The sequence below is a fragment of the Novosphingobium sp. BL-52-GroH genome (genome assembly GCF_044813085.1).
GTDB lineage: Bacteria > Pseudomonadota > Alphaproteobacteria > Sphingomonadales > Sphingomonadaceae > Novosphingobium.
Genome location: NZ_CP171150.1, coordinates 114,209 through 171,879, shown reverse-complemented (window position 1 = coordinate 171,879; position 57,671 = coordinate 114,209). Strand labels below are relative to the sequence as shown.

The window sequence follows — 57,671 nt, the reverse complement described above, 5'->3', positions numbered from 1 at the left end:
ACTTCCACTCTTCGACGCGGCTTCGCATGCCGGGGCTCACGCTTCTGATAATCCGGCCGCAACTGCCAGGGCCTTCCGTCTTCTCCGGGCCGCTCACGGCATCCGTGACTATCTTGCCACCGGCCGCGCGCTTCAGCGCAGGACGCTCTCGAAAATCATGACGGACGCGTTCGACTCCACGGGCGCATCTGGCGCATGGTCGATGCGCGACGCTTACGAGGCCATGGAGACGGCCCAGGTTCTGATGATGCTCGATCCATCGCTGCGTCTTTGTGAGACCAGTGATCGCAAAGTGGCGTTCGCGGCGCGTGAGAGGCTTGCCCGGCAATTGCCGACGCAGACCTATCGCAGCGAGCGGCAGGTCGAGATGCAGCAGTTCTCCACGCCGCTCGAACTCGCGTGGCTCGCCGCATGTGCCGCGCAGATCCGCAGATGCGATCTGGTGCTCGAACCCTCGGCAGGCACGGGCATGCTGGCAGCCTCCGCCATGGCCGCCGGCGCAGAGCTCATGCTCAATGAGCGCGACGAGGCCCGCGCTGGCCTTCTCTCTCTGGCGCTCGGGCAGCCTGTGACGATGCACGATGGCGAGTTCATCGACGCCCTGCTCGCCGACCCACGCGAGCCCGATATCGTCCTGATCAATCCCCCCTTCGCCCGGTCGGAAAGCCGTGGCCGCGACCGCCACGCCGGCGCGCGTCACCTGGCCTCGGCGCTCAGCAGCCTCGCCCCGGGCGGACGATGCGTCGCCATCATGTCGCCGTCCTTTTCGCGCGATGGCAGCGGTGCGAAAGGTTACGATAAAGCCGCGAGTATCGTTCCTCCTCGCTTCGAGCTGACCATCGATGGGCGACCTTACGCACCACATGGGACTTCGATCTCGATAAGACTTATCGTCTTCGACAAGGGCTGGAGCGGTGTCCCGCAACGCCATCTCGTGGCCGATCTCGTGGCAGCCGCTGAGCTGCTTGCCGGCATTCCGGACCGAATTATCGATCACGGCGCATCGGGGGCAGCCGCGAGGAATATGCACGCCTCGCTCTTACGTGGGCCCGATCCCGTTATTCCCGTGGCGAAACCGGACTGCTTGCCAGTGCTTCCGATTCGCCGATCGGCCGGGCTTCTGGCCGGCATCTCGAAACCCCGACCCATGGCTCCGGCCGCGCCCTACCAGACCGGGAACGAGCCCGAACCGGCCGAGTATCATCTCCTCGATGACCCACCTGCGCGGGGCGAGGCAATCGGCATCTACGTCCCCTGGCGCCTCGCCCGTATCGGTTTGCCGCAGGTGCGTCCGCATCCCGACCAGCTCGTCGAATCCATGGCGATGTCCTCGATCCTGCCGCCGGTGCCCGACTACCGACCCATGCTGCCGCCAAGGGCGCTCGCGACACTCTCCGACGCGCAGCTCGAGACGGTAATTTATGCAGGGCAGGCTTTCGGTCGCGATCTGCCTGGGCGCTTCAATCCGAATAGCGCCGGAACGCTTCTTGAGGAACATGAGCAAGGCGCCGTCTATCGCGTCGGTTTCATGGTGGGTGACGGCACGGGTGTCGGCAAAGGGCGCCAGATTGCTGCCTGCATTCTCGACCGCTGGTGCCGCGGCCAACGGCGCGCAGTCTGGATCTCGAAGAGTGCAAGCCTGCTTGAGGATGCGCGGCGCGACTGGTCGGCTCTTGGCGGTGTCGGCATCGACGTCCAACCGCTCGATGCCTTCGCGCTGTCGAAGCCCATCACCATGGGCAGCGGCATCCTGTTCCTGACGTTTGCCACGCTGCGCTCTCAGCGCGACGACACCCAGTCGCGCCTGCAGCAGATCCTGAACTGGCTGGGGGAAGATTTCGACGGGCTGATCGTCTTCGACGAGGCCCATGAAATGGCCAATGCAGCCGGGACGGAGACCCGGTTCGGTACGCAGAAGGGTTCGGAACAGGGCCTGGCCGGTGTCAGGCTGCAGAACCTGCTGCCGCGCGCCTGCGTCCTCTACAACAGTGCGACCGGCGCGACCGACCCTGCCAACCTGTGCTACGCATCGCGTCTGGGACTGTGGGGCAATGCCGCCTTCGCTACCCGCGAAGAGTTCATGTCCGCCATTGCCGAGGGCGGCATCGCGGCGATGGAGATCGTCGCCCGGGACCTCAAGGCCATGGGCCTGTACACGGCGCGCGCTCTCACCTTCGCCGGGGTCGAGTACGAACCGCTCGAGCACAAGCTCACACGCGAGCAGATCGAGGTCTATGACGCCTATGCCGATGCATGGGCGATCATCCATGCAGAACTCGATCGGGTCCTCGAAGAGATCGGGATCGTGGATGGCTTCACAGGCAAGTCGCTTAACGGCCAGGCGAAGGGCGCTGCACTTTCGCGTTTCGAAAGCGCCAAGCAGCGATTCTTCTCCCAGGTCCTGATCGCAATGAAGCTGCCCAGTCTCATATCCGCAATGGAACAGGACCTCGCTGCCGGGCGCCAGCCGGTCGTGCAGCTCGTCACCACCTCGCAGGCCGCTCTCGATCGCCAGCTGGCGAGCCTAACCCCGACAGAACGCGCACATCTCGAGGTGGAGACCAGCCCGCGCGAGCTCATGATCCAGTACCTCAAGGCCGCTTTCCCAACCAGGCAGATGCGCGTGTTCAAGGGCGAGGACGGCGAGCTGCGCTCCGAACCCATGGTCGGCGAGGATGGTCAACCGGTCCTGAGCCCCGCCGCTATTCAGGCGCGCGATGACCTCATCGAGCAGCTGTGTGCCATGCCGCCGATCCCCGCTGCGCTCGACGCCCTCATTGCCCACTTCGGGACCGAGCGGCTTGCCGAGGTCACGGGGCGGTCGCGGCGGATCGTGCTGGATGCGGCCGGGCGTCAGCGGATCGAGAGGCGCTCGGCCAACTCGAACATTGCCGAGACTCACGCCTTCATGTCGGGCACGAAGCCGATCCTGGTGTTTTCCGATGCGGGGGGCACCGGGCGCAGCTATCATGCCGACAGGAACTGCGCGACCGCTGACCGGCGGCGGGTTCACTACCTGCTGGAGCCGGGCTGGAAGGCAGCGGCGGCGATCCAGGGTCTTGGCCGCACGAACCGCACCAACCAGGCAACCCCGCCGATCTTCCGGCCGGTGACGACAGACTGCCGCGGCGAGCGGCGTTTCATCTCCACGATCGCGCGTCGTCTCGACAGTCTGGGCGCACTGACCCGCGGCCAGCGGCAGACCGGTGGCCAGAACCTGTTCGATCCGCTCGACAACCTGGAAAGCGATCTTGCCCGCGATGCTCTCCACCAGTGGTACGTGTTGCTGGCGCGGGGCAAGCTGGCCAGCACCACGCTCGACAGGTTCGTCGCGATGACGGGCCTCAGGATCGTCGAGAAGGAAACCGGCACGCTGCTCGACGATCTGCCACCGATCCAGCGCTGGCTGAACCGCTTGCTGGCGCTGCGCATCGGTACCCAGAACGCGATCTTCGAAGAATATCTCGCGCTCATCCAGGCGCGCATCGACGCTGCGCGCGAGCGCGGAACCCTCGATGTCGGCGTCGAGACGATCAAGGTCGAGCGGATCGTGCCCGTCGAGCGCCAATTGCTCCGCCGTGACCGGGAAACCGGCGCGGAAACATGGCTGTCGAACATCGAGATGCACCGGCGCCGCAGACCGATCCGCCTCGATGCCGTGCTGGCGCAGTGGGGCGATACGAGCCGTACGGACTTTCTCAGCAATGCCCGTTCCGGCCGTGTCGCTCTCAGGGTGCCGTCCTACGCGGTCCTGGGCGATGACGGTGAACGCATCGAGGTGTGGGAACTCATCCGCCCGGGAGGGCGTGAACGCATGCGTGACAAGCGCCTTGTCGAAAGCGCCTGGGAGCAGGTGGACGAGGCCGCGTTCCGCGAGGGCTGGCAGGCGGAGGCCGACGAGCTGGCCGAGCGCATCGACATCGAGACCATCACTATCGCCACCGGCCTGCTGCTCCCAATCTGGAACCGGTTGCCCGATGACGATGTGCGCGTCTGGCGCATCGAAGATGCCACAGGCGCCTCGCTTCTGGGCAGGATCGTCTCGCACTCAGGTCTTGCCAAAGTGAGCGCGGCCTTTGGTATCGCCGCATCGCGTATCCTGACAGCCAAGGAGATCGTCGCGGCGGTGCGCGCCGGCGACGATGTCGCAATCCCGCAATTGCCGGGTGCGACCCTGGTGCGCAGCCATGTGAACGACGAGCAGCGCATCGAAATTCGCGGGTTCGGCGCGCCACGCCTAACCCGGCTTAAAACGCTTGGCTGCTTCACCGAGGTCATCCGCTTTCAGACCCGCCTGTTCGTTCCGATCGATCGGTGCATGGCGATCCTCGAGGCGATCAGCAGCGCATTCGGTGACGCCAATGGCACCTGATCAAGTTTGATCGCCAAGGATGCCAGGGCCGGGAATGGACCGGCCATGGGGAGGAAAGGGGGGTGCAGGGAGTGGTCGGCGGAGATGCCGTCGGCCACCTCGAAAGGACAGTGCAATGAAATCCTTCACGATCACCGATACCGCCAACCCCGCAGCGACGCTCCAGTTCATCGAGGCCTTCAACCGGGACCTCGAAGGGCTGGATAGCAGCGCCCGTGTCGCTGCGCCGCAGGAGCGTGATGATCTCGCAATGCTCGAGCTCCTCGACGATGAAGGGCTGGTTCTGGCGCTGATTCCCTCAAGCACCAGTCCCGTGATGGCAGCGATCGCGTTTGCGCTTTATTCGCAAGCCTTCACCCGCGGCGTCGAGGCCGGCGAACGGGCGGCTTGGGCGAAGCTACGTTCTCTCATCGGTGCCGCTGACGGCTGACAACGGGACAGCAGGTGATGGTCCGCAACGTCGATCCCGGCCGATGCCAGGCCAGGTACGTGGTCGCGTGCCGGCCGGCCCGTCATCGGCCGGGATCGCGGGTGCCCTAGACGCACGTGCGCCCGATAACAACACCCATCCTCGGCTTGGACTGTCCGCAGGGACCCGCACTGACGGGACATCAGCCCTCCGCAGGGCTGGGAGGGAAGAGGGAGGAAGGGAGATGCGGTGAGCGCCTTGGGTGCTGATCGCTTCAATCCTCAGATGGAGATCGCATTGCCATGAACACCATCATCAATGCCATGAATGCGGCAAGCCAGGACGCGGTCAAGGGCGGCTTCAAGGTCGATATCAGCAAGGGCGAGAAAGTCGGGCGTGTCTCGTCCGAATGGTTCAACCGCCCCGACGACGAACGCTTCCTCTCGCTGGATGACCTGCACGGTCATGTGCGTGCGCGCGCCGAGAATGCGCGTACGCGCGTCATCGAGAGCCGCGCCCTTCGGGTCGAGGCCCGTAGCCAGGACACCGACGGCCTGGCTCTGCTGGCCCCGGGTGACGAGCAGGCAATTGCGCCGACGCACTGGTCGTTCGGGCAGCTGTGCAGCCTTGTCGGCGCCCCGGCTGGATACCTGCGCGAGCTTCCGGCGGCGCTGGCCGGGATCAACCTTCAGCACGGTCTGCTGTCTCACCGGGCCGAGCACGTGAAACTTCTGGAGACAGGTACCGCGCGTACGCAACTGCGTGCCGTGACCGGCCCTGACTACGGCCGGATCTGGGATCATGAACTGGTCGAGGCGGTCATGCGCTTCGCCGGCAACGGTACGGGTGACACCCGCTGGAAAGTCCCGGGCATTCTCGACTGGGGCTCGATGGTCTACAACCCTTACGTCGACATCAGCGCCCAGACGACGACGCTCTACGCCTCGGATCGCGACGTCTTCCTGTTCCTTGTCGATGACACGCATCCCATCGAGGCCGGCAAACTGCCAAACGGTGATCCTGACCTCTACTTTCGCGGGTTTTATTGCTGGAACAGCGAGGTCGGCTCGAAGTCCCTTGGCATTGCCACGTTCTACCTGCGCGCCGTGTGCATGAACAGGAACCTGTGGGGCGTCGAAAACTTCCAGGAGATCAATATCCGGCACTCCAAGTTCGCGGCCAGCCGTTTTGCGCAGCAGGCGTCCCCTGCATTGACGAAGTTCGCTGACTCGTCCGCGCAGGACTTCGTCGATGGCATCAAGTCGGCACGCGAACGCATCGTCGCGCGAAAAGACGAGGATCGCGAGACCTTCCTGCGCGGACAGGGCTTTTCCAAAACGGATACCAGCCGGATCATCGCAGCGGTCCTCGCCGAGGAAGGCCAGCCGCCCGCCTCGGTCTACGACTTCGTCCAGGGCATCACGGCTTTTGCGCGCACGAAACCCAATCAGGACGCGCGCCTCGATCTCGAAGGCAAGGCTCGGCGCCTGCTTCAGAAAGTCAGCTGAACTCTCCCGCGGGCGCAGCTGCGAGCCCGCACGTCCGACCCAGATCTGACAACTTTTCCTGGAAAGGTTCCTGTGATGGCCACACCGCACGACCACGAATGCTGCCAATTTCTGGCGACGGTCTGCTACCTTAGCGGCAACTTCATATACGCCTGCGAAACTTTCGAACTGGAAGCACCCGACCCCTTCGAAGCTGAAAGGCTGGCGCGCGATCGGGCTGCGGCCAGCAACTTTCACAACCTGCGGGGTCCCGAACTCAGCGTTGAGGTGACGGTCGAAGATCGCCCCGTTCCCGAGGACGATCCACCGCCCGCTCCTCCAGGCGCCGTGCAACCAGTTTGTCCGCGTTGCGGCAGTGCCGACATCATATGCGAGGCCTGTGCGCATTGGGACCGGACGATGCAAGCCTGGGTTCTTGGCTCGACTTATGACAGCGAGAGGTGCCTGGCATGCGACGCACAAGGCGACCTGATCGCCAGATGGGAGGCGGTGAAGCCGCAGGGCGATATGTCCGCGGATTTACCCTAGCCCGAAGGATTTCCGTCAAGGCTGGTGGGGTCTGTCGATGGCCAAGCGCCGCCAATCCCTCCCAGATCGGGAACGATACAAGGGATGCTCCTGCGCCGAGCATGGCACGAAAGCACCTACCAGTTCCCGAAAGCCAGGAGCATTGATGCAATGAGCCGCTATGAGTTTCCTGCGAAAGAAGGCCTCAGCACGCTTGTCATCGGTTGGGACCGTCCGTTGAACACGTTCTTTGTCCAGGTATTTGGACCGGCGCCTGTCGCCGGGGCCGACCCGGTGGAAGTGGAATGGCAGGGTACCAGTCCGTGTAAGTTGCCGACCGCTGCACATGCGCTGCGGGTCGCGCGGATCTATGCGGATCTTCCAGATAATCTGGGCCAAGTACTCGAAACCGATCGGTTGAGCACGCTAGGCATAGCCGATGGCTTGGCGCAGATAGCATTGCGAATTTTCATCACACGGCATGACCGGCCGCCCGAGACCTGAATACTCCACGGCGCACCAACTCGCGGGCGAGATGCTATTCCAGCAGTGCCGATGCCCGCTTGTGGAGATCCGGGGCGGCGCGCGTCATATGCTGGAGGATTTCGGCCTTTTCGACGAAGTAGACTTTCGCGAAAGCAGGATCGTGCTGTGCGATCGAGCGCATGTTACTTATGAGGTCGGCGCACTTGATAGTCTGGGCCTCTGGAGAAACGGAGCCAAGCCGCATGGCTTCACGCGCTTTGCGCGCAGCCCTGTTACCCTCCGATAGTGGCTCGGTCAGTTCATAGACCAGGAGCGCGACCTTTTCGCCGAACTTTCCGGCAAACTCATCGATCGTGCGATGCGTATCCTCCACGACATCGTGCAGAAGCGCAGCCGCCTGCATCTCGGCTGTCCCTCCTGCCTTTCGCACCAACGTCATGACCTCGACGGGATGCACAATGTAGGGCTCGCCCGTGTATTTGCGCCGTTGTCCGACCTCGGCATGGGCGGCCCTTGCAAACTCCAGTGCTGCCTCGACAAGGTCTGTGCATGCGGTTTCCATTGGATGACGATAGCACTCTCGGCCCGAGCGGGCACATGAAAATGTCCTGTGGTTGGGTACCCGCATGAACCGCAAAGCGCGTGGAAGGGATATTGGAACGCCCAACTGCCGATCCGACAGGAATGAAATTCAATGTATCGCTTGCGATATCTCGACATGCTATGCAATTGGCTACAGAATGAATGGAGATTGTCGTGACCGCTTATAGAGGCCGGGTCGTTTCCGGGGGCAGGCTGCAGATCCCCGCCGACGTGCGCAAGGAACTTGGTTTGACCGATGGCACGGATGTGCGGCTTGAAGTCGTCGATGGCGAACTTCGGGTGCGTACCTTTGCCTCAGCGCTCCAACGGGTGCGCGCGATCGCACGCGCTCATCTGACGCCCGGTGTAAGTCTGGCTGACGAACTGATTGCAGATCGCCGGGCTGAGGCCGCCCGTGACTGAATTTGTTCTTGATGCCTCGGCCGTACTTGCCGCGATACAGGAAGAAGCAGGGGCGGAAGCGGTCGAGGGCCATCTTCGTACGGCCCCGATAAGCTCCGTCAATCTTGCGGAGGTCGTCACCAAGCTTTCTGATCGCGGTTTCAGCGATGCCGCGATCGACGAGGTACTTCTGCTGCTTGATCTAGAGGTCCATGCGTTTGACGCCGCGATGGCGATCGAGGCCGGGCGGCTGCGGACGGCAACTCGACATGCAGGTCTTTCGCTAGGGGACCGGGCATGTCTTGCATTTGCGAAAGCCCAAGGTGCGACGGCGCTGACAACGGATCGTGCCTGGGCCGAACTCGACATCGGAGTTGGCATCGCGCTTGCGCGGTAAGACGACCCATTTCTCGCCTTTGATCTAGCCTATTTGCTCTCGCTGCTTTGACGCCAGCCGGGCCGTGTCGGCGCGGACCATCATCATCCTTGCATGCTCGTGCAGATGCAGTGCGGCTTCTTCCGCCTCGAGATGTCGAACCGTATCGTACAGGGCGCGGGTATAGGGATCGCCGCAGCCCAGGAGGTTTCGCAGAGCCGCGCGGGCATCACTCGTATCGCTCATGATCCCCGCGTCGATCTCGGCCCACAGAGCCGCGATCGCATCCGCAAGGGCCTCGGCATCGTAATATCCGCTATCGAGCCCTACGTGCAGCGACCGGGCCGCGAGTTCGATCTCCACGTCCGAAGAAGCGGGATCGTTAATACGATCGATCAGAGGAAGGTCGGGATCATAGTTCCGAAGCCAGGTATGCATTTCAAGGTCAGCCATCAGCTGTTTGTTGAATCGAACATATCATGAACATAATGCGCTCGCAATTGCAGGGATTGGCCGCGCGATTGCGCCCTGCACGCAAGTGTCGCGCAACCGGATGAGAAGGGCTTGAGAGGAGAGACGGACTTTGAGGGGTGTCATTTCGGAATGGTCCGAGTGACGTGAAGTCAAAGGACAGTCTCATGAACATCGGAGAATTCAAGGTCGTCAACGGTCGCATGCGTGGCTGGATCGCCACCCGCACAATCGACCTGCCGCAGCTTGGTCTGCGCTCGGTCGAAAGCCCGAACGAGCGCGCACCGCTTTACGAAATCCTCGCGCTCAACGTCGGCAACCGGTGGGTTCAGGTCGGCGCACTGTGGGAAGCGGTCGCCCGCAACTCGACGGGCGAAGCCTTCCTCCAAGGCTCGATCGACGATCCCAGCCTGCCCGAACCGCTCCCGATCGCCCTGTTCGGCGACGAGGAGGAGGGCTTCCGCGTCGCATGGCGTCGTCAGCCGCCCAGGGACGTGTTCGCGCCGGTCAGCCGTGGCTCTTCGCGCCGCGATTATGAAGGCGGGGAAGGAGGTGGGTTCGGCGACAGCACGGCCGGATCCGAAGGCGGGTTCAGCGGTGCCGGCAACGCTGCCGAGCTCGATGACGCGATCCCGTTCTGACCGGCGCGCCAAACAGCCAACAAACCAGCAGGGGCCGGGGAGGGCATCGCCTTCCCCGGCTTTTTTGCGCACTGTCATCGGAGACAAGACCATGTCACGGACCCACCCGCAAAGCATTCACCGTTTCGCCGACCTCAGCGAACTCTACGCGCAAATGACCGCGACTCCTGAATTCAGGGCAGCATTCGGTGAGCCTCTCGAACTCTCGATCGTGGAGGCGGGAGAGCCCGCTTCCGACGCCGAGATGCCCGATCCCCTGGCTGCCCAGGCAGACTGCGGCGGCGTGATCGCCTGTATCTTCGACCTCCTCACCGATACACGTCTGGAGCCGTTTGCTGCCGAGATCGCTTGGGGTTTCGTGAACTCGTTCCACTTCGCTGCGGGTAAGCTCGAGAGACGCGAGGACATGCTCACCAGCGACCTTCGCGAACTCGTCCGCACCCCCGACATGAGCGAGGTCTATACGCGGGAGCTGGAAGACAAGCAGCTCGAATGCCAGTCCGTCGCCGAGCAACGCGCAGCGATCGAGACCATGCGCGACTTTGCTGCCGAGACGTACCACGCGCTATCGGGCTGGCCTTGGTCGCCGGCACGCGGCAGCAGGACCTCGGCGCACAGCGCGAGCCAGATCGATGCTCTCGATTTCCTGCGCGCCCGCACCCTTGCCGCGCGTGAGCGTCACAGTCCGCAGGGACCGGTGGTCGTCTTCTCGGGCCCTTCGGTCTGGCACGATCATGCGGCGATCTTCGAGCGGCTCGATGCGATCCACGCGCGCATCCCGTCGATGACGCTGGTCACCACGGGCCAGCGCAGTGGAGCGGATGCCATCGCTGCAGGGTGGGCCGCCCGTAAGGACATCAAGGTGCCCCTTGTCTCGTTTCGCCTGTACGGATCGGGCATGAAGAAGGCGTTCGACCGTAACCGCAAGCTTCTCGATTTGGGGCCCGTGGAGGCAGTCCTCTGCGAAGGGTCGGGTGTGCAGGCAAACCTCTACCAGATGCTGCGAAAGGCAGGCGTTCCCATCCACGCCTTCCGCAAAACGGACCAGGCACCCGATGTCGCGCTCCCTCGCAGCCGGACCGGGAGGGCATGGTGATGGCGATACCGGAAGCACACCGGACAAACTTCCAGACCCTGCTCGACGCGGCCACTCAAGGTGACCTTGCCTTGATGGAATGCACTGATGCTGCCACGGGCGAGCCGCGCTACGTGATCTGCGCGGTAGGCCATGACAACGGCGAGTTCGTGATGACACCGTTCGGGCATCTTCATGACGGCAACCCGTTCGAGGCATACGTGCCGCCGACATAAAGGTCATGGAGCGTGGCCAGACCTGCCGGACACGGCCCACGAAATCGGGCCGTACCCTGCGCAGCGCCGGTCCATGGGCCGGCGGTCGCGCGGTATGGTCGAGCCTCGCCGAGAGAGTGCCCCGGCATGGGGGGCACTTGGCAGGGTCGTGAGACCTGAAGGTCTTTCGGTGAGGCCGTACCCTGATGAGACCGGTGTCCTTGCAGGAGCATTGAGCCCCTGCAAGGACAGCTCTTCTTCTATCTATCAAGTCCTCCAAGTGTGGCACGGGATCGCAGCGGCCTCAAGGACGACGGGGCCCCACCATTTTCCCCGGCGGGGCATCGTCAAGCCCCGCGCCAGACCTCAATTGCCGCCGAAGAAAATCGTGACCCCCATCGCCGCTGGCGCGGTCGCTTCGCGATCCTTGACCCCGCTGCTCGGAGCCCGCGCCGTGGGGAGGACCTCTTCAAGATAAGGAGGTTCAAATGACCATTTTTAACGCACAGCCCGGCCTTCGCTTTACTGACAAGACTGTTGCGGAGCCCAATGACCGCTTCGAGGACGCCTTCTCCCCGCGGGTTGGGGACGTCCGTATCGTCCGCACTGATGAGGCAATGGATCTCGATATGCCCGGCGCCTTCGAGATGCAGATGGGGACCGAACTGCTGGTGACGACGCTTTTCGACGTACTGCGCGACACGCGGCTCGCATCCATCGCGGATCGGCTCGTGTGGGGCATCGTTCACAGCTTCCACAAGGTGGCCGAGCAACTCGACGGTCAGGCAGACCAGGCCGCGCGCGAACTGCGCGACATGATCCGCGACAATGATGGCAGCGAGATTGCCGCAGCCGCAATGGAGGATGCCCAGACGCTCTGCCAAGGTCTCGACGAAGCGCGTGAGGCCGTCGCCTGCATGCGTGATCACGCGGCCGATCTCTACCGTGTCGAGACGGGGAGGCCCTGGTCTTCCCCGCGTGGAACGCTCGCGTCGAGCAAGCGCACGGCTTCGGTTATTGCCGCAAGCGATTTCCTTGCGGCCCGCCGCAGTCGTCGCAACGAGGAGCACGCACCGAGCGGGCCGATCGTGATCTTTTCCGGCGGACAGGTCTGGGCGGATCATCGCCAGGTCTGGGATCGACTGGACACGATCAAAGTGCGCATCCCGGCAATGGTGCTTGCGACCACAGCCCAGGCAAAGGGATGTGATGCGATCGCAGCGGCCTGGGCTGCAGCGAACGGGGTGAAGATCATCGCCTTCTCGCTCGAGCGGTGGCGTTCGTTAGGGCGTCGGGCAGGGTTTGCGCGTAACGAGGCGCTCGTCCGTCTTAACCCGGTCGAGGCGTTCGTTTGCGAGGGGAACGGGCTGCAATCGCATCTAGCACGCTTGGTGCGAAGCGCAGGGATCCCGGCCCAGTTTCTCAAGGCGACGGTGACGTCCACAATCTCTGGCTAGAGGCCCAGGAATCCAACGAACGAAGCCGATGTGTGGGAACTCCTCCCGCACATCGGCCTCTTTTTTTGTCGGCACCCGGATCATCAGGCTCAGGGGGGAGACCCTTACGGGTCCCGCCCGTCGCCTGACGATGCGATGGCCCAAAGGGCCACCGGCCTCCTGCGCGCGGCTTCGCCGTGCTCGTCGCTGGGACGCCGTCCCGGCGAACAGTCTGATTCAGGCAGTCCCTGAAGGGAGATCTTTCAGGGCACGCAGGGCCGTAATTCCGCCCACCCTGACAGCATGTCCGATCAACTCGCGAAATTCACGCTCGGTGAGTTGTTCCACCGGCAGGGCATGGGTAAGGTCGCCATATTGTGCGCGCACCGCGCGTCGGACGGTCTCTGCCTCCACGGCGAGATTACGCTGGTCTGATTCGATCTTCGCCAGTTTTTCTCGATCACTCAATTTGGGCATTTCGTTTCCTTCGGAAAAGAACCTGCCCGCCGCCTCGCCTTATCACGCAGATGGATACCGCGATGCAACGACCAAATGATGGCCGGCGTGCCGCCGGAAGAAGAAAACGAATGCCCCTTCGGGGCGCCGCGCGCCTTCCGGCACGAGGCAGCGCAGCGCGAAGGCGCTGCGAAGCGAGCTACTCACGGCACAAGGCCGTTTGTAATGCACCGTACGCACGGGTGCTGCGCCAAAGAAATGACTTTTGTTCAACAAGTTAATGACGTCACCCGTGTTAGACACCTATCATCGACAATGTCCGACAGAGCAGACCACCATTGTCGGGCCAAGGGGAACCCATTCTTATTCACGCGTAAATTCTGTCGTCCATGTCCGCCAGACATCGGATGTAATTCCGCACGGAGCTTCATGCTGATTTCAGCAATTCGTTGATGTGCGCCGAACGATGCTGTACTTGTCAGGGCGCTTCATGACAGTCCGGTCGTGGCTCCAGTATTCGGAGTCTCGACATGATACGCCTCAGCGTACGCCTCGATGCCGACCTTCACGCCCGCCTGCACCGGCGCGCGGCGGGAGCCGAGCTTCCCTTCTCGACGTTCATCCGTTCGGTCCTTGAACAGGCAGCAGATCCAGGCGGCCGGTATATCTATTCCTCGCAGGACGAAATCCTCGCCACGTGCATTCAGACGCTCTCGATCGTCGCGACGTCGATCGGGAGACGGAGTCCCGAGATGCTCGAGGAGGGGATGAAGGAGGCGAGGATGCAGCTTCGCGAGCGCGGTCTCCTCGACCCCGAGCACAACTCGTGAGCATCTTTCGAAACGACGCGCTTGGCTCCTGGACGCGGGGCGGGCAGGCCATCGTTCACAACGTGCGCATGACCACGCAGGTATTCTTTCAGACCGTCCTTGCCGGGATCGCGCTCTGGATAGTGGGGGCCGGTTGGTGGGTGCTGGAACACCTTAGTGATTACCAGAGGTTCGTCCTGCTCAAGGTGGTCGAGGCGACCTTCAAGACGGATGCAGCGCCGGGAACCAACGATCCTGTGTTGTTCAGAACTCCGGCGGGCAAGCAGTACTGGACCTCCGCGGACTGGCTGATGGCATCCGGGATTGCGAAGCAAAGCCTCCATGCCCTGGAAGTATCTCTGATCGAAGGAGCGCTTGTCGCCGGAGCCTTTACGCTCGTCGCACTGGCATGCGCGTGGTTTACCTTTACCCGAACGGGCCGGGGCCTTGGCTCCAACCAGTATTTGCGCGGCGCCCGGTTCGGCACCGTCAGGACCATTCGGCGGCAGATGAAACGCCACAAAAAGGGGAGCTTTGCTATCGGCGGCGTCCCCGTCCCCAGCAATTTTGAGCCCGAGCACATCCTCCTGTGCGGGGCACCCGGCACCGGGAAGACCAACCTCATCGTCAAGATGCTCGACGGGATACGGGCATCCGGAAAGCGCGCGATCGTCTACGATACCGCCGGCACGTTCGTGGAGAGATTCTACCGGCCCGGCATCGACGTTCTTCTCAATCCGCTGGACTCCCGCTCGAGCCAATGGTCGCCGTGGGGCGATGTACCGCGCGAGTATCATTACGACCAGATCGCGGAATCGACGATACCCGACAAGGCCGGCGATCCGTTCTGGGCAAAGGCTGCCCGCGGCACTCTTGTCGCTGTCCTGCGTAAACTTGCTCAGGAGAAAGAGATGCTAGTCTCGATCCTCCTCGATCGGCTGCTGCGCTCCAAGCTGAAGGATCTCGCAGCGTTTGCCGCAGGTACCGATGCGGCCGCTTTCATCAGCGTCGAGGGTGAGCGCACATCGGCCGGCGTGCAAGCCGAACTGGCATCGGTCATGCGCTCGTTTGCCTACCTCGACGATACACGCAAAGGTCTCTCGATCCGCGAATGGGTAGAGAACGAAGAGGACGATGGTTGGCTCTTTATCACCGTGAAGGCCGACCAGTTACCATCCCTGCGACCGCTCATTACAGTGTGGCTCGACATCGCGATCTCGGCAATCATGAGCCTCGACCCGGATCGCGAGCGACGCCTCTACTGCGTCATCGACGAGTTGCCCACGCTGCAGAAACTGCCCTCCCTGTCGGACTTTCTGGCGCGCGCAAGGAAGTATGGAGGATGCGGGATCCTTGGCTTCCAGTCGTACCCCCAACTCGAAGCCACCTACGGCATCCAGGATGCAGCAGCCATAACCGGCTACTGCTCTACCTGGGTGGCGCTGAGGGCAAACGATACCCCCACCGCAAAGCATGTGTCCGAGAATCTGGGGCAGGTCGAACAGGTCGAAGCGAACGAGGGGATGTCTTATGGCGTGAACGACATGCGCGACGGCGTGAACCTCTCTCGTATGCAGGTTACCCGGCCGCTGGTGATGCATACGGAGGTGACCAACCTTCCGAACCTCTCAGGTTTCCTACGTTTCGGACGCAATCTTCCGGTCGTGCGCTTCGAGGATACCTTCAATATTGTTCCGACGATCGCGGAAGGCTTCGTTGAGCGTGCAGGGCCGCCCTTGCGCGACAGCGAAGGCCAGGCAGCCATCGCAACAACAGGCGGCGACGAAACTGACAAGGGCATGTCCGCATCTCTCGAGGAGGACATCCCCGCAGAACAGAACGGGCGTCGAACTCCCGAGGTGGCCACTCCAGTAGTCAGGGGTGACGCAGCCGCGACTGCTCCCGCTCAACAACCCGCAGTGCCGCCCTCGCGTGCGGCGATACTGGCCCCCGCCCGCGGGAAGGTGCGGATTGAACTCGATGTATACGACCGGGAAAATGGTCCTGCACATCAGGCCCGGCCGGCATGATCCATCCTCGCCGTCTGAAGGGAGCGCCAGGGAACATCGCACGATATTATGCGGTCGGCGACTACTACACCAAGGGTGGGGAAGAACCCTCGCAATGGGGCGGTGCGATTGCGTCCGACTTGGGGCTCGAGGGGAAGGTGGACCCAGAGATCTTTCGGACCCTTCTCGCTGGGAAGCTGGAGGGGCAGCAGTTGGGCCGGCACAGAACCGGCGGCACCATCGAGCATCATCCCGGATGGGATTTTGCGGTGAATGCGCCCAAATCCGTGTCGATCATGGCTTTGGTGGGAAAGGACGAGCGCGTTCTGGCCTCGCACGAGAGGGCCGTCGATGCGGCGCTCTCCTATCTCGAGGAGCATGCGGCCCTTCGCCGGAGGGTCGATGGTGAGGTGCGGCACGAGACCACGGGCCGCTTGTTGTTTGCGCGGTTCACCGAGCACGCCAGCCGGGAACTGGATCCTCACCTGCACACGCATGTGGTCGTTCTCAACATGACCAATGCGGCCCGCAGTGATCAGATGGCGAGTCTTGAAACCCGCGCGATGTATGCCGAGCAGATGGTGGCAGGACAGGTTTATCGTAACGAACTGGCTCGTGATCTGCGCGAACTCGGCTATCAGGTCGTAAGCGATCCACATAAGGGCTCGTTCGAAATCGTCGGTGTGCCAGGCGCGATGATCGCCGAGATGTCGCAGCGCGCCGAGCAGATCGATGCCCATGCTGCAGAGCATGGCCTGACGGGCCAGGCCGGTAGGCGCCGTTCCTTTTATGCGACCCGGCGCGCCAAGGAGAAGACATCCCTGGAAGAGTTGACGGACAGGTGGACCGCAAGAGCGAAGCCGCACTTCGCAGCATTGGAGGACACGCGCGCCAGAGCAGGAACGGGAGAAGCAGTCAAACTCCAGGATGCTGGTGCATCGGCTGCCCACGCGATGCTCTACGGCATCCGGCAAGCAGAAACCGGCGAGGCGGTGAACAATCTGGGGCGGATGCTGCGCCTGGCTCTTGCCTCGCATGTCGGGGATGTTCGGCTCTCCGACATCCGGCACCTTGCAGACCAGCATGAGGCGAAGGCGAAACTGCTGGCCACGCATGAGCGCACGGGTGATCGCACACACACACGAGGCCGAACAACCCGCCGCACGGCCAGGCTTGAGCTGGCCCTGGCGCAGCAACTCGCCCTTGGCATTGACGACATCCGGCCGATCGCTGGCGCGGATCGCCTGCTGGCAGCGCTGGAACGCTCGAACCTTACGCCAGCCCAGGAAATGGCCGTTGCAGAGATCGCGACATCGTCGAACCGCATAACCGGGATCCATGGCGTCGCGGGCGCAGGAAAGTCCACGCTTGTCGGCGCGCTGCGGCAGGCAGCCGAGGTGGATATGACACTTGTGGCGCTCGCACCGACGTCCTCGGCGGCTGCCAATCTCGGTGACAGCGCGGGCATTGAGTCCCGGACGGTGGCCAGTCTGCTCGCTACCGGTGGACGCGGTGTCACCGATCGTCATGTGCTGGTCCTCGACGAGGCCGGACAGCTTGGCACCCGCCAGGCACTGCGGGTTCTCGAGATCAGCCGGCGTACCGGAGCCCACCTCATTCTGTTGGGAGACAACAGGCAGACCGGCGCCATCGAACAGGGCAAGGCGTTCTGGCTGCTTCAACGCCTCGGGCTGCAGACCGTCCAGCTATCCCAGTCGCTGCGTCAGGAAACCCGTTCAATGAAGGCGGCGGTAATGCTGGTGCGGGAAGGGCACTACGCAGCGGCGCTTCGACACCTCGACAAGGTGGTCACCGGCGACGACACCGAGGCGCTGGCCCGGGATCTCGTTTCGGAATGGACGCGGCTTGCGCCGGAAAGCCGGGCTACAACCAACATTCTCGTTCTGGACAATGCCAAGCGGCAACTCGTGAATGCGATGATTCGAGGCGTATTGAAGAACGAAGGATTGCTCGGGGTTGAGGATATCCGCCTCCAGGTGCTCACCCCCGCTGGCATGACGGACGCGCAGAAGATGCATGCCCGTTTCTACTCGGGCGGACAGGTAGTGACTTTCTCGCGCGATAATCCTGGCCTTGGGCTCGCACGCGACGTTGAATATCGCGTGCTTGGGCATGGTCAGGACCTGACCGGCCGTCACATGATCCGGCTGATCGACGAGAATGGCCGTATCATACGCTGGGATCCGCGGTTGAGCCAGGCTCGGCAGGTCAACGTGTTCAACAAGGACGACAGGGCACTTGCGGTGGGCGACCGCATCCAGTGGCGCCTGGTGAGCCGTGAGCTCGGGCTCAAAAATGCTGAGCGCGGCACAGTGCTGGCGCTGGATGGATCGCTGGCTGCAGTTCGCTGGGATAGGCAGTCCGAACTTATGGTGGTCGACCTTGCCGCGCACAAGACGTGGGACCATGGGTATGCAGAGACGGTATACTCAGCCCAGTCCAAGACTTACGCACGCGCATACCTTCTCGCACCGGTGGGGTCGGGGCTGGTGAATGGGCAGAATTTCTACACGGCAGTGACCCGAGCGCGATTTGGGGTAAAACTGTGGACCGAGAGCACAGATGCCCTGATTGGTAAGCTTGAGCGCTACAGCGGCGAGAAGAGTTCCTCGTTAGAGGGTCTGGGACGGCTCGATCGTAATGCAGCCCACACCTTCGGCACGCGTCAGGCGGCGCGGATAGGCCAGCTTCGCGAGGAGCAGCAACGCGGCCGGCAGGAGCAGCGCGACCGTCGCCTCACCCGGGACCTGGAGCAACGCAATTCCGCAACCGGCGTTAAAGGGCGCCTCATGCCGGGCGTGCAGTCGGTAGCGCAAGCACTGGAGGGTCTTCTCGACCGTCTGATTGGTCCGGGCGGCCCTAAAAGTTCTCTCGCTTTACAGTCGAAACCCAGTGCCTCTTCCAAGGAACAAGACCGAGATGAAACTTCAAAATCCCGCGATCGCTAGCGCCCGCGATACCCGCAGCCCATGCAGCACTCTATGCCGGAAACAGCCGTTTACGCTCCCGGGCGTTATTGTTCTGGGTGTGGCGTTCTTCCTGCCGATCAAGGGGATCGCCGCGGAAGTCGCACCTGAATCGGAGATCGCCCGTTGCATCCATCAAGCAGCAGGAGGTCGGCCATGGCTGGAGCGTACGCTCTGGGGCCTGCGTGATCAGGAGGCAGGCTGGATCGGAGCAGAAGTGGCAAATGCCAACGGTAGTCATGATCTGGGTCCGCTTCAGGTGAATAGCTCTTGGGTCCCGAAGATCGCCGGCATGCTTTCAGCACCGCCGGATAGTGTGAGGCACTGGCTGACCCATGATGCTTGTTTCAATGTGAATGCTGCGCGATGGATTTTTTTGACCGGGCTGGCTTCTTCGCGCGACTATTGGCGGGCGGTGGGGATCTATCATAGTCCGACCGGATGGCGGCAGGAACGATACCGCCGGCTCATGGCCGCGAAACTGGTCGGGCGTTTCGGAAGTGACGTCTTCGCCGGCCCCCGACGCGGCGAAAACCTGGCTCAAATCCCATAAAGAAAATGACGCGTATGTCACTTTACCCCGATCCGCGGGTAAAGTGACATACGCGTCAAACGACATGCGTTATCGTTTCAACGCCGATTGGGGGATTCACAGCGATTCCATTATGTGCTTGATTCGTTCCATGTTGGAATTGCCCTTTGAACATGATGTCAGCATAGCCCGTAGCGGGGAGATAGCCGCTGTGATGGAGGCCATTGCGTCGCGCTCCGCCCGGCCGCGCTACACCTTCATGGTGCTCGATCTTATTGCCGGCGTTGCGGATGCAAACGGCCAAGCCGGGCCGTACGTCCGCCAGGGCAAAGAACTCGTGCCCATTCGTGAATGGTTGGCCGATGCCATGGCGCCAACGGCTGCGCGCCATCACCAGCGCAGGGCCATTGTTGAAAGTATCCGGGGCGAACTCGAAGTTAAGGGGCTGCTTCCGAAGCGGGATAGCGACGCGAAAAGTCTGGTGGCCGAAGAGGTCGCGCTTCGGGTGCGTTCTTCGGGAATGACATCAGTGAGCCGGGCCGTTTCCGAACTAGTCCGCGCAGGCTTGATCACACGTCATTACCAAGGTTACAAGGTCGATCATGCTAACCGGGGTGCCCAAAGGCTTGCGGTCTACACCGTTACGAGCGGGGCGAAGGCCGCGCTTGGCCGGGTGTGATCCGTCTCCGGAATGCTCCGGCTTTAGGTTACTTCGTCAAGGCAGCCCCGCAGCGACGGGGTTGAGCGAGCCGATATAACCTGCAACGGTTGCAGAGCCCACGTGGCCGAAGAAATTGCCACAACCCGCCGGACAGAGCTTTGCCGGCTGGCCAGGGCGCTTCGATGGCGTGAGAAGCGTCGATGGGCCCGCAACCTGGCGGACGTGTGCAGCTGCTATCGCGATCCGGGTTCGACCATTGTCACTGCCCGATAGTCACACTGAACGTTGGTTCGATGCTGTCGATCGAGGAAAAAGCGATCGTCGTCGCCTTTCGCCGGCACACGCTTCTACCGCTAGATGACTGCCTGAATGCCCTGTGGGCGCCGAGCACGCACCTGACGCGATCATCAAGTTCGCCTTTGTCGAGCTGCACAAGAGCGCCAAAACCGCGACTAACCTGCCGGCGTCGTTGTCCAGGGTCTACTATTCAAGGAAATGCTTCGTGCCCTAGCCGGACGAGGGCGCGAAGCGCCGCTCGATCTGGCCGGCGTTGTGTACCTAAAGCGGCGAGTAGCGCAGGATAAAACCAGCAGCGCAGCGCCATTACTTACCATCCCGTTCAAGCGTGTTCGCACCCAAATTCTTATTTCGGGTTGTGAGCCACAAAAAGAATGCGCCGAACAGGCCATATGCCGCGCAGAGCCTGACAAAACCGCTGTGAGTCAGGCCGCTCAGCGAAGCGATTGCCAGTGGGCCGAGAACCAGAAACGCCGTCCAATTGCCCTGGTGCAAGCGTTTTGCCACACCTGATGCAAGACAGCACATCAAGGCGACAGCCAGAAGGCTGCCGAAAACGGCACCAATGGCGGCTAAGCCTGCACCCGTCGGATCACGAGAGCCAAGCGTCGAGGCCGGCGTTTCCGAAATGAGGCTGCGAGGCGTTGGGGAAAAGACTGCTTCTAGCTCTCGGGATTTCGCCGGGCGCCGAGCACGACGTCGACGATCGCCTTGAAGAGCCTGAGCAGATCGGTTTCGTCTTGCGGGAAGCCGTAGAGCGCAGTTTCCTCCAGTGCTTGCCGGACATCATCTTCGGTCGCTTCACGCAGACGCTCGATCGTACTCATCGCCAATCCTCTCGTTGGGGCTGCCGCTCCGGGGCGTGGACGGTGGCAGTCGTTCTATCGTCTCTGAACTCACACGTCGATCGCGCTTCCAGGGACAACGCTTGCAGGATGCTTCAGGTAAAAGGTGGTCTGACGAGCTTGGAAAATGCTCTTTCCAAGCTTGGAAACGTTGCTACACCTATCGCAAAATAGAAGGAGAGGACATTTATGGAAACGAGGTTTCATTCTCGCGTTTTAGTAGTGCTGTTGGCTGTGATTGCTTTCGCGGTGCTGTTCGCCCCCTTTAGGAGCTGGATGCTGACATCCGCCGGCTTGCAGCATCCTGTCGCTGTTACCTTGCCCAAGCTGATCGCTCGATCGGGCGCGAACCTCTAGCCGCCGGTCGAACCCTGATTCCATCGTCATACGCAGCGCCATTGCTGTTTCGATGGGTGGCCGCTCGGCAGCTTCCATCAGCTCTTTCCCTCGCCCGGTGTTCAGTTCGTTGGAGCGCGGCTTGCTGAGCTGCCAGTCGGCGGTGTGGATGAAGCGCAGAGGCATGGTGTCCGCTGGTTGGGTCCGTCGTCTAGCCGGGGTTGGACGCCCCGGCTACGACAGAAGCGGTCAGGTGGCCTGGCGGGTTCTCCACGGATCCGCCGCCACGCGGATGGACCGGCAGGCTATTTCTTGCAGATGGTGTTCTGGCCGACGATCTGGCAGCGCTGCTGACGTGACCCCCGGATTTATTCCAGTCGGGATTAGAGCCGGGCAGCTTTGTTGCGCATGAGCGCGGATGAAGCAATGGCCTGTGGAGCGGAGCCCGGAGGGCGCAGCGGAGCAGGCCATTGCTTTTGCAGTTCGGCGGCGAAGGCCGCTGGGGTCTCGTAACCAAGGGATGAGTGCGGTCTCTGCTGGTTGTAATCCTCTGCCCAGGCGGAGATCACCACACGGGCATGGTCCAAACTCAGGAACAGGGTCTCGTTGAGCAGTTCGTCGCGCATGCGACCGTTGAAGCTCTCGACGTAGCCATTCTGCATCGGCTTGCCCGGGGCGATGTAGTGCCACTCCACGCCGATCTCGCCACACCAGGCAAGGACGGCGTTCGACGTCAGCTCGGTGCCGTAGCACATTGGGAAACGCCGGATCGGGAGCCGCTATGGCCCTGATGAAGACAAGGTCGCGAAGCGGCCGCCGGCTTCATCAGGGCAAGCCATGGCCGGCCAGCATGTGTCTAAAGTGAAGTTGTCGAGACAACACTTTGGAGGCCAACCGACCATGACCAAGCTCATCCCTACGCCTGCCGATGCCGTGCTGGTAGCCATCGATATGTCCAAGAACCGGCAGGAGGTTCTCATCGAGCGACCGGAAGGCGGGCGGCGCCGACGTATGACCGTTATGGCGACCAAGGAGGACTACGACGGCTTTGCCGAACAGCTCGCCGCCATCGGTCGTCCTATCGTCGTTGGATTTGAAGCGACTGGAAATTACCATCGCACGCTGGCGCACAGACTGCTGACCGCGGGGTTCGAACTGCGCCTCATCTCATCAGTCGCGCTCGCTCGAACCCGCGAAGCGCTCCATAATGGCTGGGACAAGAACGATTCCAAGGACGCGCAGGTGATCCTCCACATGCTGCGGATCGGCGCCACACAGCGCTACGTCGATCCGCTCGCCGCTGGGATCAACGACCTTCAAGAGCTGTCCAAGACCCACGAGGTCGTCTCCAGAATGAAGACGCAAACCTGGCATCGCATCTTGACCCATTACCTCCCCCTGTATTTTCCCGAGATGGCGCGCTTCGCCGGCAACAGTCGGTCGGATTGGTTCCTGGCGATGATCGAACGGTTCCCGACCCCAGCCAGCATCACCTCGCTTGATCGGGAAGAATTCTCTGCTGAGGTAGGGCCGCTGATCGGGCGCAAGGTCTCCAAAGCCCGTTTGATCAACGATGTGTATGCGACCGCCTGCAGTTCTGCGGCGTTGCCGGTGCCCGAGGACTCGATCGCAATCTCCATGTTTCGCATGGTCATCGCACAAGGTCGCAGCCTCATATACCAGCGCGACGAGATCGAACGGCTCGCCCATGCCCAGCTTGCAGAGCATGTGGATTACCAGCTGCTGCGCAATATTCCTGGCATCGGTCCGATCAACGCACTGACGATCCTGGCTGAGGCAGGCGACCTTCGCCGCTTCAACCATCACCGCCAGTTCCTCAAGTTCTGCGGCCTCGATCTTGCAACCTGCCAGTCCGGCACGTTTCGCGGTCGCACGAAGCTATCCAAGTACGGCAATGCGCGATTGCGTCGTACATTCTGGATGGCCGCCCAGGTCGCCGCCCGTCAGCGCGACAACAGCTTCCGCGACAAGCTCGGACGATATACCGCCGGGCACGCGGACGATGCCGATCGTCGCCGCAAAGCGATGACGGCGCTCACCGCCAAGATGGCGCGCGTGACTCACGCCGTTATCAAGACGGGGACAGAGTACCGGCCGTTTCTCGAACGGCCGGATGCCAGGTGGAAGGACCCCTCTCTGCAAGTGCCGTGAGGGCGCGAAAGCGACCCTGTAGATAATGTTCGGGCCTTCCACCTGGGTGCGTATCTCATTCTAAGGACGGTGAGGACCACGGCTGCTTCGGCGCCGCTGGATCCTGTGTTTGCTATGGCAGAGAGCGATCCCGTTGACGGTGGAAGCCATCTGGCTCAGAATGCATGCCGTGCCGATCATTGTCGGCGCATAGAGACCTGCTGGCCAAATCTCGCCGTTGCTTCCCTACCCAGGACGTTGTCGCTGACAATCATCCCAGGCTTGCCGCGCTCGGCGATCAGTTCGGTGAGTTCACGCACCACCCGACGCCCTGAGATCGACGTGTCCGGCACTGCGCGCAGGCACTCGCGGGTTACATCGTCGACGATGTTGAGCACCCGGAAACGACGCCCCGTCGCCAACTGATCATGGACGAAGTCCAAGCTCCACCGTTGGTTGGGTAGCGCCAGCACGGGAGCCCGTGCCCGTGCGCCGATGGCACGCCGCCGGTTTCTCCTGCGTCGGACCGCCAGCTTCTCCTCACTATAGAGCCGCTGCGTCTTCTTGCGGTTGATCACCACGCCCTCACGTCGCAGCAGAATGTGCAGCCGACGATAGCCAAACCGGCGGCGCTGCTGCGCAAGCTCCCGCAGCTTCGCCCGAAGATCGGCATCATCTTCCCGCTGTGACCGGTAACGCATGCTCTTCCGGTCTGCGCCGATAACACGGCACGCCCGCCGCTCGCTCATCCCCAGAACCGCCTGGAGACGAGCGACCGCCTCTCGCTTGGCAGCGGGCGTCACCAATTTTTTGCGAGAAGATCCTTCAGACCGCCATACTTGGCCTTCCAGTTGTAGATCGTCGCTTCCGATACCCCGTGGCGACGAGCCAGGTCGGCAGTCTTCGCGCCAGCCTCCTGCTCCTTCAGCACGCCGATGATCTGTTCTTCTGTGAACCTTGCTCGCTTCATTCGTCCGTCCTTCCATCAGGCCAGACTCTAATCAAGCTTGGAGGAAAATCCGGGGGTCACGTCAGTTGCGGTCGGCGGCAGCGCCACGTTTCTTGATCCCCATCGTTGAAAGCTGCAACGTCGCGGCGTAACCTAGACAGTGTTGTTATATTGTCCAGATACGCTGAGATGTTAGTCATCTCGACACCGGATAACTGATTGAAAAAGTAAGGTGGTTGTCAGCTCTCACTCCGCTTCAGGCGGCATTTCTGTGCGGACTGGGCGTCGGGAGGGTTTCGTCGGCGCTCGCCTTGTCTCCCACTAATCGCGATGAGTGTCGTTCGATGTCGGTTTGTTGCCCATTTTAAGGCGGAGACCCATCAACGATAGATTTCGCGAACGGTAGGTTCTGGTCATGCAATCTGGCTGCCGGAACGACTTGCACGAGGGCGAATCACTGCGCGCTCGCTGGCAACTCTGGATGACAGGTTCCGGTGTGGGCTGACCTTTGAGTGCCGACGTTGAAATGGCTATATTGGTTGGCAGCTGCCGGAAAAAGCGGAACGTCCGCTGCTGGGGATCGAAAATGGGGCGCTGAGCGTCTGAGAAGGGTCGTTCTGCCGGGGGGTAGCCGCAGGCTTGGTCGATTGCCGCTCTGATTATGATAATCAATCTAAGATCTGCTTAACGGCTTTCCCAAAATGGCCGTCAGCAGCGCGTCCCAGTTTAGCTGAGTTTTTCGCTCGCGTTCGCTCAATTTTCCCTAGATAGGGTCTGCAGGTCACTAATTAGGTAGCGTAGAAAGTTCTTGCTCGCGCTAGGAAGCTCGCGTCCCGATCGGCTGACCACATGAGCATGGCCGTTTAGTGCTTGCCCCTTGATCGGAATGGCTATCAAACGCCTTTCGGCGATCTCCTGCGCAGCGGTGAACGCAGGCAGCAGAGTGACGCCGCTGCAGTGGGCTGCAAAGTTCTTGAGCGCTGCGATCGAAGAGGTCGTCAACATTGTCGTAAGCCGCACGCCTTCGATCTGCTCCATGTTGCCCACGATCTGGCGAATGCCGAAGCTCTGGTTCAACTGCGCGACACCGTGCGGGGCCAAGTCTTGGATCGTCAGCGGGGACTCACGCTGTGCAAGTGGATGATCGGGAGCGACGATGGCGGAAACCGCTTGCCTAACCGCTACGTGCGATCGCAGCCGGGCATCGCGTGGCGGGCTGTAGACCAGGCCGATGTGCACCACGTCCTCGAACAGCATGCGTACGACGCCATTGGTGCCGGCCGTCTCGATCGACACGCTGATCTGCGGGTAATCGCGGGTGAAGCGCCGAAGGCTGTTGGATGTGACCAGGCCGATGAAACCTTCGCCCAAGGCAAGAATCACGTGGCCGCGCTTGAGGCTGCGCAAGTCGCCAATCTGGCTGACAGTGTCTTCCTGATCGGCAAGTCGGCGGTTGTAGTAGCCGAGCAGCAGTTCACCCGCTTCGGTCACGCGCACGCCCTTGTTGTGTCGTTCCAGCAGGGGCACACCCAATTGCCGCTCCATCATCGCGATCTGGCGGCTGACGGCAGAGGCGTTGATATCCAGCTTGTCGGCAGCAGCGCGCACGCTGCCTGCCTGTGCGGATTCGTGGAGATAGGCGATCCAGCGGTCGTCGAGTTTCATGGGCTTATCATGCCATGTGTTGACTGCAGCGCAACGCCAAGTTCGACAGGGCCTTCTTTCGGTGCCCCTCCGGTGTCCTATGCTTCGCTCCTACTCAGGAGACGTAAGAGTACAATGAAAGTCGGAATTATCGGCCTCGGCGCAATGGGTCGCGGCATGGCAGGCAGCCTGCTGGAGGCAGGTTTCCAAGTGGCGGGACACGATCCCGCCGTCAGCGAGATGTTCGCGGACAAGGGCGAGGCTTTCGCTCTTTTTCCAAAGGCTTTCGATCTGTGCGCGGATTGCGACACGATCATCCTGAGCCTGCCGACCGCGGCTGTGGTCGAGACCGTGATCGACGGCATGCTGAATGCCGCGAAAGCGGGCCTGGTGATCATCGACACCACCACTTCGCATCCGGATACCAGTGTGAGGGTCAGCGCGCTGCTCGCGGCGCGCGGTGTTGCTTATATCGACGCGCCGGTCAGCGGCGGACCTTCCGCGGCCGCGACCGGATCGCTGGGCATGGTGCTGGGCGGATCGGAGGATGACATTTCCGGCGTCGCTCCGGTGCTGGACGCGATCACCCGCATCCGTACGCATGTGGGCGGCGTTGGTGCGGGCCATGCGCTCAAGATCATCAACAACGCGCTGTGCGCCGCCAATCTGGTGCTCGGCGCGGAAGCGGTGCGGCTAGGGCAGGCTTACGGGCTTGATCCGCAGAACGTCATCACCGGCGTGAATTCCGGGTCGGGCCGCAGCGGCGTCACCGAAGTGAACTTCCCGCGCTGGATCCTGTCCGGGGACTTCGATTCCGGCTTCACCATGAAGCTGATGCGCAAGGACGTGCGGCTGGCCCGCGATCTGATCGCCGAGGCCGGACTGTCGCTGGACATGATGGGCGCCACTGTTGCCGCATGGGAAGACAGCGAGACCGCCATCGCCGACGGCGAGGATTTCAACCGCATTGTTGCCACGGTTCTGGAAGACGAAGCGAAATGAGCGTGATCGAAGGTACGAACCGCGCCAAGGCGCTGGCAGAAGCACTCAAGGCCTTCTGGCCCGAAGGCGGAGCAGGCGGATCGCATGTCGCGGGCCTGATGCTGGCGGGCGAGGGTGAGGACATCCTCATCGAGGACCCGGTTACGGGGCAGCCTCTCATTACCCTGAGCGACGCCGGAGAGGCCATCGCGCGCGAGGCTGCACAGGCCGCAAAGCGCGGGCTGGCGGTGTGGTCCGCGATCCCGGCGGCGCAGCGCGGCCGTATCATGCAGGCGGTCGGCGCCGGCGTTCGCGCCCGCGTGGAAGAACTGGCCGTGCTGGAGATGCTCGTCTCCGGCAAGCCGATCCGCGATTGCCGGGGCGAGGCGATGAAGGTCGCCGAGATGTTCGAATATTATGGCGGATGGGCGGACAAGCTGCATGGCGAAGTCATCCCGGTGCCCACCAGCCACCTTAACTACACGGTGCGCGAACCGTTCGGCGTGATCCTGCAGATCACCCCGTGGAATGCGCCGATGTTCACCGGCGGCTGGCAGGTGGCTCCGGCGATCTCCATGGGCAATGCCGTGGTGCTCAAGCCTTCGGAGCGCACGCCGTTCACGTCGCTGGCACTGGCGAAGATCGCCGAGGAGGCTGGCGTCCCTGCTGGCGTCATCAACGTGCTGGTCGGTTTCGGGCACACTACGGGACAAGCCGCGTTGGCCGCGCCGGAAGTGGCCAAGGTCGTCTTCGTCGGCTCGCCCGAAGTTGGCCGTCACATTGCATCGGCTGCAGGCCGGCTGCTCAAGCCTTCGGTTCTGGAACTGGGCGGCAAATCGGCAAACATCGTGTTCCCCGATGCGGACTTGCGCGCGGCTGCCCTGGGCGCGCAGGCCGCAATCTTCGCGGGTGCGGGCCAGAGCTGCGTTGCGGGATCGCGGCTGCTGGTCCATCGCTCCGTCCATGACGAACTGGTCGATCTCGTGGCGCGCGGCGCTGCCCGCATTCGGGTGGGCGATCCGGCTGACCCTGCCACCGAAGTCGGCCCAATCAACAACCGCAACCAGTACGGGCATGTCACCAGTATGATCGCGGGCGCTCTGGCCGAAGGCGCTGCGCTGGGCGGTGCGCTGGCGGCGATCCCGCAGGATGGCTTCTTCGTGGCGCCGACCGTGATCGCGGGAGCGACCAACGCCATGACCGTGGCGCAGGAGGAGGTCTTCGGCCCCGTCGTCGCCGCGATCCCGTTCGACACCGAGGAAGAGGCCATCGCCTTGGCCAACGACAGCCGTTTCGGTCTTGCCGGTGCGGTCTGGACGGGCGACGTCGGGCGTGCGCATCGCGTGTCGCGCAGCGTTCGGGCCGGGACGTTCTGGATCAATTCGTACAAGACGATCAACGTCGCCTCGCCCTTCGGCGGGTATGGCGAGAGTGGTTACGGCCGGTCGAGCGGCGTCGACGTGCTGCGCGAATATACTCAGATCAAGAGCGTCTGGGTTGAGACCGCCGCCACGCCGACCACAGCGTTCGGCTACGCGCCGGGCCTCGGCACCTGATGGTACAGGCCCCGGCTCTCGCTACGGCGGCGCCCACGGAGCGGCGCGGAGGGCTGCGTCTGGTGCTGGGCATGGCACTGATCGTGCTGATCGCCGAGTGGGTCGGGCCGATCGCCGTGCCGCTGCCGGTGGGGGCGGTGACGCTGCTCCCGCTATTGTGGGCGCTGTTGCTGGGTGCGGGATGGGGCATCGCTTCGGGCACGCTGCGCCTGCCGGCCATGCTGAGCCTGCCGCCGGCACTACAGGCACGGGCGAGCCATCTGCTGCAGTTCGCGTTGATGCTGTTTGTGGCGAAGCTGGGCCTGATGGTCGGCATATCGGTGCCGCGCGTGCTGGAGAGCGGCACGGGTCTGATCTTTCAGGAATTCGGCCATTTCCTCGGCACCATGGTGTTCGGCATGCCGATCGCGCTGCTGCTGGGCATCAAGCGCGAGGCGATCGGCGCGACGTTCTCGGTGGGACGAGAGCCGAGCCTTGCGATCATTGCCGAGCGCTTCGGCATGCAGTCCCCCGAAGGACGCGGCGTGCTGGCGGAATACCTTACCGGCACCGTGTTCGGCGCGGTGTTCATCGCGGTGCTGGCCTCCATCCTGACGGCCCTGAACGTGTTCGATCCGATCGCCATGGCGATGGGCTCGGGCGTCGGCTCGGGCAGCATGATGGCCGCTGCCGCCGGTGCCATCGCCGCGCAGCAGCCGCAGGAAGTGGCAAAGGACATCGCCGCCTTCGCCGCCGCCAGCAACATCATCACGACAACGGTGGGCACCTGGTTCACGCTGTTTATCTCGCTCCCCACGACGCTGTTCGCCTACCGCGTGCTGGAGCCGATCCTCGGGCGCCGCACCAAGGCCAGTGTCGATACTTCTCCCGACGATCTCGATGCGCCGAATTTCGATGAAGGCGGCGATATTGGCCCGCTGGCGATCTGCCTGTGCTGGCTGGCCTGCGCCGCAATGGCGGTGATCGCCAACGCGCTGAACTACAAGGGCGTGGTCGATGCCCCTACGTTCGCGGCGGCGGGGATCACCGTGCTGATCGCGCTGGTCTCCGTCACGCTCGCCCGCCTGTTGCCGGTGAAGATACCGGTGGTGTTGTGGTGCTCGGTGTTCGGCATGGCCGCGACCTACCCCGCATTTCCGTGGGCGGCGGCCATGGAAGAGGTCACGGACAAGCTCAACTTCATGGCCCTGTCCGCCCCGATCCTTGCCTTTGCGGGCTTGTCGCTGGCTAAGGATATTCCAGCATTCCGGCGGCTCGGCTGGCGGATCGTGGTCGTCTCGCTATTCGCCAATGCAGGCACTTTCATCGGCGCAACCATGATCGCGCAGTTCTTCGAACACCGTCCGGTCTGAGAGACACATGACCCTGATTTCCGAAGTCGAGAGCACCGTAGGCCCGCAGATGCTGGAATGGCGCCGCCACCTCCATGCAGCGCCCGAACTGGCCTATCACGAGCATGAGACCGCCGCGCTGGTCGCCGATGTCCTGCGCGATATGGGGCTTGAGGTGCACACCGGCATCGCCGGAACCGGCGTCGTCGCGACCCTCAGCCGGGGCGAGGGGCCGACGCTGGGCCTGCGGGCCGACATGGACGCGTTGCCGGTTCACGAATGCGGGGGTGAGCATCGTCATCACGCCTCTACGCGGCCCGGCGTGATGCATGCCTGCGGGCACGACGGCCACGTCGCCATGCTGCTGGGCGCGGCGCGGGTGCTGGTGGGGGATTCGAACCTCAAGGGCACCATCAACTTCATCTTCCAGCCCGCCGAGGAATGCGGCGGCGGCGGCGCGGCGATGATCGCGGCCGGCCTGTTCGAACGCTTCCCCTGCGACGAGATCTACGCGCTGCATAACTGGCCGGGCCTGCCCGCCGGACACATCGCGGTGCAGCCGGGACCGATGATGGCCTCGCTCGATACCTTCCGGATCACCATCGAGGGCAAGGGCGCCCACGCTGCGATGCCGCACCTGTCGCGCGATCCGATCGTGGCAGGCGCGCAGCTGATCGTGGCGCTGCAGACGATCGTGAGCCGTAACGTCGATCCGCTCGACGCGCTGGTGTTCACCGTCACGCAGGCTCACGCAGGCGACGCGGACAACGTGATTCCGCAGGCAATGCTTCTGCGCGGCACGATCCGCTGCTTCACCGCCAAGGTCCGGAGTTTCGCGCACGGCCGCGTGCGGGAAATCTGCGCAGGGATTGCAGCGGCCACAAATTGCACGATCACTTTCGCGCTCGATGCGGGCTATCCCGCCACCATCAACGCGCCCCCTCAGGCGGAGCGCGCCGCCGATGCCGCCGAGGCTCTGGTGGGCGAGGCGCAAGTGCGCCGCGAAATCCGCCCCTCGATGGCGTCGGAGGATTTCTCTTTCATGCTGCAGGCCGTACCGGGCGCTTATGCGTGGCTGGGTATCGGCGCCGACGCCGCGCCCCTCCACAATCCGGCCTATGATTTCGCGGACGAGGTTCTTTCCACGGGCGCCGCGTACTGGGTGACGCTCGCCCGCCGGGTGCTCTGCGCGTGAAGGATATACACTTGCGGAGAACGCCGATGAAGCAGCGTGCGCTTGTCTGGACCCCGATATTGGCGGGGGCAGCCGCCCTTGGAGTCGCCCTCGTTGGCCTTTCCCCCGCAGGCGGGGCAACGGCATCTGCCGGTTCGCCGGAGCCTGTCGCAGAGGTGCCGGTCTTCGCCGCAGGGCCCGAGCAGCAAGCCGGCGCGGCGGCCTTTGCGGATGCGTGCAATGCCCTGCGCACGGCCCGTCTGCCCAATGGCGAGATCCTGTCCGCACAACCGGTCACTGCCGCTATGGGCGCGAGCTTCTTTCCGAAATCCGGGTTCGGTCCTTCACCCGCAACCGCCGGCACAGTGTTGCCTGCGTTCTGCCGGGTGACCGCGCGCATGAGCCCGGTTCCGGGTAGCCGCATCAATGTGGAAGTATGGCTTCCCGGCCCCGCAGACTGGAACCACCGCTTCCTGGGCACAGGCAATGGCGGCCCGGGCGGCGCCATCAGTTACTACAGCATGGTCGCGGGCCTGCTGCGCGGATTTGCCGTGGCCAATACCGATCTCGGCACGTCTCCGGTGACGACAAAGGCGACCATCTATCCCGCCACCGCCCGGCCTGAGAGCGCCGTCGATCTCGGCCACCGCGCCGATCACCAGATGACGCTGGCCGCCAAGGCTCTCATCCGCACGTTCTACAGGGACGATCCCTCGACCTCGATCTTCACCGGCTGCTCGACCGGCGGGCAGGAGGCGCTGGCGCTCGCGCAGCGCTATCCCGCCGATTACGATGGCATCCTGGCCGGGGCGCCCGCCAACAATCGCACGCACCTGCATTCCTATTTCCTCTGGAACTTCATGGCGCAGCGAGCCGCCGGAAATTCGCTGACGGCAGCGAAGCTGGGGATGGTCCATCGCCGCATGCTGGGCACCTGCGCCGGAAAGGACGGGGGCCTCGCCTCCGATGGTTTCCTGACCGATCCGCGCCAGTGCAAGTTCGACGTGCACACGCTGCCGCGTTGTGCAGGCAACACCGATGGCCCGGAGTGCCTTACGCAGGTCCAGTTCACCGCGCTGCAGAAGCTGCAGGCGGGTCCGACGAATCCCCGGACGGGTGAGCGTATCTTCGCGGGCGTTCCGTTCGGCACGGAGTGGTCGGGTGTCCTCGCCCATGGGGGGGAGGGTTGGCAGAACATCGATTCGTATACCTGGAACTGGACCTTCGGGCACGGCTACGATTATCGCCGCTTCGATTTCGATCGCGATCTCGATCAGGTCGACGCCAACAGTGCCTCCTACCTCAATTCGAACAGCGCAGACCTCGGGGCATTCCGCGATCATGGGGGCAAGCTGATCCTCTATACCGGGACAGCCGATCCGCACATTCCCTACCCGGACACGCTCAACTATTACGAACGCGTCATCGCCGCGAATGGCGGGAGCCTTAAAGCGACGCAGAATTTTGCCCGCTATTACTTCGCCCCGGGTATGGGCCATTGCGGCGGCGGCGGTACGGACGGCACCGGGTTCGGCGACTTCGGCCAGGCAGCATCGGTTCCGGCTGCGATCGAGAACGATGTCATCCTGCAACTCGTGCGCTGGGTTGAATCGGGCGCCGAACCTGCGCCGATAGCCTTGCAGCACCCGGCCGAAGGCGAGAAGATTACGGCACAGCGCCCTCTCTGCGCCTATCCGGCTTTCCCGGATTATGTCGGTGGAGATCAGCGCAAGGCATCCAGCTATCGCTGCGTGGCGCATGCTCGCGGCGGCGTGCCGGTCCCTGCGCCGCGATACCTCAACGCGCCCTGACGTTTCCTCATCCCGATCGGGACGTTACCACCCTGCTGGCCGCCACGTCTGACGTGGCGGCCCTTTTTGTTATGGCGTTCGGACGATTACTGCCGGTGTGTTGCCCAGCAGGCAACACTGGGCTCGATCCCTGGTTGTTCCCAGCCGGAAACCAGCAAGTCACACTGCCTTTCACGGAACCGGAACAATCCGGTCTGCAGGACAGGGTTCACATCAGATGGGGGTCAAATTATGAATAGAGGTCGTACCAACCGTACCGTCGCGCAGCTGTTGCTGGGAGCGTCGCTGTTCGGTTTCACGCAAATCGCCGCAGTGCAGACCGCGTCCGCGCAGACTGCCGAAGCCAATGAGTCCGCAGGCGGCGACATCCTCGTGACCGCGCAGAAGCGCAATGAACGCTCGATCGACGTTCCTGCCTCGATCACTTCGATCGGCGGCGCCGATCTGGAAGCCAAGCAGATCGCGCAGTTGTCCGATCTGGTCGCTTCGGTGCCGGGCCTGTCTATTTCCAACTACGGCGGCCCGGGCATGAACTCGATCCAGCTGCGCGGCCTTGCCGGCTCGTTCTTGGACGATTTCTCCGGCCCGCTTGTGTCCACCTACATCGACGACCTTCCTGTCGGTTCATCGACGGCAGCAGGGCGCGGGAACCTGTTCACGCTCGACCTTCAGCCTTACGATATCGAGGCGCTTGAAGTGCTGCGCGGGCCGCAGGGCACGCTCTACGGTGCGAACTCGATGGGCGGTCTGATCAAATATACGCTCAAGAAGCCCGACCTAAACAATTTCGAAGGCCGCGCCGGTGTGAACCTTGGCTATACCAACGATGCGGGCGGCCTTGCTGTGTCCCCGCGCGCCGCCGTCAACATCCCGATCATCGCCGATACGCTGGCGGTGCGCGCCAGCGTCATCTATGTGAACAAACCCGGCTACATCGACAACGTCGGCACCGGTAAAAAGAACGCCAACAGCTCGGAAACCTATGGCGGGCGCATTTCCGCGCTGCTGCAGGCGACTGACCGCCTTTCTCTGCACACGGGCCTGCTCTACCAGAAGGGCAAGGCCGACGACGTGGCGACCGTGCTCGTCACTGCCGATGGCCTGAACCCGATCTATGGCCCGCAGAAGACCTATTCGGACTTCCCGACCACGATCGATCAGGAAACCACCAACATCACGGCGGGCGCCGACTACGACCTTGACTTCGCCACTTTCACCGTCTCGGCGGGCTGGGCCAAGCTCGACACGCTGCTGAACCAGGACTTCACGTTCTCCACCCAGAGCCAGTTCTACAATCCGGGCGGCTTCGTGCTGTTCGCGCTGGACGGCACCCTGCGCAAGTTCACCACCGAAGCGCGCCTGACCTCGAATGACAAGGGCCCGCTGGAATACACCATCGGCGCCTACTACACCAACGAGCGCGCGGGCGAAGACACCAGCCGTCCTGCCTATGACGCCAACGGCACCTTCATCCCCGACCTCAACATCCAGAGCGGCCACTCGCGCTATCGCTACCGCGAGATTGCGGGCTTCGCCAACCTGACCTACAAGTTGAGCGACAAGTTCGACGTCAGCGCGGGCGGACGCTACACCCGCTACAAGCAGGAAGGCCTTGCCACCACCGGCGGCATCACCGGCGGCGGCTCCAGCCCGGCCGATACCGGCAGCGTCGGCGTCGGCATCTGGAGCGTCAACGCGCGCTACCACATTAACCCGGACCTGATGGCCTTCGCCCGCTTCGCCACCGGCTATCGCCCCGGCGCGTTCAACAGCCCGTCGAGCGCCTGCGACATCCCCGCCGCCAGCGATCCCGACCGCACCGACAACTACGAAGCCGGCCTCAAGGGCCTCCTGTTCGACCGCCGCATGAACTTCGAACTGACCGCCTACCACATCAAGTGGAAGGGCATGCAGCTCAACGTCAGTCAGGTGCAGAACAACAATACCTGCATCTACGTCACCAACGGAGGTTCCGCGACCAGCAACGGGCTCGAATTCAGCTCCGGCTTCAAGGCTACGAAGGATCTGAGCCTCAAAGCCACGCTGACCTATCAGGACGCCTATCTAGATGAGGACCTGCCACTGGCCGGCGGCCAGAAAGGCGACCGACTGCCCCTGTCCTCCAACTGGCAATGGTCGCTGGGCGCGGACTATCGCAAGCCGCTGGATGCCTTCACTCTGCTGGCGGGCGCCGATTATTCGTATAAGGGCCCGTATGACAACTTCTTCCAGAGCCGCGGCGCCTATTACCCATTCAAGTCGCTGAAACTGGCCAGCGCCTACGTCGGAGCGGAAGTGGGAAGCATGACCGTACGGCTGGCCGCGCAGAACCTGTTCAACGAACGGTCTTATGTCGGCATGCAGTATCCCTTCCAGCCTAATAACGGCATTCGGGCTGTCCCCACACTGCCGCGCACCGTGACGCTGAGCCTCGATTACGCATTCTGATCATATGTCGTGAATGCCGGCCCCATTTTTGGATGCGGGCCGGCCCCTTCGATTAACCTCTAGATTGGCGGATTAGCCCAGAGGCGAGGAGAGTGCACCGCTCCCAATTCTGCAATTGACCTCGAGCGAACACAACCTACCCAATCGATCGCCTGCCTACACGCGGGTTGGTGCTATTCGCGTGGATTTACCTGCGTAGTATCGCGGTCGGATCGCAATCCGCCGGTTAGCGGACGGACCGCACCTAGGAACGAAAATTTGGCGGCTTAATGGCGACAAAGGGTCGATGGTGCTTGAGCGAGGAGCCGGTGCGAGACGTCTATCGCTGCTTCGACGCCAACGATGCGGGCTGCGCATGAATTTGGTGCTGCGATTGAAGGTTATCAGTTTCCCGCACCTGCTTATCCGGATATCCGCGTCAGATGGATAAAAGTGTCTTCGTCCATCGTTCGGACTCGATTTATGACGACAGTCCGGCCGAGCGGTATCAGTTTCCCCCGCAGTACCTAAGTCGTGTGAGCGCCTGCATCGGCGATTGGATTATTTATTACGAACCGAGCAAAATCCGGCTTTCGAAGGGGTACTTCGCGGTCGCGAAAGTGGACCAGGCGGTGCCCGATCCTTCTGCACCTGGCATGTATTTGGCCCTGATCGAGCCGGGGTCATACCTGGATTTTGTAAACGTGGTGCCGTTCAACGGCCCACTCGGCATCGTTGAACGCGGGGTCTTGAATGAGGCTAGCAAGATTTCCGGCCGGGCTCAGTCGGAGGTTCGACCGCTTTTGGATCGCGACTTCAATCGGATCATTGATCTTGGCATTGCCGAGGAGGTCGACTTCCTGCCCCGCGTCGGCGGGGTGGCGGCTACATCTGACGCCGAGATGTTGCGCGAAGAACGTCTGTCCTTCGTTCATGAGATCGAGCGTGACCGCGTCGATTATCTCGGCTCACGCCTGGTGCGCGATCGCCTGTTTCGGCGTCGGGTCGTTACGGCCTATGAAGCGCGGTGCGCAATCACGGGCTTGAAGCTCATCAATGGCGGAGGCAGGGCCGAAGTCGAGGCGGCACATATCCGTCCCGTCGAAAAAGGCGGTCCGGATGTCGTGAGCAACGGTCTCGCTTTGTCAGGAACTGTCCACTGGATGTTCGATCGAGGCCTCATCACTCTCGCCGATGATCTTGAAGTTCTCGTCAGCCGCCAGGCAAATGATGGCGAGGCAATCTGGGGCCTGATCAATCGCACCGGCTTTGCGCTTCCTCCGGCGCACATCGCTGACCGGCCGCATCCAAGCTTCCTAAGCTGGCATCGCGAGCACTGCTTCAAGCATTGAATATGGGCGTCCTGTACAGATCGATCTGGAGTGACACGTAACAAAACCTCTGATAGATTTATCTGCAAACCGAGGATTTGTTACGTGCCCGTTGCGCCTGAACCGCAAAATGCCCGACTGCTCCGCCTTCTAGGCGGTGGTACGATGCTGCGCGCTTCAGAACTACGCGCCTCAGGCATCAACCCCCAGACGATCGCCAGGGCAGTTGAAGCCGGAGAGATCGAGCGGATCGGACGGGGCGTTTATCAAAAGCCTGATGCTGATGTCGCCGAAGGCCAGATACTCGCCGAAGCAGCACTCAGGGTTCCCAAAGGAGTCGTCGCGCTTGTCTCTGCCCTCGCGTTCCATGACCTGACTGACCAGATGCCCCGGCGCGTCTGGATGGCGATAGGCGGCAGCGACTGGGCTCCGGTGCAATCCTACCCGCCGATACGACTGGTCCGCTTTACCGATGCCTATCTGCGATCCGGCATCGAGTACCATGCGATCGCGGGCGTGCAAGTGCCGATCTACTCAGTCTCGAAGACCCTGGCGGACGCCTTTCGAAACCCGAAGCTGGTGGACCGATCGATGGCCATCGAAAGCCTGCGTACCGCACTTCGGCTGCACAAGGCGACACCGGCCATGATCGCCGACGCCGCGAAAATGGGCGGAGCCTGGAAAACGATGCAGCCCTACCTCGAAGCGCTCACCTCAAATGGCTAAGGCGCCAGTCAATCTCGCCAAGTCCGTCAAGGATCGCCTGCTCAACATCGCCCGCAAGGAAGGGCGCGCCTTTGACGTAGTGCTGGTGCGCTTCGCCCTCGAACGCCTGCTTTACCGGCTTTCCGTGACCGAGCACCGTGATCGGTTCGTTCTGAAAGGCGGAATGCTCGTCACCGTCTGGATCGAGGACGACAGCCGCGTGACGCGCGATGCCGATTTTCTGGGGCATGGCGATCCCGATCCTGACCGGCTGATCGCGGACTTTCGTCAGATCATGGCAGTCGAGGGTGACGATGGTCTCGTGTTTGATCTGGATGCCTTGTCGGCTGAGGTCATCCGCGAGGATGGAATATGGCGGTGTCCGCCTCAAGACCGCCGCCTATCTACCGTTCCGCCTCGCCTACGGCTCAGCTGCACGGCAATCCGTCACATGCAATGGCATTGATGCGCGAGGGCCTGTAAGGAACAATTACGTGAGGCAACGGTCGTGTTGTTCGGGAACGTTCCTTCGTGAGGCAACACGATTCACCATCCAGTTTGTCGCGGTACAAGCAGGCCACGCAACACGATCTCAGCTTCACGCAGCTCGCCTGATCCCTCCGATTTTCTGGTAAATCGTACGGATCGTGCTTATAAGACCACTATAATCCGCGCTCTTTGACCAGCCTCAGAGATCGCCAAGCCTCACAGACACTTTTTTCGCAGCCTTGGCAATGACGACCTATATCAACCCTCGACCCCTTGCTGCACATGGCATTGGAGAATTGCGCGCTGAACGCGGCAACGGGCGTCGCGCGGCTGACAGTCCCTGGGTGCGGCTGCGTTTACATGCCAAATTATCTGGATAAAATCCGCCTAAAAGCTGGCGATTTAGATCGGCAAAGATCGGGATAGGTAATGAAAAGTCTAATGGAATTTTATCCACGCAAGGTCAGTCACATTGTCGCCTTGGGCGATCTTCAGGATTTGACAAGCAATACCCTGAGCAAGCTTGGATTCAGTTCCTTCATGTTGCGGACGGTGAACCGATCGCACAAAAATGAGGTCTTCGGCGATTTCGACTGGCATCACTTGGCCTACTACAAATCGCACCGATGCGACCTCGTCGATCCCGTTGCACGCCAGGTCGATAGGAGTTGGTGCCCGGTTCTTTGGGATTCACATGATCTCGCGGGCTCCCCGGATGGGCGTTGCGCCGAACTGTTCAAGCGTATACTCAACATAGGTTATGAGCGCGGTGTATCATTTCGCGTCAATGGCCCGTTCGCCCAGCGGCACATATTTGTGGGCGTATTCGATGGCGGAGCAACAAAGTTCAATATGTCGCGCCAAGCCTTGTCCAATGATGTGATGGTGCTGGGCTCGCACTTGGCTCAGGCCTACCAGAGGATCAGCGGTGAGACGGTAAAGCCGCACACATCACTTACGCCACGGGAATCCGAGGCTTTGCGATGGACCTGCCGGGGGAAGACGGCATGGGAGACCGCGACTATCATGGGGGTAACTGAGCGGACTATTACCTTTCACCTGCACAACGCGATGGCCAAGCTGTGCGTGCGAACCAAATATGCAGCATGTCTTAAGGCCTTGGAACTGGGCCTCATTTTATGGGACAGCTAGAGCGTTTTCGAAGCAGGTGGAATTACCTGCTGACTCGGAAAATGCGGTAAAGAAAAAGCCCAGAGCAGCCGAGCCGATGCATTCGGATCGGTCTCTGCTCTGGGCAGTTCTGATGCCATTGGCAGGGGCCGCCATGTAGGGTGGGCGCCGCCCGTTGTCTATGCCAGCGGTTTATCGACCCTGAACCGCCCCGGGATTGCCGGAGGCCAGTTTTCTTAAATTAGGCAGCCAGTGGGACGTCGTCCAGCATGGCGTAGTAGCGATGCTCAGCTTTGACGGGCGGGATGTTTCCGATCGGCTGCAGCAGGCGCCTATTGTTAAGCCAGTCGACCCATTCCAGCGTGGTGTATTCGACGGCTTCGAACGAGCGCCAAGGTCCTCGGCGGTGGATCACTTCAGCTTTGTAGAGGCCGTTGATCGTTTCGGCCAAAGCATTGTCGTAGCTGTCGCCGACGCTGCCGACGGATGGTTCGATGCCGGCTTCAGCAAGGCGTTCGGTGTACTTGATGGACCAGGCCGCCCCGATGAACGGGACGTCGGTCGTGGATAGCCTGCTCCAGCGCATCCAGCACAAAGCTGGCGTGCGCCGTCCTGCTGACGCGCCAGCCCACAACGTAACGGGCGTAGACGTCGATCACGAAGGCAACGTAGACGAACCCCGCCCAGGTAGCGACATATTTGAAGTCGGAGACCCATAGCATGTTTGGCGCCGGAGCATGGAACTGGCGGTTGACCTGATCGAGCGGGCATGGCGCCGCCTTGTCCGAGAGCGTGGTGCGCACCGGCTTGCCGCGGATTACCCCTTGCAGACCAAGATCTCGCATCAACCGCTGCACGGTGCAGCGCGCGACATCGAAGCCCTCGCGCTTCATCTGCCGCTAAACCTTACGCACACCGTAGACAGCTCTTCATCCCGCCGGACACGGGTGGATTGCAAAGCCGGGTCTCGCCGCTTGGCAAGGCGCTCGATAGGTGGATGGGGCGATCGGCAGAACCCTGCAGATCGGCTCGACCCCATAGGCATCACGATGCTCGTCGATAAAGGCGATCATCGTTTGAACGGGCGGTCGAACTCCGCCTGGGCAAAATATGCCGAAGCCTTGCGCAGTATCTCGTTGGCCTGCCGCAGTTCGCGGACTTCACGCTCCAAGGCCTTGAGTTTCTCGGCGGTCTCCGTCGGCACGCCTCCGCGCTTGCCGCTGTCCACCTCGGATTTCTTCACCCATTCCAGCAGCGTGTGCCCGGAACACCCGATCTTCCCGGCCACCGATGTGATCGCAGCCCAGCGAGAGCGATAATCGCCCTCGTGATCCAGTACCATGCGGATCGCCCGCTGCCGAACCTCAGGGGCAAACTTGTTCGTCGTCTTGCTCATTGTAGACCCTCACTCTCAGGAGTTGGGGCCTCCGGCAATCCCAGGGCGGTTCACCCCAAGGTTGAAATCCCTGTCAGAATTTACAGGTACGTTTTGCAAGCCAAATGGTCACAATCGCAGATGACCGGATTCGGCATATCGATCGGTCCGTTGCTCGGCGTCGATTCGTGGGGCACAGCGCTGGCCAAAAAAGTTCTGCCGGAGCCGGGGTAGTTTCTGCTCTTGTAGCGCTTCGTCGTCCTCGAACCGAAGGAAATATGTGCAAGATGGCTAGGCCCAGTTCAACCCAAGAGTGCGGAACCGTGCTTGCCGAACTGCTTGCGAAGCAGGAGATCACCGAACAAATCTACCGCTATTGCCGCGCGATGGACCGCATGGACCGAGAACTCGGCCGGAAGGTCTGGCATGAGGACGGCCGGGCTGACTATGGAACGATCTTTCAGGGCCTGGGATCGGAATTCATCACTTATGTGAACGAATATCACGGGTCGATAATTCAGCACTCGCACCAAGTCAGCAACATACTCATTTCCGTGTCGGGCGAGGCGGCGACCAGCGAATCCTATGTCACTGCAGCACTTCGCTTTGCCGACGGAGACCGAGTGATGCAGGCTACGGCGCGCGGTCGTTATCTGGATAACTGGTCGTTTCGCGACCAACGATGGGCTGTCGACTTGCGCCAGTATGTCCATGATTTCGATGATCGGCGGGAAATCACCGAACAGCGCCTGCCTTCCGGGAGCTATCGCGATGAGCGCGACCCCGTCTATGCACTTGAGCGGCAACTCGCACTCGAAGCGCACGGCTGAATAGCGCCCGCTATCGCGACTATCGACGCCCTCGGACGTGTCCCTGCCGACAGGCGGTAGGTAGGATGCTCGGCTCCGATAGCACCAAATCCATAATGTGATCTTATGGCGCTGACCGCGCTATGCACAGAACAGGACGAACACGAGATGGACGAGAATATTGAAAGGCTGCTGAGCCCATTCTCGCTGGGTAATGTTACTCTGGCCAACCGTGTGGTGATGGCGCCGATGACGCGACAGCGTTCGCGGATCGACGGGATGCCGGTTGACGTCAATCGGCTTTATTACCAGCAACGTGCCAGTGCCGGGCTGATCATTACCGAGGGCCTGTACCCGAGCCTGATGGGCAAGGGCTATGTCTTTGCGCCCGGCCTCGTTTCAGAGGATCATGCAACGGGTTGGCGAGAGGTGACCGATGCCGTGCATGCCGATGGCGGGGTCATTTTCGCCCAGATAATGCATGCCGGACGTATATCCGATCCGCTGATGCTGCCGCAGGGGAATGTGCCGGTCGCCCCATCGTCGGTTCAACCCGATGTGCATGCGCGGCACTATACAGTCAACTCGCCGCGCGCAGCGCGTCCCTATGGTCAGCCGCGCGCGCTTTCGACGTCCGAGGTCTACGACGTCATCGCGGAGTTCGCCCGATGTGCGATGCTGGCACAGGCAGCGGGATTTGACGGCGTCGAAATCCATGCGGCATCGGGCTATCTTCCCATGCAGTTCCTGAGCCCCAACACCAATGTGCGCACGGATGAGTTCGGCGGCTCGATTGCCAACCGAGCGCGGTTTCTTCTCAATATCGTCGATGCGATGCAGAAGGCGACCAATGCGGGGTTCGTCGCGGTTAAGCTGAGCCCCGGATGGACTTATCATGATGTTTTTGACGACGATGCCGAGGAAACCTACGCGCATGTTACGCGCGAACTGTCCTCCAGGGGTCTCGCCTATCTTCATGTCGGCAATTTCGGCCAGCCCTGGGATGTCCATGGCCTGCTTCGCCCCTTGTTCGACGGACCCTATCTGGTCACAAGCGGCTACACCCGATCGAGTGCGGGGGCTCTGATCGCCGCAGGTGGCGCCGACATGGTCGCTTTCGGTCAGAGCTTCATCGCCAATCCCGATCTTGTTAATCGCTTCCGCCATGGCTGGGGGCTCAACCGCCCGGACCGGGCGACCTATTACACCCAAGGCGCAGAAGGATATGTCGATTACCCTCTTTATGGCGAAGAGGGCGATGCGTCGCTCATCGACATCGACTCGCAACCGCTGCCGATCGGGCGCAGCCGCTAATCGAAATGGGAAGGATCGAAGCGACCACCGAATTGCCGGACACGGGATTCGGCCCTGGCTGGATTTCGCCGGATATCCTCGAACAGATCGTATATATGGACGGTCTCGAGCCGGCCGCGCGTGCGGAAGCCGCTGCGGGCAACGCTGCGAGATATGCCAAGGAAAAATCAAGTCGGCTGCGATTTATAGCCCGACAATCAAGGAGACGATCATGAAGGCCGCCTATATGCTCAACAAGGGCATCCATGTGGGAGAACTTCCCGATCCGACCCCGACGGAGGGGCAGGTGCTCGTACGCACCCACCGCTGCGGAATCTGCGCTTCCGACCTTCACCTCGTCCATCATGGCGAACGGATTGTGAAATGGTCGCGCGACTTCAACGGACCATTCCGGATCGACCTTGAGCGCCCCGTGGTGCTAGGCCATGAATTCGTCGCCGAAGTGCTCGAATATGGTCCCCGGACTGAGAAGGCGTTCGAAACGGGGACGCGTGTCACGTCGCTTCTCTCGATCCCGACGCCGCAGGGCGAGAAGGCCTATGTGGGACTCTCGAACGATTTTCCGGGCGGATTCGGCGAGTATATGCTGCTGCCCGCGGATATATTGCGGAAAGTACCGGACTCGCTAGCCACGGACCTCGCGGTGCTGACCGAACCGCTCTCGGTGGGCCTTCATCACGCACGCTACGGCAAGCCGCAGCCGGACGACGTTCCGCTTGTCGTCGGATGTGGCGCCATCGGTCTTGCGGTGATCGCCGGTCTCAAGCTCTTGGGGCTGGGGCCGATCATCGCGACGGATTTCGATGCTTCACGGCGTGAGTTGGCAGGAAAGATGGGTGCAGATGTCGTCTTCGATCCGCGCGAACGCTCACCTTATGTGAATCTGCCGGAAGCCGGAGGGCGTGCGCCGAATGTGATCTACGAATGCGTCGGCGTACCGGGCGTGATGGACCAGATATTGCAGCAGGCGACCTATCGGGCTCGCATCATCAGTGGTGGATGGTGTCTCGAGCCTGACTATATGTTCACGCCTGCAGCCCATACCAAACAGCTGACGATCATGTTCGCGGGCGGGGAGGAGCAGGAGGATTTCGATCTTGCGCTGCATGCGCTTGCGACCGGCAAGGTGGATGGCTCGCACCTACTGGGTTCCACCGTCGGTCTCAGCGGTGTTGCCGCAGCGCTCGAAGGCTTGGCTGATCCCAGAAATCCGATCCGTGTGCTGGTCGATCCTCGGCAAGCCTGAATCACCACTCTGCTGCGGTTGGGGCGCGAGCGGTGGCCAAGGCGATCGCACGGTGGGCGCCACGACAAGCGCGATCTCCACTTCCGGTTGATCGCAGGGGCGCGTGAGCAAGGAAGGCTATACTTTTTGCCTGGCCAAAACCATGGCGCTGCTCATCAGCGGCGCGACGCGCGGACCCGTGCGCGAAGAGGCTGTGCAAATCATGACAGAAATTCGCTCAGCCGTAAGCGCTGTGCTCAGGCCACGGCGGTCCAAGGCATGAGTTCACCGACGGCGTTGGCGGGATGACCCGCTGCGAGCCTGGAGAGCGTCTCGGCGAGCCAGGCATGCGGGTTGATGCCTGAAATCGTGCAGTTCTCGATCAGCGTGGCGATGACCGCCCAGTTGTCGCCGCCTTCGTCAGAGCCTGCTAGAGCGTTTTCCACAATGCCTGAATCGCGAAAGATTCCCTCCGCGCGAAAGTTCTGATTCAGAATCCGCGCTGGGTATGGAGACCGGCATGGATGGCCAGAGCATTGTCGCAGGACTTGCGTGATCGTGTTGTTGCCGCAGTCGAAGGAAACAGCTGGCGCGCGCTACCGAGTTCCTGAACTTGGCGAACACCAGTCGACCCGCCTCTTGGATGTGTTCGTCCGGATCGATCTCGATGGCGCAGATTTCGTTCCAGCGTAGGCCCGGCGGAAGGGCGAAGCGATATTCGCCCCGACGCACCTTGGCATCGCGCGCGGCCAGACCGTGCTGCCGGATCAGGCTGAGCTCGTATTCGGCCATCGTGCCTTTCGGCCCGAGCAAAAGGCGATCGTTGATCAGACGGGGATCGTAGGTGCCATCTGGATCGATGACCAGCGTGCCCGCGAGCGCGCACAGGTCGATCAGGTGGTGCCAGTCGCGTCCGTTGCGTGCGAGGCGCGATGCCTCGATACAATAGACGGCGCCGACATCACCTGTGCAAACCAACCCGACCAGCTTCTCGAAGCCAGGTCGCTCCATGCTGCCCGAGCCGGAACGGCCAAGATCCTCATCGATTACCGTAACGGTCGCAAAGCCGGTTGCGCTCGCCGCACCGGCAAGGTCATATTGGCGGCGCTGGCTCTCAAGATTACCGGTCACCTGCGCCATGGTCGACTGGCGGACGTAAACGACGGCGGCGCGGGAGAGATGATCAGGCGTTACCTTGGTCGTCATCCACGCCTCCCTCGATTGTTGTTGCGCCGATTGCCTCCAGCAGCAGATCGGCCAGCGTCTCCACCACACCCTTCGGGCGCATGCCGTCCAACGGTTTCGGAGTTGGGGGATCGAACTGCAGCTTGAGCTGCGAACTGTTTTGGCGTCGGGTTGCTCGCACGTCCTTTCTCCTTCGATTTTGAAGGAGCCGATGTTGCCCGAGGTTTCCGAGTCTTCCCCAATGCGCCCAGCAATTGCCCCAACTCGGTGAGACCCTCAATGCTGATTTCGGGAGAGCCTTTGACCATGCCGCTGCAATGTTCGGCGTCGAACATCTACAGCGGCACCTCGCGTGAGTAGCCCGGCAATCGGCCTGTGATGATAAGTTTCAGCTGCTTGCCGCTCCGGAGGGGTGCAACCTGCAGTTCAATCCCGAAGACTGGGTGCCACGGATACTCGATCGTATCGCGGCGCAAAGTGTATGCCGAATGTCGGTAAGTGGCTGCGCTTGGCCTGGAACACGTAAATTACGCCAGAATAAGGATCACCGCCGTACTCGACACCGACCAGCGCGGCCAACGCATCGGGGCCCTTGCGGAAATCGACCGGGCGTGTGGCCACTATGACCTTGGCACGTGCGCCGGGTCCGATCATCGGGTAACCCGGAGCGCTTCAATCACCCCGGCATCGGCGCCGCGGCTGATCTTCACCGCAACACCGTCGATCTCCCGTTCCACTGCGCTCGCCTTCGAGCGCCGTCGCTTCTTCGGCCGCTGGATCGCAGGCGTGACCTCCTCTGCGGCAACGGCATCGACGACGGCGGGAACAAAAGCCGGTACGGCCGCGCCCTGGCTCTCCAACTGCTTGCGGAGCTGCACGGCGCCTCGCAACTATCCCTGGCATCGGCCCGGTCGGTGCCACAGCGCTTGCGGCATCGGTGGCAGATCCGAGCCAGTTCAAATCCGGCCGCCAGTTTGCTGCCTGGCTTGGGTTGACGCCGCTTCAGAATTCGAGCGGGGGCAAGGAGCGCCTTGGGCGCATTACAAAGATGGGCGATCGATATCTCCGAAAGCTGCTCGTTATCGGCGCGACCGCGCTGGTCCGTTACGCCAGATCGAGACCTGAAACTGCGGACCCGCATTTCATAGCGCTGCTGGCCAGAAAGCCTGTGAGGGTTGCGACGGTGGCCATGGCTAACAAAACGGCACGCATCGTCTGGGCAATCATGACGCGCGGTGAGGTCTATCGGGCAATGCCGGCAGCCTGACGAAGCACGGGATTAGCTGAGGAAATCAGCTTCACGAGGTTGTGGGAGCGACGCGATGTGATGGCGATACCGGTTAGACCGGGAACAGGGAAAACCAGAGGACGGTCCAAGGCGTCATAGCCTGATAAGCAGAATGGGACCTTGTTCGCGGACTCCATCAGGGCCAGCAGTCTCTATCGACTGCATCAACAGGCCGGACAGAAGACTGCACCCGACCAATTCGCCAAATCATCAAATTGCACTTGCAACGCGGGAGCCATCCACAGAAGACCGTCTCCTGCCCGGAAGAGCTCTGGGCCAGGATCGAAGCCTTGACCCCCGGCGGCCAATCCCGCAGCCGCCCCGCACCATTGAACACTTCGAAGCGGGTCACCCGGCTAGTGCCAGCATCATCACATGGCATCGTCATAGCACCAGCGCCCTCCATCCGATCAGGGCGCGGAGACTCGGCGCTGTGCTTCAGCCCCGCAAGGTGGGGTCGCGGCCCCGCTTACGCTCAACCGAGATGTTGCGGAAATTCGGCTGAGGCAAGCCGCAGCCGTTCGCTGGTCCGGCGCGCCCCTCCGCACGAATATCGCCGCGGGCGCGGCGACCCTCGGTTATGCCGGGGATTGCACGCGCTGCAAGACCTTGGCGCGGAAGTCATATATCCCGCCGGACTGGGTCCATGTCGGCAGGCACATGGGCAACATGGCGGCGGCAATCGCTTCGGGCGGCGGCAAAGTGTTCGGGTCTTCGCCTTCGATGATCGTGGTGCGCATCTGCGTGCGGACGGGGCCGGGGCTGAACAGGTTGGCGCAGATGTTCGTGTCGGCCAGTTCGGCTGACCATACCCGCACCAACGTGTCGAGCGCCGCCTTCGAGCTTGAGTATGGCCCATGCAGCGCCGGCGCGCGATGTGCCACGCTCGAGGTGGTAAACACGGCGCGCCCGGCGTCAGATTTGCGTAGCAGCGGCTCCAGGCAGCGGATAAACTGGAAATTTGCGACCACATTCACGCTGATGATATCGGTGAAAGCGTGCAAGGCCGTGTCGGCGAGCCGTGTCTTCAAGGCCGCGATCCCCGCATTGCCGACAAAGATATCGAGTTTGCCATGTTCGCTGGCGACGCGGTGCGCCAGGCTTTCGATACCGGCGGTGTCCTTGAGGTCGAGTTCGACCGTCGCAATGACACCGCCCATGGCGGCAACCTCGGTCGCCAGTGTATCCAGTCCAGTGTTAGGCAAGGCAACCGCGATGATTTCGGCACCGGCCCGCGCCAGATCAAGCGTAATGGCACGGCCAATGCCGGTGGATGCGCCGGTGACAAGCGCAAGTCGGGATGCAAGCGGTGTGGACATACGACCTCTCTGAATAACTGTTTTACGGCGTGACCTGTTTGAGGGCAACATGGGCAGGTTGCCGGGGTGGTCAACGTAAATACTGCAGTGTGTGTTAAATTTAAATATTATCCGAGGAATTCCGGTGCGCCTGACAGCGCGGGCAGATATTTGCCCAGTGTCATCCCCCCATCGACAATGAGTTCTGTCCCGCAAATATAGGATGCCTCATCGCTGGCTAGAAAGAGCGTGGCTGCCGCGATCTCCTCGGGTTGCGCGATACGTTGTATCGGTTGCCCCGCGAACCGCACCCGCTCGGCCTGGCGGTCCGACTTATCGTCCGGCGTGGTGCCGCGCGCACTCATCGCCGTGTCCACGCCACCGGGAAAGATCGCATTGACCCGAACCCCTCGGTGCCCCAGTTCCATAGCAGCCATTTGCGTGACCCCGCGCAACGCCCATTTGCTTGCGCCATAGGCAAACAGCCCGTTCAGGCCGATCAGGGCCGATGCCGAACAGATGTTGATGACCGCGCCACCACCACCATCGATCATCGCTGGCGCCAGCGTTTTTATGCCCAGCCACGCGCCGATCAGGTTGATGTCGAGCACCTTTTGAAAGTCGGCCTGATCCAGATCGAGCAGCGCGCCGTGATGGACGATCGCGGCATTGTTGACCAGGATGTCGGGCGCGCACCAGTGGTCCTGGGCGAGCGCGGCGAGGGCCTGCCAATCCTCGGGTGACTGGACGTCCAAGTGGCAGAACAGCGCGTTCGGTCCCAGCGCCTGCACAAGCGCCTTGCCTTCGTCCGCTTTAATATCAGCCACCACGACCCGGGCACCCTCGTCAATGAACCGGCGGGCGGTGACGGCCCCCTGTCCCTGCGCTGCTCCGGTGATGACGGCAACCCGCCGCTCCAGTCTTCCCATTGATCTGTTCCTTAATTACCAAGCCCGCCGTCGGTCTCAGATTGTTGTGCTGCCACCGTCGCTCACCATCGCGTGCCGGTAACGATGACCGAACGACCGTGTCGAGTGGCATTATCCGGCATGGGCAACATCGCTTTAGACGCCGCGAGGGGCGCCGGGAAGTCAGCGGAGCTTGAGGCCAGAAAGTGCGCCTTCGTCACGCCATTCCGCCAGCATTCGGTAGAAGTCCACGGTGCCCGCAGGGTGAGCGTTCGCATAAAATCCATGCGGATTATTCTTTTCCCCTTCGCCATTCATGTAACTGGGGGTACATTCGATCCAGAACTTGCGTTGACTGATCGACATCGGCTTGCACTCATCGACATAGCTTGCAACCGCTTCGGGGAGAGGTTCGACTGTCGTCGCGCCGCGTGCCCGCATCTGGCTCAGGGTGTGGGCAACATGTTTGGCCTGCTCCTGGAGGGGAAACGTAAACACCACCGCCGACGCATTCTGGCCCGATCCCGTCATCAACAGGTTGGGAAAGTTCGGAACGAACACGCCTTGATAGGTGCGCATTCCGTCTTTCCACAACTGGCTGAGTTCAACGCCTTCGCGCCCAACGACGTCGTAGCCAATGCGGCGGGTGAATTCGATGCCAACATCGAAGCCTGTTGCGAAGATCAGGCAGTCAAGCGGGTGTTCCCGGCCCGCCACGACGGCACCGCGCTCTGTAATCCGCTCGATTCCACGGCCTGCGGTATCGACCAGGCTAACGTTCGGGCGGTTGAAGGCTTCGAGATATTCGTCGCTGAATAATGGTCTTTTGCACCAGCGCCGGTGCCAGGGTTTCAGTGCCTCGGCCGTCGCGGGATCCTTGACTACCGCATCGACCCGGGCGCGGAGCTCGATCATTTTCTTGTCGTCGAGGATGTTGGTGATATACTCGCCTTCTTCCTCGCTGATCGGGCGGCCAAGCAGGCGCGCAGCCCAGTTGGCGGTCGGATCGAGCAATTTGCCGACTTGCGAGAATCCGTCGTTGACCAGGTCAATCTCAGGTGCGCGCCCCGCCACCGACAAGTTGAAATTGTCGATGCGGGCGCGTTGCCAGCCCGCCTGCAGGCTTTGCGCCCACACCGGATCGGTCGGCCGGTTGGCACGAATGTCCACTGCGGCTGGCGTCCGCTGGAACACGTCGAGATGGCCGGCATATTGGGCGACGCGGGGAATAACCTGAACCCCGGTGGCGCCGGTGCCAACAATGCCCACCCGCTTGTCCGCCAGTTTGACAAGGTCTCCGCGTTCGTCACCGCCGGTATATGCGTAGTCCCAGCGACTGGTATGGAAAGTATGGCCCTTGAACGTGTCGATGCCAGGAATCCCAGGCAATTTCGGGCGATCCAGCAAGCCATTGGCCAAGACGACGAAAGTCGCGGTCATGTCATCGCCGCGATCGGTGTGAATATGCCACCGTTTTGCCGCTTCGTTCCATGCAAGGCCGGTCACCGCGGTTTGCAGGCATGCCTGGCGGTAAAGATCATGCTTCCGGGCAAGATCGAGCATGTATTCGCGGATATAAGCACCCGTCACGTATTTTTCCGGCGGAATTTCGCCGGTATCCTCGACCATCGGCAGGTAGACATAGGATTCCGTGTCACAGCGCAGGCCCGGATAACGATTCCAATACCAGCAACCACTGAAGTCGCCGGCTTTGTCGATTATTCGGATATCTTCGAAACCGGCTTCGCGCAGGCGCACCGCGCACATGATCCCGCCGATACCGCCTCCGACAATCGCCACCTCGGTGTGGTCGCGCAAAGGCTCCCGGGTTGTCGGCGTGCTGTAGGGATCATCGGCATAGTGTGAGAATTCCGCCTTTACCTCGATATACTGACGGTTTGCATCGGGGCGCAGCCGGACGTCGCGTTCATAGGCATAGCGCTTTGCAAGTTCGTCGGGATCGTGATCATAGGATCCGACGATGGCCTGCACGGCGAGATCGATTTCAGACATTTACGCTCCATTCCCATGTCTCTTGATGCGCACCGTTCCATCGATGGGGCATCTGTCACTCGATTGACAGGACGATTAACCTGCCAGCAGTCCGCGCGCACAAGCTCGTAAACCACAGTAAATTAGTCGTTTTAATTACATTTGGGGAACAGGCGCACGCCTGTCTTTTTGCCCCTTGCCTAAAAATATTTCGCACCGGGGCGGCTTGTCCCTTGCCAAATCCTGCGTTTATTTCGTATAGCGCGTTATACAATCGGCATCAAGCAGACGCAAGGGGCGTTTTTCTTAGTGCTGAATCTGGCGCAGATAAGGTCGGTAAGTTTGCAATTGTCGGAGCATGGCATGCGCAAGGAAAGGGGCGATGACGCGTGTTAACAATAGAATCAGATGATACCATGTTTTGCCGCCGCAATGCTGATTGGACTATGGCGATGGCGCGCGCGGGCGATCGTATAGCAGAAGTGTCGGCCTGATGCTGCGCCTGGACTTCGCCCCCGAACTGGCAGATTTTCGCGCGCAGGTTCGCGATTTCCTGCATGACGCGCTGCCCGCCGACATCAGGCGGCGCACGGCCAATTGCGAACACATCGAAAAGTCCGAGCAGCAGCGATGGGATCGTATTCTTGCTGCCAAAGGTTGGCGCGCGCCCAATTGGCCAAAAGACCACGGGGGGCCCGGCTGGTCGGCAATGGAGCGCTTTGTGTATGACGAGGAGTACAGCCTCGCCAGTGCCCCTCGCGGCAATCCCGCCGGTGTCAGTCTTCTTGGCCCGATCCTCATCAGCTATGGCACCGAGGAGCAGAAGCGGCGCTTTCTGCCGCCCATTCTGTCAAGCGAAGAATGGTGGTGCCAGGGGTTTTCCGAGGCGGACGCCGGGAGCGATCTGGCGGCGCTGCGGGCAACCGCCTGCCGCGACGGCGATGACTATATCGTCAACGGCGTCAAGCTGTGGACCAGCTATGCCCATGACGCAGAATGGATGTTCCTGCTGGCACGCACATCAAAGGAAGAGCGCAAGCAGGCGGGCATTTCATTCTTTCTTATGCCTATGGATTCGCCGGGCATCACCGTCACGCCCATTGTCACTCTGGGCGGCCTTCACATGGTCAATCAGGTCATGCTCGACGATGTGCGCATTCCAAGCGCATATCGCGTCGGTGAGGATGGCGCGGGCTGGCGGATTGCCGGTTCGCTCCTGGGTCACGAGCGGTTTGTCGGCGCCAGGCTGGCGCCGACCACGGCGTTATTGCAGCATATCCGGAAACTGGTGAACGTGTATGCCGGTTGCGACAAGCCACTGGCTGCCGACCCGCATTTCGCCGCAGAACTGGCCCGCCTCGAAATTGACCTGCTGGCGCTCAAGGCAACGGCCTATCGGGTGATGTCGCAAGAGACGCCAGGCACCTCGCCCGGGCCAGAAGTTTCGGTTCTCAAGTTGCAAGGGGCAAAGTTGATGCAGGATGTTGCCGACTTATTGGCCAGTATCGCCGGGCCTTTGGCAATTGCCGATCCGGGCAGCGCCACGGGCACAGTACCTTTCGATCATCAACTGGCCTACCTGTCCCAGCAAGCCCTGGACTTGCGTAAGCTGACGATTTTCGGCGGCAGTTCCGAAATTCAAAAGAATATCATCGCGCGGCGTATCTTGCAGGTTTGACGCGAATGAGAGGATGATCGCGTGGATTTTACAATGTCGGAAGACCAGCATTTGCTGGCTGAAAGCGTAGAGCGCTTCTTGAGCAATGAATATGCTTTCGAGAAGCGTGCCCGCGCCATCTGCGACGGAGGCTATTCCCAAGCGTCCTGGCAAAAATTTGCCGACCTGGGGTGGCTGGCGATTGCGCTGCCCGAGAGCGCGGGCGGGCTTGGCGGTGACCCTGTCGATGTGATGAATATCATGCGGCAGATGGGGCGCTATCTGGTGATCGAACCATTTCTGTCCACCGTCGTGCTTGGTGCCCGGCTGATTCACGAAGGCCTGCCGGGTGATCCATCCGCGCTGCTTGCACCTATAGTCGCGGGGAAATTGCATGTCGCGGTGGCTACGCAGGAAGCCGAGTTTGGCGCAAATACCCTGAAGACGGTGGCAACCCGCACCGCGTCCGGGTACTGCCTGTCCGGATTCAAGCCGGTCGTGATCAACGCCGCCATTGCGCAGAAGCTTGTTATCCCGGCGCGCATTGCCGGCGAGGGCAGGGATGCACCGCCGGCGCTGTTCTTGCTCGATCGTGCGATGGCTGGTGTCGCGATCACGCCCTTCCTCACGCATGACGGTCGCAATGCCGGCGCGATCACGCTCGACAAAGTGATGGTTCAGCAGTCCGACCGGCTGACCGGCGGCGGGCCTGACCTTTTCGGCCGGGCAATGGCACATGGCGCGGCGGCACAATGCGCAGATAGCGTTGGCGCGGCCGAACGATTGTTCGAGACGACTTCTGAATACCTCAAGGAGCGATCGCAGTTCGGTCGTCGGCTGGCAGAGTTTCAGGTGGTCCAGCACGCGCTGGTAGACATGTACGTCGCGCTGGAACTCGGCCGCTCAATGGCCTTTGTTGCCGCGCGGCTGGTTGCGGACTGGAGGAAGGACCACAACGGTGGCCTTGCCGCCGCCTGTTACAAGGTCGACCGGGCATCCCAAGCGATCGCAAATGCCGCAGTTCAGTTGCATGGTGGCATGGGCGTCTCCGAGGATCATCACGTCGCCCATTATTTCAAGCGTATCATGGTCAACACAGCCATGCTGGGCGACAGCAGCTATTGGTTGAAGCGCTACCTGGACGCGACAGAACTGTGCCCAGCCGAGCAGGGCAACGCGGCAGAGCCGCCGCGCTCTGCGGCTTCGGGCTAGGCAAAGGACGTGGCTTTTAGAACAGACCCGGTGAATTCCGGAAGAAGCATGACCGGCAATTCAGGAGCGAGAGGTGTTTGAGATCGAACCGTTTCCACGCGGAAAAGCAGCAATCGTCAGCGCGGCGACCTTCGGCATTGGTGAGATGCCCGATTATTCGGCGATCGATCTGGGTGCCAAGGCCGCTGTCGCCGCCGTCGCTGCGGCGGGATTGCAGTTGGGCGACATCGATGCGGTGTTCTCGTCGTTTCCCAGCGATTTCTTCGGTCTGGCGGCGGCCGAATATCTTGGTATCCAGCCGAGGCTGAACAACAACAACCGGCCGGGCGGCTCTGCCTTCATGACGCATGTGATCCATGCGGCCAATGCCTTGGCGACCGGTGCCTGCGATGCCGCGCTTATCCTCTATGGCAGCAACCAGCGCAGCGCCTCGGGCAAGCTGGTTGCAGTGCCACGGCACGCGCCGTTTGAAAGCGAATACAAGGCACGCTACCCGATTTCCAGCTACGCTTTGGCGGCGGCGCGCCACATGCATGAATATGGCACGACGCGCGAACATCTGGCCGAAGTGGCTGTAGCGGCGCGTGGATGGGCCAATCTCAACCCGGAAGCCTTTGCGCGAGGGCCGCTGACGATCGAAGATTGTCTGAATGCCCGGATGGTCTCCGATCCGCTGAGTGTGCAGGATTGCTGCCTGGTGACCGATGGCGCCGCTGCCATCGTCATGACGCGGGCCGATCGCGCACGCGATCTCGTGGCCGAGCCGGTCTATGTGCTGGGCGGTGCCTCGGCGACATGGCACAATGACTATATCGCCGCGATGCCGGACCTGACGGTGACAGCCGCCCAGGAATCGGGCGCTCGGGCCTTTGGCCAATCCGGCTATCAACCCGGCGACGTGGATGTGCTCCAATTGTATGACGCCTTCACGCTGAACACGATCCTGTTCCTTGAAGATTTGGGCTTTTGCCCGAAAGGCGAGGGTGGTCGGTTTGTCGAAGGCGGCCGGATCGGGCCGGGGGGCAGCCTGCCGGTGAACACCAACGGCGGCGGTTTGTCCTGTGTGCACCCGGGCATGTACGGACTGTTTGCCATCACCGAATGTGTGCGCCAGTTGCAGGGCGTTTGCGGCGAGCGACAGGTGCCCGGCGCCAAGTTGGGCATAGCCCATGGCAATGGCGTGATCCTGTCCAATCAGGCCACACTCGTCCTTGGCACAGGTGACACGCTGTGACCTTTCAAGCGGAGGCTGCCATGTCGATCCACCCTGAAAAGCAATACCGCGATTTTCTGGCACAGGGGCGCTTCATGCTGCAGCGCGCGCGGCAAAGCGGCAGGTTCATTTTCTATCCGCGCGTGGCCGAACCGGGCACGGGCGACACGGATCTGGAATGGGTCGAGGCTTCGGGCCGGGGTACCATCTATTCGGCTACACGCGTACGCGGCCGGGACCCCGCGGCGGATGCCAGCATCGTGCTGGTCGATCTGGTCGAGGGGCCGCGCATGATGAGCCAGGTCATCGGCATCGCGCCTGATCAGGTGCGGATCGGCATGGCCGTGCAGGCCACAATCATCACGCGCGACGACGCCCCCTTGTTGGTGTTCGAAGCTGCCGGGAGTGCCGCGTGACGCGCCCGCGTGATGCCGGGCGCACGGGCGGCGCCCTGAGCGGGCTGCGCGTGGTCGATCTGGGACGGGTGCTTGCCGCGCCGCTGGCCGCGCAGATGCTGGCCGATTTTGGCGCCGACGTGGTCAAGATCGAACGGCCGGTGTCCGGCGATGAAGGCCGCTCGATCGGTTCCGCCGCGATCATGGACGCCAATGGCGAACGCACAGCGGAATCCTCCTTTTATCTCAGCGCCAATCGCAACAAGCGCTCGCTGGAGATCAACCTTGCCGATCCGCGCGGCCGGGACATCGTGAAATCGTTGATCGAGCAGGCGGATGTCGTCATCGAAAACTTCCTGCCAGGGAACATGCGGCGCTTCGGACTTGATTACGAGACCGTTTCGGCCGTCAATCCGGGCATCGTCTACTGTTCGTTGACCGGCTATGGTCAGAACGGCCCCTATGCCGCCCGCCCCGGCTATGACCCGATCTTTCAGGCCCAGTCCGGCCTGATGGCGGTCACTGGCATACCCGACGACGAGCCCGGTGCCGGGCCGATGCGGGTCGGCCCTTCGATCGTTGATGTGGCCACGGGTTACAATGCCGCATTTGCCATCGTCACCGCCCTGCTCGAACGCGAGCGGCTTTCGGGACGCGGGCAGCATATCGACATGACCCTGCTGGACACGGCCATGGCGATGCAGACCCATGTAGTGCAGGATTACCTAATTACCGGCGAGCAACCGGCGCGGCGCGGCACCGCCGGCAATGGCGGCCATCCGGCGCGCACTTATGCGTGCAGCGATGGCACGATCTATATTTCGGCCGGCAACAACAAGTTTTACGCCGCATTGTGCCGAGTACTGGGCCTGCCCGAACTGATTGACGATCCGCGCTTTCTCAAGGTTATGCAGCGCTATCACAACCGCAAGCAGTGGGATGCCATCGCCGAACCGGTCATCGCGCAACGCCGGACTGGCGAACTGCTCGACGCGCTCAATGCCGCGGGCGTGCCGGCGGCGACCGTGAGCACTTACGCCGATGCCTTCAGTGATCCGCAGGTCGTCCATCGTAAAATTCGCCGGATTATAGCACATCCCTTGGCCCCAGACGGGGAAATTGCCGTTGTGGCTAATCCGGCGCGATTGGGCCGGACACCGCCGGCCTATGATTTGCCGCCGCCGCTGCTGGGCGAGCACAGCGCGGCGATCCTCATGGAATGGCTGGGATTGTCTGACATCGAGATCGCAGAACTGCGCGGTAGTGGCGTGATCTGAATGCGGTGGCCACAGGGCCAGGCGGACGCCGCGCTGCCAAAAGGGAATAAAGATGGGATCGGATAATCAGGTCTTGCGCGCTCCGGTGCACGTGACAAACTGCGATGGCATTGCCATTCTCACGATAGACAACCCGCCGGTCAATGCGCTTGGCGCGGCAGTGCGCGATGCCTTGGCTGCGTGTCTGGATCAGGCGATGGCCGATCCCGGCATTCGCGGTATCGTCCTGCGTGGCGCCAATGGGCGCTTTGTGGCGGGCGCCGACATCAAGGAGTTCGGCAAACCCACCGCCGGAACGCCGTTTCACGACATCATTGCGCGCATGGAAAACGGTGGCAAGATCGTGGTCGCGGTTATCGAGGGATTTGCGCTGGGCGGCGGGCTGGAATTGGCGCTGGGTGCCCATTGCCGCATCGCGACAGCAACCGCGAGGCTGGGCCTGCCGGAAATCAAGCTCGGCCTGATACCGGGCGGCGGCGGTACGCAACGAACCACCCGCCTGATTGGTCCGCAGGCCGCGCTAGACCTGATGCTCACCGGCGATCAGATACCGGCGCAACGGGCGCTGGAACTCGGGCTGATCGACAGCATTGTCGAGGGCAACCCGCTGGAGGCGGGGATTGGGCTCGCGATTACGGCGGCCGCGCAATCCGCACAGCGAGTTTTGGTGAAAGACCGGAGCGACAAGGTGGCCGGGACCGACCCGCAGATGTTCGCGGAACGCAAGACTGCCAATGCCCGCAAATGGCAAGGGACGCTTGCACCATTCAAACTCATCGAATGTGTTGAAGCGGCATGCACCATGGATGGCGATTCCGGGCTGGCCTTTGAACGGGAAGCCTTCGCTGAATGCCGCGCGCACCCGGCGCGCGCCGCGCAGACGCATCTGTTTTTCGCCGAACGGCAGGCCGCCAAGGTCGCCGACATTGCCAAGGATACCCAGCCCGCCGACATCGCGCACGTCGGGATTGTCGGCGCGGGCACGATGGGCGGCGGCATCGCGATGGCGGTGGCCAATGCGGGGCTGCAAGTAACGCTGGTCGATGCCAGCCAGCAGGGCCTTGAGGCGGGCATGGACAAGATTCGCAAGAATTATGCGATCTCGCGGGAGCGGGGATCGCGCAGTCAAGCCGAGGTGGATGCTGCGCTGGGTCTGATTACCCCTACGCTGCGTTACACCGACGTTTCCGCGTGCGACCTGATCATCGAGGCGGTTTTCGAAAATATCGACCTGAAGAAGACAGTGCTGGCACAGTTGGACGCAGTAGCAAAAGCCGGTGCAGTTCTGGCCACGAACACCTCGGCGCTGGACATCGATGCAATTGCCGCTGCCACCAGCCGGCCATCCGACGTTATCGGCATGCACTTTTTCTCGCCAGCCAATGTCATGCGATTGTGTGAGAATATCCGCGGCAAAGCCTCGTCCGACCG

Annotated in this window: 48 protein-coding genes, 7 pseudogenes and 1 other annotated feature (2 of these 56 running past the window's edge); of the genes and pseudogenes, 38 read left to right on the top strand and 17 right to left on the bottom strand. The window is 61.9% G+C overall.

Annotated elements, in window-relative coordinates; genetic code table 11:
* The 5 genes from ACFFDA_RS08450 to ACFFDA_RS08430 form a co-directional block, all read left to right on the top strand.
* Window positions 1–4,372, top strand: the 3' portion of a protein-coding gene (locus tag ACFFDA_RS08450) for a strawberry notch-like NTP hydrolase domain-containing protein (RefSeq protein ID WP_404478679.1). 5 nt of this gene lie to the left of the window's left edge; 4,372 of the gene's 4,377 nt are visible here — the last part of the coding sequence; the start codon falls outside the window, past its left edge; its stop codon occupies window positions 4,370–4,372.
* A 115-nt stretch (window positions 4,373–4,487) separates the two neighbouring features.
* Complete coding sequence (locus ACFFDA_RS08445; protein WP_404478678.1) at window positions 4,488–4,802, top strand: hypothetical protein; 315 nt, start codon at window positions 4,488–4,490, stop codon at window positions 4,800–4,802.
* Window positions 4,803–5,083: 281 nt separating this feature from the next.
* On the top strand, window positions 5,084–6,289 hold the full coding sequence (locus ACFFDA_RS08440) for a DUF932 domain-containing protein (protein ID WP_404478677.1): 1,206 nt from the start codon (window positions 5,084–5,086) through the stop codon (window positions 6,287–6,289).
* Between the two features lie 75 nt (window positions 6,290–6,364).
* Window positions 6,365–6,817: a hypothetical protein gene (locus ACFFDA_RS08435; RefSeq protein WP_404478676.1), complete on the top strand. Its 453-nt coding sequence runs from the start codon at window positions 6,365–6,367 to the stop codon at window positions 6,815–6,817.
* Between the two features lie 150 nt (window positions 6,818–6,967).
* On the top strand, window positions 6,968–7,300 hold the full coding sequence (locus tag ACFFDA_RS08430; RefSeq protein ID WP_404478675.1) for a hypothetical protein: 333 nt from the start codon (window positions 6,968–6,970) through the stop codon (window positions 7,298–7,300).
* Between the two features lie 34 nt (window positions 7,301–7,334).
* On the opposite strand, the gene ACFFDA_RS08425 is transcribed toward ACFFDA_RS08430, so the two are convergent.
* Window positions 7,335–7,844, bottom strand: coding sequence for an HD domain-containing protein (locus ACFFDA_RS08425; protein WP_404478674.1), 510 nt, complete (start codon window positions 7,842–7,844; stop codon window positions 7,335–7,337).
* A 194-nt stretch (window positions 7,845–8,038) separates the two neighbouring features.
* Here ACFFDA_RS08425 and ACFFDA_RS08420 point away from each other — a divergent pair, with 194 nt between their 5' ends.
* Window positions 8,039–8,287, top strand: coding sequence for an AbrB/MazE/SpoVT family DNA-binding domain-containing protein (locus tag ACFFDA_RS08420; RefSeq protein ID WP_404478673.1), 249 nt, complete (start codon window positions 8,039–8,041; stop codon window positions 8,285–8,287).
* Entirely contained in the window at window positions 8,280–8,663 is a 384-nt protein-coding gene (locus ACFFDA_RS08415; protein ID WP_404478672.1) for a type II toxin-antitoxin system VapC family toxin, read from the top strand. The genes ACFFDA_RS08420 and ACFFDA_RS08415 overlap by 8 nt, the downstream gene beginning before the upstream one ends.
* Before the next feature lie 24 nt (window positions 8,664–8,687).
* Here ACFFDA_RS08415 and ACFFDA_RS08410 read toward each other — a convergent pair whose 3' ends face one another.
* Window positions 8,688–9,095, bottom strand: coding sequence for a hypothetical protein (locus ACFFDA_RS08410; RefSeq protein WP_404478671.1), 408 nt, complete (start codon window positions 9,093–9,095; stop codon window positions 8,688–8,690).
* Between the two features lie 185 nt (window positions 9,096–9,280).
* Here ACFFDA_RS08410 and ACFFDA_RS08405 point away from each other — a divergent pair, with 185 nt between their 5' ends.
* The 4 genes from ACFFDA_RS08405 to ACFFDA_RS08390 all read left to right on the top strand — a co-directional run bounded on the left by ACFFDA_RS08405 (window position 9,281) and on the right by ACFFDA_RS08390 (window position 12,501).
* Window positions 9,281–9,754 (top strand): DUF736 domain-containing protein, encoded by a 474-nt coding sequence (locus tag ACFFDA_RS08405; protein WP_404478670.1) that lies wholly within the window; start codon window positions 9,281–9,283, stop codon window positions 9,752–9,754.
* A gap of 91 nt (window positions 9,755–9,845) precedes the next feature.
* Window positions 9,846–10,850, top strand: coding sequence for an SLOG family protein (locus tag ACFFDA_RS08400; RefSeq protein ID WP_404478669.1), 1,005 nt, complete (start codon window positions 9,846–9,848; stop codon window positions 10,848–10,850).
* Entirely contained in the window at window positions 10,850–11,065 is a 216-nt protein-coding gene (locus ACFFDA_RS08395; RefSeq protein ID WP_404478668.1) for a DUF6117 family protein, read from the top strand. The genes ACFFDA_RS08400 and ACFFDA_RS08395 overlap by 1 nt, the downstream gene beginning before the upstream one ends.
* A 467-nt stretch (window positions 11,066–11,532) precedes the next feature.
* Window positions 11,533–12,501, top strand: a complete 969-nt coding sequence (locus tag ACFFDA_RS08390; protein WP_404478667.1) for a DUF2493 domain-containing protein — start codon at window positions 11,533–11,535, stop codon at window positions 12,499–12,501.
* A 216-nt stretch (window positions 12,502–12,717) separates the two neighbouring features.
* On the opposite strand, the gene ACFFDA_RS08385 is transcribed toward ACFFDA_RS08390, so the two are convergent.
* A complete protein-coding gene (locus ACFFDA_RS08385; protein ID WP_404478665.1) occupies window positions 12,718–12,957 on the bottom strand; it encodes a hypothetical protein in 240 nt (79 codons plus the stop codon).
* Window positions 12,958–13,466: 509 nt separating this feature from the next.
* Between ACFFDA_RS08385 and ACFFDA_RS08380 the strand changes: the two genes are divergently transcribed.
* From ACFFDA_RS08380 to ACFFDA_RS08355, 6 genes and pseudogenes are all read left to right on the top strand, one after another.
* Window positions 13,467–13,766, top strand: coding sequence for a CopG family transcriptional regulator (locus ACFFDA_RS08380; RefSeq protein WP_404478664.1), 300 nt, complete (start codon window positions 13,467–13,469; stop codon window positions 13,764–13,766).
* The gene (locus ACFFDA_RS08375; RefSeq protein WP_404478663.1) at window positions 13,763–15,775 is read left to right on the top strand and encodes a type IV secretion system DNA-binding domain-containing protein; all 2,013 of its coding nucleotides are present in this window, start codon (window positions 13,763–13,765) and stop codon (window positions 15,773–15,775) included. The genes ACFFDA_RS08380 and ACFFDA_RS08375 overlap by 4 nt, the downstream gene beginning before the upstream one ends.
* Window positions 15,772–18,723: a MobF family relaxase gene (gene mobF / locus ACFFDA_RS08370; RefSeq protein ID WP_404478662.1), complete on the top strand. Its 2,952-nt coding sequence runs from the start codon at window positions 15,772–15,774 to the stop codon at window positions 18,721–18,723. Before ACFFDA_RS08375 ends, mobF begins: the two co-directional genes overlap by 4 nt.
* Entirely contained in the window at window positions 18,695–19,294 is a 600-nt protein-coding gene (locus ACFFDA_RS08365) for a lytic transglycosylase domain-containing protein (RefSeq protein ID WP_404478661.1), read from the top strand. The genes mobF and ACFFDA_RS08365 overlap by 29 nt, the downstream gene beginning before the upstream one ends.
* A 64-nt stretch (window positions 19,295–19,358) precedes the next feature.
* On the top strand, window positions 19,359–19,952 hold the full coding sequence (locus ACFFDA_RS08360) for a hypothetical protein (protein ID WP_404478660.1): 594 nt from the start codon (window positions 19,359–19,361) through the stop codon (window positions 19,950–19,952).
* Window positions 19,953–20,224: 272 nt separating this feature from the next.
* A pseudogene (locus ACFFDA_RS08355) lies at window positions 20,225–20,344 on the top strand (IS481 family transposase); the annotation flags it as partial.
* Window positions 20,345–20,893: 549 nt separating this feature from the next.
* On the opposite strand, the gene ACFFDA_RS08350 reads toward ACFFDA_RS08355, so the two are convergent.
* The 3 genes and pseudogenes from ACFFDA_RS08350 to ACFFDA_RS08340 all read right to left on the bottom strand — a co-directional run.
* Complete coding sequence (locus tag ACFFDA_RS08350; protein WP_404478659.1) at window positions 20,894–21,058, bottom strand: hypothetical protein; 165 nt, start codon at window positions 21,056–21,058, stop codon at window positions 20,894–20,896.
* A gap of 234 nt (window positions 21,059–21,292) precedes the next feature.
* Window positions 21,293–21,598, bottom strand: a complete 306-nt coding sequence (locus ACFFDA_RS08345; RefSeq protein ID WP_404478658.1) for a hypothetical protein — start codon at window positions 21,596–21,598, stop codon at window positions 21,293–21,295.
* A 197-nt stretch (window positions 21,599–21,795) separates the two neighbouring features.
* Window positions 21,796–22,158: pseudogene (locus tag ACFFDA_RS08340) on the bottom strand (transposase); the annotation flags it as partial.
* 154 nt (window positions 22,159–22,312) lie between these two features.
* Here ACFFDA_RS08340 and ACFFDA_RS08335 point away from each other — a divergent pair.
* Window positions 22,313–23,606: pseudogene (locus tag ACFFDA_RS08335) on the top strand (IS110 family transposase).
* A gap of 190 nt (window positions 23,607–23,796) precedes the next feature.
* Here the strand turns inward: ACFFDA_RS08335 and ACFFDA_RS08330 are convergent.
* Both ACFFDA_RS08330 and ACFFDA_RS08325 read right to left on the bottom strand, forming a co-directional pair.
* A pseudogene (locus ACFFDA_RS08330) lies at window positions 23,797–24,533 on the bottom strand (transposase); the annotation flags it as partial.
* Between the two features lie 732 nt (window positions 24,534–25,265).
* Window positions 25,266–26,177, bottom strand: a complete 912-nt coding sequence (locus ACFFDA_RS08325) for a LysR family transcriptional regulator (protein WP_404478657.1) — start codon at window positions 26,175–26,177, stop codon at window positions 25,266–25,268.
* Window positions 26,178–26,291: 114 nt separating this feature from the next.
* Here ACFFDA_RS08325 and ACFFDA_RS08320 point away from each other — a divergent pair, with 114 nt between their 5' ends.
* The 10 genes from ACFFDA_RS08320 to ACFFDA_RS08275 all read left to right on the top strand — a co-directional run bounded on the left by ACFFDA_RS08320 (window position 26,292) and on the right by ACFFDA_RS08275 (window position 39,113).
* Window positions 26,292–27,158: an NAD(P)-dependent oxidoreductase gene (locus tag ACFFDA_RS08320; RefSeq protein WP_404478764.1), complete on the top strand. Its 867-nt coding sequence runs from the start codon at window positions 26,292–26,294 to the stop codon at window positions 27,156–27,158.
* The gene (locus ACFFDA_RS08315; protein WP_404478656.1) at window positions 27,155–28,693 is read left to right on the top strand and encodes an aldehyde dehydrogenase family protein; all 1,539 of its coding nucleotides are present in this window, start codon (window positions 27,155–27,157) and stop codon (window positions 28,691–28,693) included. The genes ACFFDA_RS08320 and ACFFDA_RS08315 overlap by 4 nt, the downstream gene beginning before the upstream one ends.
* Entirely contained in the window at window positions 28,693–30,045 is a 1,353-nt protein-coding gene (locus tag ACFFDA_RS08310; RefSeq protein ID WP_404478655.1) for a DUF3100 domain-containing protein, read from the top strand. Before ACFFDA_RS08315 ends, ACFFDA_RS08310 begins: the two co-directional genes overlap by 1 nt.
* Before the next feature lie 7 nt (window positions 30,046–30,052).
* A complete protein-coding gene (locus tag ACFFDA_RS08305; protein WP_404478654.1) occupies window positions 30,053–31,219 on the top strand; it encodes a M20 aminoacylase family protein in 1,167 nt (388 codons plus the stop codon).
* 26 nt (window positions 31,220–31,245) lie between these two features.
* Window positions 31,246–33,009: a tannase/feruloyl esterase family alpha/beta hydrolase gene (locus ACFFDA_RS08300; RefSeq protein ID WP_404478653.1), complete on the top strand. Its 1,764-nt coding sequence runs from the start codon at window positions 31,246–31,248 to the stop codon at window positions 33,007–33,009.
* A 231-nt stretch (window positions 33,010–33,240) separates the two neighbouring features.
* On the top strand, window positions 33,241–35,457 hold the full coding sequence (locus tag ACFFDA_RS08295) for a TonB-dependent receptor (protein ID WP_404478652.1): 2,217 nt from the start codon (window positions 33,241–33,243) through the stop codon (window positions 35,455–35,457).
* Between the two features lie 422 nt (window positions 35,458–35,879).
* Complete coding sequence (locus tag ACFFDA_RS08290) at window positions 35,880–36,788, top strand: HNH endonuclease (protein WP_404478651.1); 909 nt, start codon at window positions 35,880–35,882, stop codon at window positions 36,786–36,788.
* 117 nt (window positions 36,789–36,905) lie between these two features.
* Window positions 36,906–37,493 carry an AbiEi antitoxin N-terminal domain-containing protein gene (locus ACFFDA_RS08285; protein WP_404478763.1) on the top strand — a complete coding sequence of 196 codons (588 nt, stop codon included), beginning with the start codon at window positions 36,906–36,908 and terminating at the stop codon, window positions 37,491–37,493.
* A complete protein-coding gene (locus ACFFDA_RS08280) occupies window positions 37,486–37,938 on the top strand; it encodes a nucleotidyl transferase AbiEii/AbiGii toxin family protein (protein WP_404478650.1) in 453 nt (150 codons plus the stop codon). Before ACFFDA_RS08285 ends, ACFFDA_RS08280 begins: the two co-directional genes overlap by 8 nt.
* Window positions 37,939–38,402: 464 nt before the next feature.
* Entirely contained in the window at window positions 38,403–39,113 is a 711-nt protein-coding gene (locus ACFFDA_RS08275; protein WP_404478649.1) for a helix-turn-helix transcriptional regulator, read from the top strand.
* A 220-nt stretch (window positions 39,114–39,333) separates the two neighbouring features.
* On the opposite strand, the pseudogene ACFFDA_RS08270 reads toward ACFFDA_RS08275, so the two are convergent.
* Window positions 39,334–40,488: pseudogene (locus ACFFDA_RS08270) on the bottom strand (IS3 family transposase).
* Window positions 40,091–40,207, bottom strand: a sequence feature (AL1L pseudoknot). It overlaps the preceding pseudogene by 117 nt.
* A 302-nt stretch (window positions 40,489–40,790) precedes the next feature.
* Between ACFFDA_RS08270 and ACFFDA_RS08265 the strand changes: the two are divergent.
* The 3 genes from ACFFDA_RS08265 (at window position 40,791) to ACFFDA_RS08255 (ending at window position 43,836) form a co-directional block, all read left to right on the top strand.
* Window positions 40,791–41,297 (top strand): nuclear transport factor 2 family protein, encoded by a 507-nt coding sequence (locus ACFFDA_RS08265; protein ID WP_404478648.1) that lies wholly within the window; start codon window positions 40,791–40,793, stop codon window positions 41,295–41,297.
* A 105-nt stretch (window positions 41,298–41,402) separates the two neighbouring features.
* Entirely contained in the window at window positions 41,403–42,590 is a 1,188-nt protein-coding gene (locus ACFFDA_RS08260) for an alkene reductase (protein WP_404478647.1), read from the top strand.
* A 211-nt stretch (window positions 42,591–42,801) separates the two neighbouring features.
* A complete protein-coding gene (locus ACFFDA_RS08255; RefSeq protein ID WP_404478645.1) occupies window positions 42,802–43,836 on the top strand; it encodes a zinc-binding dehydrogenase in 1,035 nt (344 codons plus the stop codon).
* Window positions 43,837–44,072: 236 nt separating this feature from the next.
* Here ACFFDA_RS08255 and ACFFDA_RS08250 read toward each other — a convergent pair whose 3' ends face one another.
* The 5 genes and pseudogenes from ACFFDA_RS08250 to ACFFDA_RS08230 form a co-directional block, all read right to left on the bottom strand.
* Entirely contained in the window at window positions 44,073–44,261 is a 189-nt protein-coding gene (locus tag ACFFDA_RS08250; RefSeq protein ID WP_404478644.1) for a transposase domain-containing protein, read from the bottom strand.
* A gap of 134 nt (window positions 44,262–44,395) precedes the next feature.
* A pseudogene (locus ACFFDA_RS08245) lies at window positions 44,396–45,021 on the bottom strand (recombinase family protein); the annotation flags it as partial.
* Complete coding sequence (locus ACFFDA_RS08240) at window positions 44,999–45,181, bottom strand: hypothetical protein (protein WP_404478643.1); 183 nt, start codon at window positions 45,179–45,181, stop codon at window positions 44,999–45,001. The pseudogene ACFFDA_RS08245 and the gene ACFFDA_RS08240, both read right to left, overlap by 23 nt.
* Before the next feature lie 245 nt (window positions 45,182–45,426).
* A complete protein-coding gene (gene tnpB / locus ACFFDA_RS08235) occupies window positions 45,427–45,654 on the bottom strand; it encodes an IS66 family insertion sequence element accessory protein TnpB (RefSeq protein WP_404478642.1) in 228 nt (75 codons plus the stop codon).
* Window positions 45,651–45,878 (bottom strand): hypothetical protein, encoded by a 228-nt coding sequence (locus ACFFDA_RS08230; RefSeq protein ID WP_404478641.1) that lies wholly within the window; start codon window positions 45,876–45,878, stop codon window positions 45,651–45,653. The genes tnpB and ACFFDA_RS08230 overlap by 4 nt, the downstream gene beginning before the upstream one ends.
* Between ACFFDA_RS08230 and ACFFDA_RS08225 the strand changes: the two are divergent.
* Window positions 45,875–46,267 (top strand): annotated as a pseudogene (locus ACFFDA_RS08225) (IS110 family transposase); the annotation flags it as partial. The gene ACFFDA_RS08230 and the pseudogene ACFFDA_RS08225 overlap by 4 nt on opposite strands.
* 599 nt (window positions 46,268–46,866) lie before the next feature.
* Here the strand turns inward: ACFFDA_RS08225 and ACFFDA_RS08220 are convergent.
* The 3 genes from ACFFDA_RS08220 to ACFFDA_RS08210 all read right to left on the bottom strand — a co-directional run bounded on the left by ACFFDA_RS08220 (window position 46,867) and on the right by ACFFDA_RS08210 (window position 50,507).
* Entirely contained in the window at window positions 46,867–47,607 is a 741-nt protein-coding gene (locus ACFFDA_RS08220; protein ID WP_404478640.1) for an SDR family NAD(P)-dependent oxidoreductase, read from the bottom strand.
* A gap of 107 nt (window positions 47,608–47,714) precedes the next feature.
* Window positions 47,715–48,515, bottom strand: coding sequence for an SDR family NAD(P)-dependent oxidoreductase (locus tag ACFFDA_RS08215; protein ID WP_404478639.1), 801 nt, complete (start codon window positions 48,513–48,515; stop codon window positions 47,715–47,717).
* Between the two features lie 162 nt (window positions 48,516–48,677).
* A complete protein-coding gene (locus ACFFDA_RS08210; protein WP_404478638.1) occupies window positions 48,678–50,507 on the bottom strand; it encodes a flavin-containing monooxygenase in 1,830 nt (609 codons plus the stop codon).
* A gap of 472 nt (window positions 50,508–50,979) precedes the next feature.
* On the opposite strand from ACFFDA_RS08210, the gene ACFFDA_RS08205 reads away from it, so the two are divergent.
* The 6 genes from ACFFDA_RS08205 to ACFFDA_RS08180 form a co-directional block, all read left to right on the top strand.
* Window positions 50,980–52,164 (top strand): acyl-CoA dehydrogenase family protein, encoded by a 1,185-nt coding sequence (locus tag ACFFDA_RS08205; RefSeq protein WP_404478637.1) that lies wholly within the window; start codon window positions 50,980–50,982, stop codon window positions 52,162–52,164.
* 33 nt (window positions 52,165–52,197) lie between these two features.
* Window positions 52,198–53,355, top strand: a complete 1,158-nt coding sequence (locus ACFFDA_RS08200; protein ID WP_404478636.1) for an acyl-CoA dehydrogenase family protein — start codon at window positions 52,198–52,200, stop codon at window positions 53,353–53,355.
* An 82-nt stretch (window positions 53,356–53,437) separates the two neighbouring features.
* Window positions 53,438–54,589 carry a thiolase gene (locus ACFFDA_RS08195; RefSeq protein ID WP_404478762.1) on the top strand — a complete coding sequence of 384 codons (1,152 nt, stop codon included), beginning with the start codon at window positions 53,438–53,440 and terminating at the stop codon, window positions 54,587–54,589.
* Between the two features lie 20 nt (window positions 54,590–54,609).
* Window positions 54,610–54,984, top strand: coding sequence for a Zn-ribbon domain-containing OB-fold protein (locus ACFFDA_RS08190; protein ID WP_404478635.1), 375 nt, complete (start codon window positions 54,610–54,612; stop codon window positions 54,982–54,984).
* A complete protein-coding gene (locus tag ACFFDA_RS08185; protein ID WP_404478634.1) occupies window positions 54,981–56,240 on the top strand; it encodes a CaiB/BaiF CoA transferase family protein in 1,260 nt (419 codons plus the stop codon). The genes ACFFDA_RS08190 and ACFFDA_RS08185 overlap by 4 nt, the downstream gene beginning before the upstream one ends.
* A gap of 52 nt (window positions 56,241–56,292) precedes the next feature.
* Window positions 56,293–57,671 carry the 5' portion of a 3-hydroxyacyl-CoA dehydrogenase NAD-binding domain-containing protein gene (locus tag ACFFDA_RS08180; protein ID WP_404478633.1) on the top strand. It continues 742 nt past the right edge of the window, so only the first 1,379 of its 2,121 coding nucleotides appear in the window; its start codon is at window positions 56,293–56,295; the stop codon falls past the right edge of the window.

Bases quoted from the DNA above. Each gene is read 5' to 3' on its own strand.
- ACFFDA_RS08360 (WP_404478660.1), top strand. From the start codon at position 19,359: ATGCGTTATCGTTTCAACGCCGATTGGGGGATTCACAGCGATTCCATT.
- ACFFDA_RS08205 (WP_404478637.1), top strand. From the start codon at position 50,980: ATGCTGCGCCTGGACTTCGCCCCCGAACTGGCAGATTTTCGCGCGCAG.
- ACFFDA_RS08430 (WP_404478675.1), top strand. From the start codon at position 6,968: ATGAGCCGCTATGAGTTTCCTGCGAAAGAAGGCCTCAGCACGCTTGTC.
- ACFFDA_RS08280 (WP_404478650.1), top strand. From the start codon at position 37,486: ATGGCTAAGGCGCCAGTCAATCTCGCCAAGTCCGTCAAGGATCGCCTG.
- ACFFDA_RS08385 (WP_404478665.1), bottom strand. From the start codon at position 12,957: ATGCCCAAATTGAGTGATCGAGAAAAACTGGCGAAGATCGAATCAGAC.
- ACFFDA_RS08395 (WP_404478668.1), top strand. From the start codon at position 10,850: ATGGCGATACCGGAAGCACACCGGACAAACTTCCAGACCCTGCTCGAC.
- ACFFDA_RS08275 (WP_404478649.1), top strand. From the start codon at position 38,403: ATGGAATTTTATCCACGCAAGGTCAGTCACATTGTCGCCTTGGGCGAT.
- mobF (WP_404478662.1), top strand. From the start codon at position 15,772: ATGATCCATCCTCGCCGTCTGAAGGGAGCGCCAGGGAACATCGCACGA.
- ACFFDA_RS08200 (WP_404478636.1), top strand. From the start codon at position 52,198: ATGTCGGAAGACCAGCATTTGCTGGCTGAAAGCGTAGAGCGCTTCTTG.
- ACFFDA_RS08310 (WP_404478655.1), top strand. From the start codon at position 28,693: ATGGTACAGGCCCCGGCTCTCGCTACGGCGGCGCCCACGGAGCGGCGC.
- ACFFDA_RS08425 (WP_404478674.1), bottom strand. From the start codon at position 7,844: ATGGAAACCGCATGCACAGACCTTGTCGAGGCAGCACTGGAGTTTGCA.
- ACFFDA_RS08435 (WP_404478676.1), top strand. From the start codon at position 6,365: ATGGCCACACCGCACGACCACGAATGCTGCCAATTTCTGGCGACGGTC.
- ACFFDA_RS08210 (WP_404478638.1), bottom strand. From the start codon at position 50,507: ATGTCTGAAATCGATCTCGCCGTGCAGGCCATCGTCGGATCCTATGAT.
- tnpB (WP_404478642.1), bottom strand. From the start codon at position 45,654: ATGATCGGACCCGGCGCACGTGCCAAGGTCATAGTGGCCACACGCCCG.
- ACFFDA_RS08405 (WP_404478670.1), top strand. From the start codon at position 9,281: ATGAACATCGGAGAATTCAAGGTCGTCAACGGTCGCATGCGTGGCTGG.
- ACFFDA_RS08190 (WP_404478635.1), top strand. From the start codon at position 54,610: ATGTCGATCCACCCTGAAAAGCAATACCGCGATTTTCTGGCACAGGGG.
- ACFFDA_RS08305 (WP_404478654.1), top strand. From the start codon at position 30,053: ATGACCCTGATTTCCGAAGTCGAGAGCACCGTAGGCCCGCAGATGCTG.
- ACFFDA_RS08320 (WP_404478764.1), top strand. From the start codon at position 26,292: ATGAAAGTCGGAATTATCGGCCTCGGCGCAATGGGTCGCGGCATGGCA.
- ACFFDA_RS08350 (WP_404478659.1), bottom strand. From the start codon at position 21,058: ATGAGTACGATCGAGCGTCTGCGTGAAGCGACCGAAGATGATGTCCGG.
- ACFFDA_RS08410 (WP_404478671.1), bottom strand. From the start codon at position 9,095: ATGGCTGACCTTGAAATGCATACCTGGCTTCGGAACTATGATCCCGAC.
- ACFFDA_RS08290 (WP_404478651.1), top strand. From the start codon at position 35,880: ATGGATAAAAGTGTCTTCGTCCATCGTTCGGACTCGATTTATGACGAC.
- ACFFDA_RS08390 (WP_404478667.1), top strand. From the start codon at position 11,533: ATGACCATTTTTAACGCACAGCCCGGCCTTCGCTTTACTGACAAGACT.
- ACFFDA_RS08445 (WP_404478678.1), top strand. From the start codon at position 4,488: ATGAAATCCTTCACGATCACCGATACCGCCAACCCCGCAGCGACGCTC.
- ACFFDA_RS08440 (WP_404478677.1), top strand. From the start codon at position 5,084: ATGAACACCATCATCAATGCCATGAATGCGGCAAGCCAGGACGCGGTC.
- ACFFDA_RS08295 (WP_404478652.1), top strand. From the start codon at position 33,241: ATGAATAGAGGTCGTACCAACCGTACCGTCGCGCAGCTGTTGCTGGGA.
- ACFFDA_RS08365 (WP_404478661.1), top strand. From the start codon at position 18,695: ATGAAACTTCAAAATCCCGCGATCGCTAGCGCCCGCGATACCCGCAGC.
- ACFFDA_RS08220 (WP_404478640.1), bottom strand. From the start codon at position 47,607: ATGTCCACACCGCTTGCATCCCGACTTGCGCTTGTCACCGGCGCATCC.
- ACFFDA_RS08315 (WP_404478656.1), top strand. From the start codon at position 27,155: ATGAGCGTGATCGAAGGTACGAACCGCGCCAAGGCGCTGGCAGAAGCA.
- ACFFDA_RS08300 (WP_404478653.1), top strand. From the start codon at position 31,246: ATGAAGCAGCGTGCGCTTGTCTGGACCCCGATATTGGCGGGGGCAGCC.
- ACFFDA_RS08325 (WP_404478657.1), bottom strand. From the start codon at position 26,177: ATGAAACTCGACGACCGCTGGATCGCCTATCTCCACGAATCCGCACAG.
- ACFFDA_RS08400 (WP_404478669.1), top strand. From the start codon at position 9,846: ATGTCACGGACCCACCCGCAAAGCATTCACCGTTTCGCCGACCTCAGC.
- ACFFDA_RS08215 (WP_404478639.1), bottom strand. From the start codon at position 48,515: ATGGGAAGACTGGAGCGGCGGGTTGCCGTCATCACCGGAGCAGCGCAG.
- ACFFDA_RS08255 (WP_404478645.1), top strand. From the start codon at position 42,802: ATGAAGGCCGCCTATATGCTCAACAAGGGCATCCATGTGGGAGAACTT.
- ACFFDA_RS08380 (WP_404478664.1), top strand. From the start codon at position 13,467: ATGATACGCCTCAGCGTACGCCTCGATGCCGACCTTCACGCCCGCCTG.
- ACFFDA_RS08260 (WP_404478647.1), top strand. From the start codon at position 41,403: ATGGCGCTGACCGCGCTATGCACAGAACAGGACGAACACGAGATGGAC.
- ACFFDA_RS08345 (WP_404478658.1), bottom strand. From the start codon at position 21,598: ATGCCTCTGCGCTTCATCCACACCGCCGACTGGCAGCTCAGCAAGCCG.